Annotated in this window: 40 protein-coding genes and 1 rRNA gene (1 of these 41 running past the window's edge); 12 read left to right on the top strand and 29 right to left on the bottom strand. The window is 73.9% G+C overall.

Translation table 11 applies throughout. The features are described from left to right. From ACIRST_RS26595 to ACIRST_RS26580, 4 genes are all read right to left on the bottom strand, one after another. A protein-coding gene (locus ACIRST_RS26595) for an IucA/IucC family protein (RefSeq protein ID WP_402804855.1) crosses the window boundary here: on the bottom strand, positions 1–1,115 show its 5' portion. The gene continues 709 nt to the left of window position 1, outside the view; only the first 1,115 of its 1,824 coding nucleotides appear in the window; its start codon is at positions 1,113–1,115; its stop codon lies off the left edge, out of view. Further along, positions 1,093–2,514, bottom strand: a complete 1,422-nt coding sequence (locus ACIRST_RS26590; RefSeq protein WP_350523376.1) for a SidA/IucD/PvdA family monooxygenase — start codon at positions 2,512–2,514, stop codon at positions 1,093–1,095. Before ACIRST_RS26590 ends, ACIRST_RS26595 begins: the two co-directional genes overlap by 23 nt. A gap of 165 nt (positions 2,515–2,679) precedes the next feature. Beyond that, positions 2,680–3,351 (bottom strand): GNAT family N-acetyltransferase, encoded by a 672-nt coding sequence (locus ACIRST_RS26585; RefSeq protein WP_402804921.1) that lies wholly within the window; start codon positions 3,349–3,351, stop codon positions 2,680–2,682. Then, positions 3,243–5,069 (bottom strand): IucA/IucC family protein, encoded by a 1,827-nt coding sequence (locus ACIRST_RS26580; protein ID WP_402804852.1) that lies wholly within the window; start codon positions 5,067–5,069, stop codon positions 3,243–3,245. Before ACIRST_RS26580 ends, ACIRST_RS26585 begins: the two co-directional genes overlap by 109 nt. 483 nt (positions 5,070–5,552) lie before the next feature. Between ACIRST_RS26580 and ACIRST_RS26575 the strand changes: the two genes are divergently transcribed. Both ACIRST_RS26575 and ACIRST_RS26570 read left to right on the top strand, forming a co-directional pair. After that, positions 5,553–6,755, top strand: a complete 1,203-nt coding sequence (locus tag ACIRST_RS26575; RefSeq protein ID WP_402804850.1) for a trypsin-like serine peptidase — start codon at positions 5,553–5,555, stop codon at positions 6,753–6,755. A gap of 54 nt (positions 6,756–6,809) precedes the next feature. After that, the gene (locus ACIRST_RS26570) at positions 6,810–7,928 is read left to right on the top strand and encodes a trypsin-like serine peptidase (RefSeq protein WP_402804848.1); all 1,119 of its coding nucleotides are present in this window, start codon (positions 6,810–6,812) and stop codon (positions 7,926–7,928) included. 157 nt (positions 7,929–8,085) lie between these two features. Here ACIRST_RS26570 and hflX read toward each other — a convergent pair whose 3' ends face one another. From hflX to miaA, 5 genes are all read right to left on the bottom strand, one after another. Continuing rightward, the gene (gene hflX / locus ACIRST_RS26565) at positions 8,086–9,588 is read right to left on the bottom strand and encodes a GTPase HflX (protein WP_350523380.1); all 1,503 of its coding nucleotides are present in this window, start codon (positions 9,586–9,588) and stop codon (positions 8,086–8,088) included. A gap of 340 nt (positions 9,589–9,928) precedes the next feature. Continuing rightward, on the bottom strand, positions 9,929–12,109 hold the full coding sequence (locus ACIRST_RS26560) for a RelA/SpoT family protein (RefSeq protein ID WP_402804846.1): 2,181 nt from the start codon (positions 12,107–12,109) through the stop codon (positions 9,929–9,931). A gap of 192 nt (positions 12,110–12,301) precedes the next feature. Continuing rightward, positions 12,302–13,213 (bottom strand): diaminopimelate epimerase, encoded by a 912-nt coding sequence (dapF, locus tag ACIRST_RS26555; protein WP_402804844.1) that lies wholly within the window; start codon positions 13,211–13,213, stop codon positions 12,302–12,304. Positions 13,214–13,245: 32 nt separating this feature from the next. Then, positions 13,246–13,758 carry a hypothetical protein gene (locus tag ACIRST_RS26550; RefSeq protein ID WP_350523383.1) on the bottom strand — a complete coding sequence of 171 codons (513 nt, stop codon included), beginning with the start codon at positions 13,756–13,758 and terminating at the stop codon, positions 13,246–13,248. A gap of 227 nt (positions 13,759–13,985) precedes the next feature. Continuing rightward, complete coding sequence (gene miaA, locus ACIRST_RS26545; RefSeq protein WP_402804842.1) at positions 13,986–14,930, bottom strand: tRNA (adenosine(37)-N6)-dimethylallyltransferase MiaA; 945 nt, start codon at positions 14,928–14,930, stop codon at positions 13,986–13,988. Between the two features lie 208 nt (positions 14,931–15,138). On the opposite strand from miaA, the gene ACIRST_RS26540 reads away from it, so the two are divergent. Further along, the gene (locus tag ACIRST_RS26540; protein ID WP_402804840.1) at positions 15,139–15,384 is read left to right on the top strand and encodes an antitoxin; all 246 of its coding nucleotides are present in this window, start codon (positions 15,139–15,141) and stop codon (positions 15,382–15,384) included. A gap of 6 nt (positions 15,385–15,390) precedes the next feature. On the opposite strand, the gene ACIRST_RS26535 is transcribed toward ACIRST_RS26540, so the two are convergent. Continuing rightward, positions 15,391–16,089, bottom strand: a complete 699-nt coding sequence (locus ACIRST_RS26535) for a hypothetical protein (RefSeq protein ID WP_402804838.1) — start codon at positions 16,087–16,089, stop codon at positions 15,391–15,393. A gap of 78 nt (positions 16,090–16,167) precedes the next feature. Beyond that, positions 16,168–17,670: a tRNA (N6-isopentenyl adenosine(37)-C2)-methylthiotransferase MiaB gene (miaB, locus tag ACIRST_RS26530; RefSeq protein ID WP_350523387.1), complete on the bottom strand. Its 1,503-nt coding sequence runs from the start codon at positions 17,668–17,670 to the stop codon at positions 16,168–16,170. A 140-nt stretch (positions 17,671–17,810) separates the two neighbouring features. On the opposite strand from miaB, the gene ACIRST_RS26525 reads away from it, so the two are divergent. After that, a complete protein-coding gene (locus ACIRST_RS26525; RefSeq protein ID WP_350523388.1) occupies positions 17,811–18,830 on the top strand; it encodes a TAXI family TRAP transporter solute-binding subunit in 1,020 nt (339 codons plus the stop codon). Positions 18,831–18,950: 120 nt separating this feature from the next. Here ACIRST_RS26525 and ACIRST_RS26520 read toward each other — a convergent pair whose 3' ends face one another. Together ACIRST_RS26520 and ACIRST_RS26515 are read right to left on the bottom strand one after the other, a co-directional pair. Continuing rightward, a complete protein-coding gene (locus ACIRST_RS26520; protein ID WP_350523389.1) occupies positions 18,951–20,375 on the bottom strand; it encodes a HAMP domain-containing sensor histidine kinase in 1,425 nt (474 codons plus the stop codon). 6 nt (positions 20,376–20,381) lie between these two features. Next, positions 20,382–21,140, bottom strand: coding sequence for a response regulator transcription factor (locus ACIRST_RS26515; protein WP_350523390.1), 759 nt, complete (start codon positions 21,138–21,140; stop codon positions 20,382–20,384). A 389-nt stretch (positions 21,141–21,529) separates the two neighbouring features. Between ACIRST_RS26515 and ACIRST_RS26510 the strand changes: the two genes are divergently transcribed. From ACIRST_RS26510 to ACIRST_RS26490, 5 genes are all read left to right on the top strand, one after another. Then, positions 21,530–22,303 carry an amino acid ABC transporter ATP-binding protein gene (locus ACIRST_RS26510; RefSeq protein ID WP_350523391.1) on the top strand — a complete coding sequence of 258 codons (774 nt, stop codon included), beginning with the start codon at positions 21,530–21,532 and terminating at the stop codon, positions 22,301–22,303. Between the two features lie 118 nt (positions 22,304–22,421). After that, on the top strand, positions 22,422–23,321 hold the full coding sequence (locus ACIRST_RS26505; protein ID WP_350523392.1) for a glutamate ABC transporter substrate-binding protein: 900 nt from the start codon (positions 22,422–22,424) through the stop codon (positions 23,319–23,321). Between the two features lie 50 nt (positions 23,322–23,371). Next, a complete protein-coding gene (locus tag ACIRST_RS26500; RefSeq protein WP_350523393.1) occupies positions 23,372–24,022 on the top strand; it encodes an amino acid ABC transporter permease in 651 nt (216 codons plus the stop codon). Positions 24,023–24,172: 150 nt separating this feature from the next. Beyond that, complete coding sequence (locus ACIRST_RS26495; RefSeq protein WP_350523394.1) at positions 24,173–25,021, top strand: amino acid ABC transporter permease; 849 nt, start codon at positions 24,173–24,175, stop codon at positions 25,019–25,021. A gap of 122 nt (positions 25,022–25,143) precedes the next feature. Beyond that, entirely contained in the window at positions 25,144–26,937 is a 1,794-nt protein-coding gene (locus ACIRST_RS26490) for an FAD-dependent monooxygenase (RefSeq protein WP_402804834.1), read from the top strand. A 16-nt stretch (positions 26,938–26,953) separates the two neighbouring features. On the opposite strand, the gene rny is transcribed toward ACIRST_RS26490, so the two are convergent. The 6 genes from rny to ACIRST_RS26460 all read right to left on the bottom strand — a co-directional run bounded on the left by rny (position 26,954) and on the right by ACIRST_RS26460 (position 34,267). Next, entirely contained in the window at positions 26,954–28,423 is a 1,470-nt protein-coding gene (gene rny / locus ACIRST_RS26485; protein ID WP_402804832.1) for a ribonuclease Y, read from the bottom strand. A gap of 132 nt (positions 28,424–28,555) precedes the next feature. After that, on the bottom strand, positions 28,556–29,374 hold the full coding sequence (recX, locus tag ACIRST_RS26480; RefSeq protein WP_402804919.1) for a recombination regulator RecX: 819 nt from the start codon (positions 29,372–29,374) through the stop codon (positions 28,556–28,558). 295 nt (positions 29,375–29,669) lie between these two features. Then, positions 29,670–30,788, bottom strand: coding sequence for a recombinase RecA (gene recA / locus ACIRST_RS26475; protein ID WP_350523397.1), 1,119 nt, complete (start codon positions 30,786–30,788; stop codon positions 29,670–29,672). Between the two features lie 196 nt (positions 30,789–30,984). Further along, complete coding sequence (locus ACIRST_RS26470; RefSeq protein ID WP_402804830.1) at positions 30,985–32,274, bottom strand: AI-2E family transporter; 1,290 nt, start codon at positions 32,272–32,274, stop codon at positions 30,985–30,987. A 47-nt stretch (positions 32,275–32,321) separates the two neighbouring features. Then, on the bottom strand, positions 32,322–32,516 hold the full coding sequence (locus ACIRST_RS26465) for a DUF3046 domain-containing protein (protein WP_350523398.1): 195 nt from the start codon (positions 32,514–32,516) through the stop codon (positions 32,322–32,324). Positions 32,517–32,686: 170 nt separating this feature from the next. Next, entirely contained in the window at positions 32,687–34,267 is a 1,581-nt protein-coding gene (locus ACIRST_RS26460) for a S8 family serine peptidase (protein ID WP_402804828.1), read from the bottom strand. Between the two features lie 206 nt (positions 34,268–34,473). Here ACIRST_RS26460 and ACIRST_RS26455 point away from each other — a divergent pair, with 206 nt between their 5' ends. Then, entirely contained in the window at positions 34,474–39,213 is a 4,740-nt protein-coding gene (locus ACIRST_RS26455) for an ATP-dependent helicase (RefSeq protein WP_402804826.1), read from the top strand. A gap of 428 nt (positions 39,214–39,641) precedes the next feature. Here the strand turns inward: ACIRST_RS26455 and ACIRST_RS26450 are convergent, their stop codons facing one another. The 8 genes from ACIRST_RS26450 to ACIRST_RS26415 form a co-directional block, all read right to left on the bottom strand. Beyond that, a complete protein-coding gene (locus ACIRST_RS26450) occupies positions 39,642–40,010 on the bottom strand; it encodes a helix-turn-helix domain-containing protein (protein WP_049660741.1) in 369 nt (122 codons plus the stop codon). A 316-nt stretch (positions 40,011–40,326) separates the two neighbouring features. Then, a complete protein-coding gene (locus tag ACIRST_RS26445) occupies positions 40,327–40,788 on the bottom strand; it encodes a CinA family protein (RefSeq protein ID WP_350523415.1) in 462 nt (153 codons plus the stop codon). A 38-nt stretch (positions 40,789–40,826) separates the two neighbouring features. Continuing rightward, complete coding sequence (pgsA, locus tag ACIRST_RS26440) at positions 40,827–41,465, bottom strand: CDP-diacylglycerol--glycerol-3-phosphate 3-phosphatidyltransferase (RefSeq protein WP_350523401.1); 639 nt, start codon at positions 41,463–41,465, stop codon at positions 40,827–40,829. Beyond that, positions 41,462–42,952 carry a 30S ribosomal protein S12 methylthiotransferase RimO gene (gene rimO / locus ACIRST_RS26435; RefSeq protein WP_350523402.1) on the bottom strand — a complete coding sequence of 497 codons (1,491 nt, stop codon included), beginning with the start codon at positions 42,950–42,952 and terminating at the stop codon, positions 41,462–41,464. Before rimO ends, pgsA begins: the two co-directional genes overlap by 4 nt. Positions 42,953–43,049: 97 nt before the next feature. Then, positions 43,050–43,913 carry a RodZ domain-containing protein gene (locus ACIRST_RS26430; protein ID WP_350523403.1) on the bottom strand — a complete coding sequence of 288 codons (864 nt, stop codon included), beginning with the start codon at positions 43,911–43,913 and terminating at the stop codon, positions 43,050–43,052. Between the two features lie 341 nt (positions 43,914–44,254). Then, a complete protein-coding gene (locus ACIRST_RS26425; RefSeq protein WP_402804822.1) occupies positions 44,255–46,936 on the bottom strand; it encodes a DNA translocase FtsK in 2,682 nt (893 codons plus the stop codon). A gap of 147 nt (positions 46,937–47,083) precedes the next feature. After that, entirely contained in the window at positions 47,084–47,722 is a 639-nt protein-coding gene (locus ACIRST_RS26420; protein WP_350523416.1) for a response regulator, read from the bottom strand. Positions 47,723–48,066: 344 nt separating this feature from the next. Then, entirely contained in the window at positions 48,067–52,746 is a 4,680-nt protein-coding gene (locus tag ACIRST_RS26415; protein ID WP_402804820.1) for a HAMP domain-containing protein, read from the bottom strand. 416 nt (positions 52,747–53,162) lie between these two features. On the opposite strand from ACIRST_RS26415, the gene ACIRST_RS26410 reads away from it, so the two are divergent. Continuing rightward, the gene (locus tag ACIRST_RS26410; RefSeq protein ID WP_402804818.1) at positions 53,163–55,724 is read left to right on the top strand and encodes a SpoIIE family protein phosphatase; all 2,562 of its coding nucleotides are present in this window, start codon (positions 53,163–53,165) and stop codon (positions 55,722–55,724) included. A gap of 304 nt (positions 55,725–56,028) precedes the next feature. Continuing rightward, a complete protein-coding gene (locus tag ACIRST_RS26405) occupies positions 56,029–56,592 on the top strand; it encodes an acetate uptake transporter (RefSeq protein ID WP_350523406.1) in 564 nt (187 codons plus the stop codon). Positions 56,593–56,676: 84 nt separating this feature from the next. On the opposite strand, the gene ACIRST_RS26400 is transcribed toward ACIRST_RS26405, so the two are convergent. Together ACIRST_RS26400 and rrf are read right to left on the bottom strand one after the other, a co-directional pair. Beyond that, positions 56,677–57,522 carry a phosphatase PAP2 family protein gene (locus ACIRST_RS26400; RefSeq protein ID WP_350523407.1) on the bottom strand — a complete coding sequence of 282 codons (846 nt, stop codon included), beginning with the start codon at positions 57,520–57,522 and terminating at the stop codon, positions 56,677–56,679. Between the two features lie 61 nt (positions 57,523–57,583). Then, positions 57,584–57,671: ribosomal RNA gene (gene rrf, locus ACIRST_RS26395) — 5S ribosomal RNA — on the bottom strand; the annotation flags it as partial.

Raw genomic sequence — 57,671 nt, 5'->3', positions numbered from 1 at the left:
AAGGGGCCGAGCGGTTCGCGCCAGATCGCGCCGAGCAGTTCCTTGTACTGGTACGGGGCCTCGGGCATCGCGCCGTAGACGGGGTGGTCGACGGTGACGGAGGCGATCTCGCCGAGGAGGATCACCCGGCACTCGTCGCGCAGGAACGGGTCGGCGTCGCGCAGGCCGTGCAGCCAGGCGGTGACGGCGGGCGCGGCCAGGGTGCGTTCGGTGGGCAGGCCGCGCCAGACCAGGGTGTTGAGGATGGACAGGGGCAGCTTGACGGTGCAGCGCTCGGGGTGGGCGGTGTTGAAGAAGGAGCGGATGGACTGCTGGGGCAGCCGTGGGTCGCCGTCCGAGGGCAGCGGGACGATCTCGCCGGAGGCGATCCAGGGCGCGAACAGGGGCAGGACCGTCTCCTCCCACTGCCAGGGGTGGACGGGCAGCAGCAGGTAGTCGTCGGCGTCCGGGCCGAGGGCGGCGCGCAGTGCCCCGACGTCGTCCAGCTCGCGGGCGTACAACTGCTCCGGGTGTTCCAGGCCGGGCACGCCCCGGTACTCGGCGAGCCGGCGGTGGACGGCGATCCAGGGCAGTGGGCGCGGGCTGCGGGCCTCCGGGGTCCAGCGGGCGGCGTCGCCGGCCGAGAAGCCGATCCGGCCCTTGTTGGGGACGATCCAGGGGTGGCCGCCCTGCCGGCCCTCCAGCGCGGTGTGGTCGAGCTCGGCGAGTTCGGCGGCGGTGAGCGCGGTGGCGAGCTGGCGGGCGTCGGAGGTCAGGGTGGCGGAGAGTTCGCGGATCAGGTGGGCGGTGGTCTCGCCGCGCATGCCGAGGGTCTGCCGGGCGTACGGCAGGAAGCGCAGCGGGTCCAGTCCGTCGGGGCGGGAGCAGCTGATCGACTCGGGCTCGACCTGCCAGCCGTCGTAGGCGCCGCGCCGGGCGGTGAAGCGGTACTCGACCTCGGGCAGCTTCAGCAGGTACTCGCCGTCGAGGGCCCCGGGCGCGGGTTTGAGCAGTTCCTCGTAGGCGAACTCGCCGAGCATCTTGGCGAGCAGGGCGCGGCCGGCCCGCTGCCAGTGCCCGGCGGTGAGGTGCGGGGGCAGGTAGAGCGGCGGTTCAGCGGCCGACGGTTGCGGCACGGGTCAGCTCCTGGGGGCGGGGGAGGACGGGGGTCTGTTCGAGGGGTGCGCTGACGGGCGGTGCCGGGACGGACGGCGCGAAGCCGGTCCAGGCGGTGCGGTCGGGCAGCCGGTGGACGGTCCGCCCGGTGACGGCGTTGAGGATCACGGCGGCGCGGTGGGCGCCGAGTCCCAGGTCGGGGGTGCCGACGCCGTGGGTGTGCAGTTCGGCGTTCTGGACGTAGAGGCCGCCGGTGAGCCCGGGCCGGGTGGCGACCCGGTGGTCCAGGTCGACGCGGTAGCGCCCGGCCTCGTCCCAGTCGATGAGGTCGGCGAGCGGTTCGAGCGCGGCCGGGCGGGCGGCCCGGTAGCCGGTGGCGAGCACGACGGCGTCGGTGCGCAGGAGGTGCTCGGCGCCGGAGTCGGTGTGCCGGCAGTGCAGTTCGAGGCCGCCGCAGGGGCCGGGGCGGGTGCCGGTGACGGCGGTGCCGGGGGTGATCTCGACCGGGGCGTCGTCGATCGGGCGGCCGATGGTGCGCTCGTAGAGGTGGTCGTGGATCTCGGCGAGGGTCTCGGCGCTGGCGGCCTTGTGGAGCTGCCACTGGGCGGTGACCAGGGCGTCCCGGACGGGTCCGGGCAGGCCGTGGAAGTAGCGGGTGTAGTCGGGGGTGAAGTGCTCCAGGCCGAGCTTGGAGTACTCCATGGGTGCGAGGGCCCGGGTGCGGGTGAGCCAGCGCAGCCGGACGCCGTCGTCCCCGTGGCGGCGGAGCAGGTCGAGGAAGACCTCGGCGCCGGACTGCCCGCTGCCGATCACGGTGATGTCCCGGGCGCCGGCCAGGTCGGCGCGGCGGTCCAGGTAGTCGGCGGAGTGGAAGGCCCGCGGGTGGTCGGCGAGGCCGGCGAAGGCGTCCGGCAGGACCGGGCGGGTGCCGACGCCGAGGGCCAGGTTGCGGGCCCGTACGGTGGACCGCCGGCCGGTCGCGGTGTCGGTCAGCTCGACCCGGTAGCAGGGCTCCTCCCCCGGTGCGGCGGCCCAGTGCAGGGCGGTGACCTCGGTGCCGAAGCGGCAGTTGGCCAGCCGCTCGGCGGCCCAGCGGCAGTAGTGGTCGTACTCGCGGCGCGGCAGCTGGAAGCGCTCGGCGAAGTAGAACGGGAACAGCCGGTCCTGTTCGCGCAGGTAGTTGAGGAAGGACCACGGGCTGGTCGGGTCCACCAGCGAGACCAGGTCGGCGAGGAACGGCACCTGCATCCGGGCCCCGTCCACCAGCATCCCGTGGTGCCAGCGGAACTCCGGGCGCTGGTCGCAGAAGAGCGTGCGCAGGCCGGGGACAGGCTGGGCGAGCGCGGCGAGCGAGAGGTTGAACGGGCCGATGCCGACGCCGAGCAGGTCGTACGGCGGCGGCGGTGCTGGGGTGTCCACGGGGTGTCCTAGGCGGGGTCGGGGCCGGGCGGACCGGCCGGGGCCGGGGGCGGATCGGTCGGGCCGGGAGGATCGGTCGGGCCGGGAGGGGTCGGGGCGGGGCGTGGTCGGCCCGGGCGGGTCGGGTGCTGCCCGGGCCGGGGCGGCGCAGCCCGGCGGGCGGGGCTACACGGCGCGGGGAGCCCGGGCCCGCACCATCAGGGCGGCGCGCTTGTCGGGCAGGTCGAGTTCGGCGGCCGCCCGGAACCCGGCCCGTTCGAAGGCCCGGACCGAGCGCCGGTTGCGGACGTCCGGTTCCGCGACGACCCGCTCGCAGGCCGGGCGGCGGCGCAGGATCCGTTCGGCGAGCGCGGCCAGCAGGACGGCCCCGAGCCCCCGGCCGCGGCTGGCGGCGGGGCCGAGCAGCAGGTGGACGCCGGTGTCGTGCGGCCGGGCCGGGTAGTGCGCGGCCAGCGGGTCGAGGTCGGCGCGGTAGACCTCCCAGTAGCTCATCGGCTCGCCGTCGAGCAGGCCGAGGCAGGGGACGCTGCGGCCGTCGCCGTCCAGCTGCGCCCGGACGTGCCGGCCGGTGGCCTCCGCCGGCCCGGCGAGCTCCCAGAAGGCCGCGACCTCGGGGTCGTTCATCCACCCGGCGAGCAGCTCCAGGTCGGCGGGCAGCCGGACCGGGCTGAGCCGGAACTCGCCGGCCGGGGTGGGGATCGCGCCCCACCCGGGCAGGTCGTCCAGCATCAGCCACCCGCCACCGGGTTGGGGATGTCCACGTAGACGGACTGGCTGGCAACCGGGCCGACCAGTTCGTCCATGCCGTTGATCCGGGTGAGCAGGTTGGCCTTGCAGGGCAGCGTGGGCGCGTCCAGCAGCAGGGCGGGCAGCGCCGAGCCGGTGGCGGCGACCCGCGGTCCGGCCAGGAACCGGCGCAGCGCGGCCAGCAGCACCGTCTCGTCGGCCAGCCGCTGGGAGCCGAGGGCGCCGATCAGGCCGAGGACGTGGTTGATCCCGAGGTAGTAGGCGAAGTGGTGGTCGATGACCGGGTCCGGCAGGAAGGTGTCGCTGTCGGCGCCGAGGCCGGGCAGCCGGGCGGTGAGCCGTTCGGCGGCGCTCTCCCGGTAGTAGTAGCCCTGGTTGTCGCGGTAGCGGCCACCGCTCGGCCAGCCGTCGGCGTCCAGCAGGACGAGGCTGTTCTGCTGGTGCGCCTCCAGGGCGATGCCGCCCCGGCCGTCCAGCCACAGGATGGGGAGCACCACGGCGTCCAGGTAGCGCAGGAACCATTCGGCCGTCACCGTCGGCAGCGGGCGGCCGCAGCGCGCGGCGAGCGTCCGCAGGGTGTCGCCGAGCCGGGAGGGCACGGTGTCGCCGGTGCCGAGCGGCTGTTCGGCGACCAGTCCGGCGACGCACAGCGCGCGCTCGGCGGGGGCGAAGGGCTGGGCGCGCAGCACGGTGTCCAGGCCGCCCGGGTCGCCGAGCGCCGGGTGGTCGACGCCGATCCAGGCCGGGTCGCGGACGATGTCGAAGCCGGGGTGGGCGGCCCGCCACTCGGCGGCCAGGCCGCTCTCCAGCAGCCGGTGCATCTCCAGGCCGCGGTGCAGTTCCTTGCGCAGGTTCTCCCGGCGGGAGTTGGTGATCCGCAGGCCGAGCGAGAGCTTGAGCATCCAGGGGGTGCCGGGCCGGTAGACGGTGCGCACCGAGGAGGTGGGGTGCCAGGGTTCGCCGGCCGGGCCGAGGTCGTGCAGCAGTCCGTCGGCGAGCAGCGCGGCGACGGCCGGACGGTGGGCGAGCTCGCGGGCCTGCCAGGGGTGCAGGGGCAGGGCTGCGGTGCCGGGCGGCAGGGCGAGGCGGCCGTCGAGCAGCCCGGCGGTGAGCCGGTCGGCGCTCTCGGCGACGGCGGATCCTGCGGCGAGCAGCTCGCGGTCCACGGCGTACCAGTGGAGTTGGAAGGAGCCGTGCAGTTCGGGCGAGTAGGCGGCGCTCTGCGCGGGGCCGAGGCCGTCGCGGCTCTTCGGGGTGGGGTGCAGCGGGTGGCCCAGCAGCAGGGACTGCTCGGCGGCGAGGAAGTGCGAGCGCTCCGGTCCGCCGGGCACGGCGGCGGTGCGGCGGTGCGCGAGGATCTCGGCGGTGCGGACGACCGAGTCGGCGACCCGGGCGGCGAGGTCGGCGACCTGTCCGGGGTCGGGTCGCTCGGCGGCCGCAGCGGCGAGCAGTGCGGCGGCGGTGACGGCGTCCACCGGGGCGTCGGCCCCCTCCGCCACGACGCCGCCCGCGCCGGCCGCGAGGGTGGCCGGACCGAAGCGGTGCCAGCCGCCGGGCGACCAGTAGCGGACCGGGGCGGTGAGCCGGGCGGCGCCGCCGAGGACGGCGATCCGCAGCCGGCCGTCCGGGCCGGGCCGGGCCCCGGTCTCCCGCATCCAGCAGCGCAACAGGGCTTCCACGGCGGCCTGTTCGGCGGCGACGGCGGGGTCGGGGTGCAGCAGCGGGTCGGGCCCGGGCTGGTGCTCCTCGCGCACGGGCTCCGCCGGCTGCGGCGGTTCGGGCGGGGCTCCGGTGAGGGCGGTGCTCAAGGCTGCTCCTTGGGGCGCGTGGGGGTGCGGACGCGCGCTGTGGTGGAGGGGTCGGCGAGCGCTCTCACCGTCGCGTCAGGTAAGGGTTACCTATCCCTGAGGGGTGATCACAAGGACGGCTCACTCATCCGGGTGAAGATCGGGGATTGTCCACCATCGGGGCGAAACGCCCTGCTGTGCCAACGAGCCGACCGGTCCCGCGTCACGGACCGGCGACCTCCTGACGGGCCCGCAACCGGGGGGCGGACACGGTCGTCCTCGTCCGCGATGGAAGACTCCAGGACGGCGGGCCCGCCCACGGCGGACCGGCCGCGCACGGACGACCCGTCACCGGACGGGCCGACACCGACCGTGCCGACACCGCACGGACGGGCCGTCACCGGGCAGGCCGACACCGGCCGGGCCCGGCACGACCCGGCGAAGACCGGCCCGGAAGAGACCGACCCAGCACAGAACCGACCGAGCACAGGGGGAAGCGCACAGATGCCTACGATCCACCGATCAGCCCTGGCCGCCGCCGTGGTCGCCGGAACCCTGCTCGCCGCGAGCGCCTGCGGGCCGGACGGCCCGGCGGGCGACGGCCCGGGCAGCGCCGCGCCGCCGCCGTCCTCGGCCGCGGCGACCGGCGGCAGCGGCGGGGGTGGCGTGATCGGCGGGATCACCCTCCCCTCCGGTCTGCCGACCAGCCTGCTGGAGGGCCTGCCGAGGAGCTGGGACGACCTGAAGAAGTGGAAGTTCGAGGACTGGGACAAGTGGGCGTCCAAGCACGTCTTCGACAACCCGGTGGTGAAGGACTTCTGGGACCCGGACACGATGGGCGACTCCAAGCCCGCCGAGCCGGCCCCGCCGGCCACCAAGCCCGCCCCGGCCACCCCCGCGCCCGCCACCGACGACGGCGTGACCGACCCCGAACCGCCGGTGGTCAACGCCGTCGCGCTGCCCCGCCCGTACACCAAGCAGCCCTCCGGCAAGGTGTTCTTCTCCGCCAAGGGCGGCCGCGGCAACTGCTCGGCGACGGTGATCGCCGACCCGCAGCACCCGGGCAGGAGCAACCTGGTCTGGACGGCCGGCCACTGCGTGCACGAGGGCAAGGGCGGCAGCTTCTACAAGGACCTGGTGTTCGTGCCCGCCTACAACAACTCGGGCGCCTCCAGCGGCGGCAAGCGCGCACCGCTGTCCGAACTGGCCCCGCTCGGCACCTGGTGGGCCGACCAGGTCACCACCTCGCCGCAGTGGATGGTCGAGGGCGGCGGCACCGGCGACGCCGCCAACCAGTACGACTTCGCCGTCATGCGCGTGCACAACCAGAACGACACCGGCAAGTCCCTGGAGGAGACGGTCGGTTCGGCCGTCCCGGTGTGGTTCGACGCCCCGCGCGACAAGCTGAACGTCTCGGCCGTCGGCTACCCGCTGCTCAAGCCGTTCGACGGCCAGGAGCTGTACAAGTGCGACGGCGGCAAGCCGACCCGGCTCTCCTTCGACGCCAAGCGCCCGACGATGCTCACGATCGGCTGCACCATGACCCAGGGCTCCAGCGGCGGCGGCTGGTTCGCCACCATGCCCGACGGGAAGACCGCCCTGGTCAGCAACACCTCGATCGGCACCCAGGACCACACCTCGCTCAGCGGCCCGTACCTGGAGACGGTCGCCAAGCAGGCCCTGGACTGGATCTCCAGGAAGCAGTAGCCGCCACCGGGGGGCGGAACGGAAACACCAGCACAGCACGGGGGACGATCCAGCATGCCGACGAACACCAGCCGGGGGCGCCGCGCCAGGACGGCCGGCGCCGCGCTGCTCGCCGCGGCCGCCCTGGCCGCGGCCGGCTGCGGCCCGGACGGTCCCGCCCGGCCGGTCGCCCCGCCCCCCGCCCTCCCCACCTCCGCGCCCACCAGCCTGGGCGACCTGACGGGCTGGAAGCTGGAGGACTGGACGAAGTACGTCGCCGACAGCAGGTTCGCCAACGAGACGGCGGCGGGCTTCTGGTCGGCCGCCCGGATGGACGCCGCCAAGCCCCGGCCCACCCCGGATTACTCGCTCACCGCCCCAGCCGCCGGCGGCGTCGAACGGGACGCCCCGCCCGCCGCCGTCCCGGCCCAGCCCCAGCCGCACCCGTACGGCCAGGCCACCGCCGTGGTCGGCCGGCTCTTCATGACCACGCCGCAGGGCGACGCGGCCTGCTCCGCCACCGTGGTCGCCGACCCGGTCAACCCCGGGCGCAGCAACCTCGTCTACACCGCCGCGCACTGCCTGCACGACGGCAGGGGCGGCGGCTGGCAGAAGAACCTGGTGTTCGTGCCCGGCTTCAACCGGGACGGCCAGGCGGCCCGCGACAAGCCGCACTCCGACGCGCAGAGCGCCCCGTACGGCCGGTGGACGGCGGTGCGCGCGCTGGTGTCGCCGACCTGGCTCCAGGAGAGCGGCGTCGGCGCCCACAACCAGTTCGACTACGGGATCCTGCGGGTGCGCGCCGAGAACGGCTCCGGCGCGTCCCTGGAGGAGACGGTCGGCGGCTCGGTCCCGGTCTGGTTCAACGCCCCGCGCGACCGGATCACCGCGGCCGCGGCCTACGGCTACCCGGCCGAGCGGCCCTTCGACGGCATGGAGCTGGACCACTGCGACTCCTCGGTCCCGCCCGGCCGCCTCTCCTTCGACCCGACCCGCCCGCCGATGTACGTGATCGGCTGCGCCATGACCGCCGGGTCGAGCGGCGGCGGCTGGTTCGTCACCAGGGACGGCAAGCCCAACCTGATCAGCGTCGGCGCGATCGGCGACCGCAGTCCGGCCGGGTACCAGGCCGGCCCTTCGCTGCAGGACCAGGCGAAGCAGGCCTTCGACTTCTTCGCCAAGAACGTCCGCTAGCCCCGTCCGCCGGCCCCGTCCGCCGGCCCCGTCCGCCGGCCCCGTCAGCGAGCCCCGTCCGCTAGCCCCCGGCCGACGGGCCCCCGGCCTAAGACCCGCGCGAGCACGCGGAGGGCCCCGGACCGCTGTGGTCCGGGGCCCTCCGTGCGCTCGCGCGTCAGCCCTGCAGGGCCACCGCGAAGTGCTCCAGCTCGGCGGCCAGCTCGGCCGCCACCTTGGCGTGCAGCAGCGTGCCCTCGCCGGTGTGCTCGGTGGAGAGCAGCTCGCCCTCCGCGTGCACCCGGGAGACCAGCGCGCCCTGGGTGTAGGGCACCAGGGCCCGCACCTCGACGGCCGGTCGCGGCAGCTCGTCGTCGATGAGCTTGAGCAGCTCCTCGATGCCCGCGCCGCTGCGGGCCGACACCACGATGGCGTGCGGCTCGCGGCGCAGCAGGCGCTGCAGCACGTGCGGGTCGGCGGCGTCCGCCTTGTTGATCACCACGATCTCCGGCACGTTCTGTGCGTCGACCGAGACGATGACCTCGCGGACGGCGGCCAGCTGCGTCTCCGGCTCGGGGTGCGAGCCGTCCACCACGTGCAGGATGAGGTCCGCGTCGGCGACCTCCTCCATGGTCGAGCGGAAGGCCTCGACCAGGTGGTGCGGCAGGTGCCGGACGAAGCCGACGGTGTCGGCCAGGGTGTAGACCCGCCCGCTCGGGGTCTGGGCCCGGCGGACCGTCGGGTCCAGGGTGGCGAACAGCGCGTTCTCCACCAGCACGCCCGCGCCGGTGAGCCGGTTGAGCAGGGAGGACTTGCCGGCGTTGGTGTACCCGGCGATGGCCACCGACGGCACCTGGTGGCGCTTGCGCTCCTGGCGCTTGGTGTCGCGGCCCTTCTTCATGTCGGCGATCTCCCTGCGGAGCTTCGCCATCTTCTCGCGGATCCGGCGCCGGTCGGTCTCGATCTTGGTCTCACCGGGACCACGGGTGGCCATGCCGCCGCCGGACGAGCCGGAGCCACCACCACCCATCTGCCGGGACAGCGACTGACCCCAGCCTCGCAGCCGCGGCAGCATGTACTGCATCTGAGCGAGCGAGACCTGCGCCTTGCCCTCCCGGGACTTGGCGTGCTGGGCGAAGATGTCCAGGATCAGGGCCGTCCGGTCGACGACCTTGACCTTGACCACGTCCTCCAGGTGGATCAGCTGGCCGGGGGTGAGCTCACCGTCGCAGACCACGGTGTCGGCGCCGCTGGAGGCGACGATGTCGCGCAGCTCCTTCGCCTTGCCGGAGCCGATGTAGGTGGCCGCGTCGGGCTTGTCGCGGCGCTGGATGACGCCGTCCAGCACCTCGGAGCCGGCGGTCTCGGCGAGCGCGGCGAGCTCCGCCATGGAGTTCTCCGCCTCCTCCAGGGTGCCGTCGGTCCAGACGCCGACGAGCACCACGCGCTCCAGGCGGAGCTGGCGGTACTCGACCTCGGTGACGTCTTCGAGTTCGGTGGAGAGGCCGGCGACCCGGCGCAGGGCGGCGCGCTCGCTGCGGTCGTACTGGTCGCCGTCGTAGTGGTGGCCGAGGTCCTCGTCGATGGCCGCGAGGTCCTCGTCCATGAGGGCTTCCGCCCGCAGACCGTCGAAGCGGCGCGGAGCGTCGGCGTGGTCGCGGGTGTCGAACGTGGAGGTCATTCTGTCCTTTGGCTCGCTGGTACGGGTGGCTCGGGGGACCGGACGGTCCCCTCAGGAGTCTGCCCAGCTGCCGCCCCGGCTACCGTCCGGGCGGGGTGAGCTACCCCTCGGGTCCTCGGGTGACACCCGGGGCTCCTGTGCCCTGGGAACGCCGCGGACCGGCCGTGAATTCCCCATGATGGTCGCACGCCCGGCGCGGGCGGGTCATCCCCATTTCACCGGAGCGCGGCGGGTCGGCCCGGCCCGACCCGCCGTACCCCGGGCCGTGGGGGGCCGGCACCCAGCCCCCGGCCCGGCGCTCGACCCCCGGCCCGGTGTCCGGCCGCCCCCGCTCCGGCGCCTACCCTCCCGCCGGGCCGTGCGGACGGCTGACGTCGAACACCCCGGAGACCCGCAGCATCGCCCGCATCAACCCCGGCAGCGCGCCCGGCGCGGGCAGTTCGACGGTGTAGGTGTGCCGGACCCGCGACTCCTGCGGCGGCTCGACCTCGGCCGACACGATGCCGACCCCCTGGGCGGAGATCGCCGCCGTGAGGTCGGCCAGCAGCCGGGGCCGGTTCAGCGCCTCGGCCCGCAGGGTGGCCCGGTGCCCGGCCGCCGGGGCGTCCTGCGGCTGCCAGCGGACCTCCAGCGCGACCCGTCCGTCGGCCCGCATCCGCTCCCCCGCCGGGCAACCGGTGCGGTGCACGGCCACCGCGCCGCCACGGATCGGGTAGCCGGCCACCTCGTCCGGCGGGACGGGCGTGCAACAGCGTGCCAGCCGTACGGTCGCCCCGGGCCGTCCGGCCACCGCGACCGGGGCGGCCCGCTTCTCGGCGGTGCGCCGGCCGGGCGGGGCGGGCTGGGCCGCGGCCGGGCCGGTGCGGACGGCCGGCGGCCGGGCCGGCGGGTCGGCCAGCCAGCGCTCGATGGCCAGCCGGGCGGCGGGGGTGCGGGCGTGCGCCAGCCATTCGGGGGCGGGGCCGGAGGGCTGGCCGCCGCCCGCCGGCAGGGTCTCGGTGAGCACCGCGATCAGGTCGCCGTCCTCCAGCACGGTGGAGAGCGCGCTGAGCCGCCCGTTGACCCGGACCCCGATACATCGGTGGCCGGTCTCCTCGCCGAGCAGGTAGGCCGCGTCCACGCAGGTGGCGCCGGCCCTCAGCTGAAGCGTTTCGCCGCCTTCCGTCACCACGGTGATCTCGCGGTCGCCGGCCAGGTCGGCGGTGAGCGCGGACCAGAAGGCGTCCGGGTCGGGCGTCTCCTGCTGCCACTCCAGCAGTCGGCTGAGCCAGCCCGGCCGGGCCGGGTCGGTGCGGTCCAGTTCGTCGGCGTCCTGGGCGGTGGCGGCCGGGGAGGGGTCGCCCAGCGCGACCACCCCGGTCTCGGCGACGTCGTGCATCCGGCGGGTGCGGACCAGCACCTCGACCACCGCGCCGCCGCTCAGCGCCACGGCGGTGTGCAGCGACTGGTAGAGGTTGAACTTGGGCGCGGCGACGAAGTCCTTGAACTCCCCGGGCAGCGGCGTCCAGCAGGTGTGGAGTTCGCCGAGCACGGCGTAGCAGTCCGCGTTCTCCTCGACCACCACCAGCAGCCGCCCGAAGTCGGCCGGCCGTGGGCCCTGCGGCCGGCCGTCCGGTCCGGGCGCGCCGGTCCGTCCGAGCAGCGCCCGGTGCAGCGAGACGCAGTGCCGGGGCCGGACGGTCACCTCGGCGGCCACGCCGGCCTCGGCCAGCTGCCGCGCCAGCTGCCGGGCGAAGGGCTCCAGCACGGTGTCCGGCCCCGCCTCGTGACCGGCCATCAGGGCGCGGGTGCGGGCGTGCTCCTCGGGGTGCAGGGTGGCGAAGACGATGTCCTCCAGCTCCGCCTTGAGCACCTGGATGCCGAGCCGTTCGGCCAGCGGGATCAGCACGTCCCGGGTGACCTTGGCGATCCGCACCTGGCTGGCCGGCTTCATGTGCCGGATGGTGCGCATGTTGTGCAGCCGGTCGGCCAGCTTGATCACCATCACCCGGACGTCGTCCCCGGTGGCGACCAGCATCTTGCGGAACGTCTCCGCCTCGGCGGCGGCGCCGAAGTCGACCTTCTCCAGCTTCGTCACCCCGTCGACCAGGTAGGCGACTTCGGGACCGAAGCTCGCGCCCACCTGGTCCAGGGTCAACTCGGTGTCCTCGACGGTGTCGTGGAGCAGCGAGGCGACCAGGGTGGTGGTCCCGGCGCCGAGTTGGGCCAGGATCATGGTGACGGCCAGCGGGTGGGTGATGTACGGCTCGCCGCTCTTGCGCTTCTGGCCGCGGTGGCTGGCCTCGGCGAGCCGGTACGCCCGGGCGAGCAGGCCGAGGTCGGCCTGCGGGTGGTGCCGGCGGTGCACCCGGACGAGCGGTTCCAGGGCGTCCGGCACCGGCGGCCGCCCGGTGGCCAGTAACGCGGCCCGGCCGGCCCGGCCGAGGGCTGCCCGGCCGAGCTCTCCGAGGGGCCTCCTGGCCCCGGCCTGCCGTACGGTCGTCGGCTGCCCCGTCAGGGACTGCCCGGCTTCGATGGTCATCGGCACCTCCGGCAACGTCGCCGGGCGCGGCCCCTCCAGAGGGGGTGATCCTGCTACCCCTCCCAGGGGTGATCGACCCGGTGGTCCATGCTACCGAGCAGAGCACGTTCCGCGACGCCGTGGTTCCCGTCCGCGACCGGTATCACCCGATCGGGGGGATTCGTCACCGCACGAATTGGGCAAACCGGGCCGTCAGCCGCGGTGCACGGACTCCCACCAGCGCCCGTCCAGCCGTCCCTCGGCCACGATCACCGCCGGCCCGGTCATCTGCACCCCGCCGTCCGGGTGCTCGGTGATGACCAGTCGGCCGCCCAGCACGTCCACGGTGTACGCGACGGACTCGCCGGTGACGGCCGGGTCGACGCCGTCCCGGCGGATGGCGGCCACCGCGACCGCGCAGGCCCCGGTGCCGCAGGAGCGGGTCTCGCCCGAGCCGCGCTCGTGCACCCGCATCGCGACGTGCCGCGGCCCGCGGTCCACCACGAACTCGACGTTGACGCCCTCCGGGTAGACGCCCTCCGGGCTGGTGAGCGGCGCGTCGACCAGCTTCCCGGCGTGGTCGAGGCTCTCCACGAAGGCCACCGCGTGCGGGTTGCCCATGTTGACGTTCAGCGCCGGCCAGCGCCGCTCGCCGACCGCGACCTCGATGCCGTCCGGCCCGGGCAGCCGGGCGCGGCCCATGTCGATGGTGACGTCGCCGGGCGTGCCGTCCTCGGCGGCCTCCGCGACCGTCGCGGTGAGCACCCCGGAACGGGTCGCGACGGCCAGCTCGCCGGGCTTGGCCAGGCCGGCCTCGACCAGGAAGCGGGCGAAGACCCGCAGGCCGTTGCCGCACATCTCGGCGATGCTGCCGTCGGAGTTGCGGTAGTCCATGAACCACTCGGCCCGGTCGGCCATCCCCCTGGCGGCCGGGTCGGCGGCCGAGCGCACCACGCGCAGCAGCCCGTCGCCGCCGATGCCGGCCCGCCGGTCGCACAGCGCGGCGACGGTCTCGGGACCGATCTCCAGCGCGCCGTCCGGGTCCGGGATGATGACGAAGTCGTTCTGGGTGCCGTGCCCCTTGAAGAAGGGGATGCCGTCGTGCCGGGGAGAGGATGTGCTCACCCTCCCGATGGTACTGAGCCGGGCGGAGGCGCTCAGCGCAGGTAGGCGACCCGCCAGACCGCGAGCGCGCACGCGGTCAGCGCGATCAGGGTGTAGACCACGATCGCCTTCCAGCCGGCCCGCTGCCCGGAGCCCCGGCGCGGCAGCCCGGGCCACGTGTAGCCCGCGTGCCGGGCGGCCATCGCGCCCCAGCCGACCGAGGCGGCGGTGAGCAGCAGCCCGAGCATCCCGACCATGGTGGCGCGCGCTCCGGCCGAGCCGAAGGCGAGCGGGAAGGCGAACATCAGCGAGCCGAGGGTGCCCATCAGGGCGATCGGCAGCGTCTGCCACCAGCGCAGTCGGCGCAGCGGGCGGATCTCCCGCTCGTGCACCGCGCCGCCGGGCGGGGTGCGGGTGTCCAGGGCGGGCACCGCGGCCGCGTACGAGGTCGGCGCCTCCAGTCCGGTCAGCACGGGGAGGTCGCCCATCGTCGACTCGTCGAACTCCTCGGCCGGCGCGGTGACGCTCCCGCTCTGACCGGGCTCGGGGCCGGTACCCGTCGACACACGGCCTCCCCTGACTGTTCGACACGAGCGGACTCGCGGCCGGGCACGGTCGGCCCGTTCGGCCGACCCCTATGGCATCGATGATGGCATGTCCAGGGGGGCGTTCCGGGCCTGACCGGGGTCGGCGGGTGATCCGTGGCCATCACGTGATCGGGCCGTGACCGCCGGTTCGTCCTGCACGCCCACCTGCGCGCGCAGGTGCACCGCCGAATTGGCCGGAACCCGTCCTAGACGGCCGGAACTCCCTGACGCTCGATCAGTTCGAGGGAGTGCCCGAGCAGCTCCGAGGGGTCGGTGCCGGCCGGTCGGGAGAGCCAGTTGATCCGGTCGTCCCGGCGGAACCAGGACTCCTGGCGGCGGGCGAAGCGCTTGGTGGCCCGGACGGTCTCGGCCCGCGCCTCGTCCTCGGTGCACTCGCCGGCGAAGTGGTCGAGCACCTGCTGGTAGCCGAGCGCCCGGGAGGCGGTCTTCCCCTCCCGGAGCCCGATCCGCTCCAGCGCCCGCACCTCGTCGAGCAGCCCGGCCTCCCACATCCGGTCGACCCGAAGCGCGATCCGCTCGTCCAGTTCGGGGCGCGGCACGGCGACGCCGATCTGCACCGCGTCGTAGACGGCGGTGTTGGTCGGCAGGTTGGCGGTGAACGGCAGGCCGGTGATCTCGATGACCTCCAGCGCCCGGACGATCCGCCGCCCGTTGCTGGTCAGGATCGCCTCGGCGGCGGCCGGGTCCAGCTCGGCCAGCCGCCGGTGCAGCACGTACGGTCCGGCCTCCGCCAGCTCGGCCTCCAGCCGGGCCCGCACCTGCGGGTCGGTGCCGGGGAACTCCATCTCGTCGATCGCCGCCCGGACGTACAGCCCGGAGCCGCCGACCAGGACGGGCGTGCGCCCGGCGGCGAGCAGCCGGTCGATCTCGGCCCGGGCCAGCCGCTGGAACTCGGCGACGCTGGCGGCCTCGGTGACGTCCCAGACGTCCATCAGGTGGTGCGGCACTCCGCCGCGCTCGTCCACGGTGAGCTTGGCGGTGCCGATGTCCATGCCCCGGTACAGCTGCATCGAGTCGGTGTTGATCACCTCGCCGTCGAGGCTGCGGGCGAGGGCGACGGCCAGGTCGGACTTGCCGGCGGCGGTCGCGCCGACGATCGAGATGACACGCGGGGTGCGGAGGCTGCTCACCGTTCCAGTCTCGCAAAACCCGCGCGGCGCCGGGGACCGGGCTGCCGGTCGCCCGCCGCGGCACGACGACGGGACCGTTCCCGGGGCCCTCCTCCGGACCGCTTCCGGCCGTTTCCCCAGGTGATGCCCGGTTTGCGAACGCCTCGCGGGGTACGGACGTTGTGCAGGGGACGGGGACCGACGGACGACAGGGAAGGGTGAGACCGCCATGGGTCTGATGGACAACCTCAAGGGCAAGGCCGAGGAGTTCAAGGAGAAGGCCGGCGAGCTGGCCGGCAAGCACAGCGACCAGATCGAGCGGGCCGTGGACAAGGCCGGCGGCGCGATCGACAAGGCGACCAAGGGCAAGTACAGCGACAGGATCGAGCACGGTGCCGGCAAGGCCAAGGACGCCGTCGGCGACTTCGCCCACAAGCCGAAGCCGGGCGAGCCGGGGCAGCCCCCGCGGTCCTGACGCGCGTCAGGACCAGGACGCCACGAAGTACCCGACCCCGTACGGCGCCTCCTGGTAGCCCAGCCGCCCGGTCAGGCCGGCGCCCTCCGCGGCGCCGGCCAGCACCTGCCAGGGCGCCCGTCCCCCGGCCTTGAGCTCGGCGGCCAGGCCCGCGTCCAGCGCGGCCAGGGCGGGCAGGTCGGCCGAGCCCAGGGCGGCGGCCAGCGCCGCGTCGTAGCCCTCGGCCCGCTCGTCCAGGTAGCCGGGCGCCTTCACCGAGCGGCAGGCGCTGCCGTCGCCGAGCACCAGCAGGGCGACCCGGTCGGCGAGCCCGGCCAGGCCCTGGCCGAGGCCGAGCATCCGGTCGGCCGGGGCGTCGGCGGGCACCGCGCAGGCGTGCGTCGGCAGGGTCACCCCGGCGCGCTCCAGCAGCCAGGCGCCGACGGTCAGCGAGGGCGCCAGCTCCGGCCCCTCGACCCGCTCCCCCGGCAGCTTGGCGACCAGCGGCACCCCGTAGCGGTGGAAGGAGCCGGCCCCGCCCTCGGTCCACACCTCGGCCTCCGGCCCGGTGCCGACCAACACGACCAGCTGCGGCCCGGCCGCGACCAGCGCCGCCAGCGCCTCGTCGCAGGCGGCGCGCAGCGCGTCCAGCTCGCTCGCCGCCCCGGCGGCGACCTCCGGGACGAGCAGCGGCGGACAGGGGCACACGGCGGCGGCTACCAGCATGTGGATCACTCTAGCCAACGACGACGGCGGCCCGGCGGGACTCGGGAGTCCCACCGGGCCGCCGGTACGGGCAGCGCGTCAGTCGCCGCAGCAGGCCCCGCCCGCCGGCGCCGCCAGGGGCAGCGCGGCCGGGGCGCCGACGGACGGCAGTCCGAGCATCACACCGGCCGGCTTGGCGGCGGGCTTGGCCTGGCGCTTCTCCCAGGCGTCACCGGCCCGGGTGCGGCGCACCGCGAGCGTCGGGCCCTCGGCCAGCAGGTGGTGCGGGGCGGCGTAGGTGATCTCGACGGTCACCATGTCGCCCGGGCGCACCGGCTCCTCGGGCTTGGTGAAGTGGACCAGGCGGTTGTCGGGCGCCCGGCCGGACAGGCGCCGGGTCTGGTCGTCCTTCTTGCCCTCGCCCTCGGCGACCAGGATCTCCAGGGTCCGCCCGACCTGCTTCTTGTTCTCCTCCCAGGAGATCTCCTCCTGGAGGGCGATCAGGCGGTCGTAGCGGGCCTGCACGACCTCCTTCGGCACCTGGTCCTCCATCTCCGCCGCCGGGGTGCCGGGGCGCTTGGAGTACTGGAAGGTGAAGGCGTTGGTGAAGCGGGCCTCGCGGACGACGTGCATGGTGTCCTCGAAGTCCTCCTCGGTCTCGCCGGGGAAGCCCACGATGATGTCGGTGGAGATCGCCGCGTCCGGCATCGCCTCGCGGACCTTCGCGATGATCCCGAGGAAGCGTTCCTGGCGGTAGGAGCGGCGCATCGCCTTGAGCACGCGGTCCGAGCCGGACTGCAGCGGCATGTGCAGCTGATGCATCACGTTCGGCGTCTCGGCCATCGCGGCGATCACGTCGTCGGTGAAGTCGCGCGGGTGCGGCGAGGTGAAGCGGATCCGCTCCAGGCCCTCGACCTGCCCGGCGGCGCGCAGCAGCTTGGAGAAGGCCTCGCGGTCGCCCAGGTCGGAGCCGTAGGCGTTGACGTTCTGGCCGAGCAGGGTGACCTCGATGACGCCCTCGTCCACCAGCGCCTCGATCTCGGCGAGGACGTCGCCGGGGCGGCGGTCCTCCTCCTTGCCGCGCAGCGCGGGGACGATGCAGAAGGTGCAGGTGTTGTTGCAGCCGACCGAGATCGAGACCCAGGCGGCGTACGCGGAGTCGCGGCGGGTCGGGAGGGTGGAGGGGAAGGTCTCCAGCGACTCCAGGATCTCGACCTGGGCCTTGCGCTCGATCGCGGCCCGCTCCAGCAGCGCCGGCAGGTGCCCGATGTTGTGGGTGCCGAACACCACGTCGACCCAGGGGGCGCGCTTGACGATGGTGTCGCGGTCCTTCTGGGCCAGGCAGCCGCCGACGGCGATCTGCATGCCCTGGTGGCGGCTCTTGACCGGCGCCAGCTGGCCGAGGTTGCCGTACAGCTTGTTGTCGGCGTTCTCGCGCACCGCGCAGGTGTTGAACACCACCAGGTCCGGGTCGCCCTCGGGCCCGGCCTTGACGTAGCCCGCCTCCTCCAGCAGCCCGGACAGCCGCTCGGAGTCGTGGACGTTCATCTGACAGCCGTGCGTGACGACCTTGTAGCTCTTCAATCCGCTCTCACCGCTCACCAGACCAGGGTACGGGCAGCCGCGCAGCGGTTTTCCCGAAGCTTCCCCGTCCCGTCCCGGGAGCCTCCCCAGCCCTTTCACCGAACATTCCCCGTCCCGTTCCACTCCCGTTCGGCCGGAGCGCCTGGCAGTATCCCTGCATGGCCCCCACCACCCCGTCCCGCCTCGGCGCCGCCGTCCGCACCGCGGCGCGCAGCCCGCTGTGGCGGACGGTGCTGGTGCTGGTGCTGCTGGTCGCCGGCTTCGGCGGCTGGTGGCTGTCGGCGGGCCGCTCGCCCGGGTACCCGCGCGGGGAGGTCCGCTTCGCCACCGGCGTGCAGCGCGGCGTCTACGACCGGTACGGGCAGTTGCTGCAGGCACACGTCTCCGGGACGATGCCGGGGGTGCGGCTGGCCCTGGACAACACCGAGGGCTCGATAGAGAACCTCAACCGGGTGATCACCGGCCGGGACACCTTCGCGATCGCCACCGCCGACGCGGTCGCCGACTACCAGGGCCCGGACAAGGGCCGGCTGCGGGCGATCGCCCGGCTCTACGACGACTACCTGCAGCTGATCGTCCCGGCCTCCTCCCCGGTGCACCGCACCGCCGACCTCAAGGGCCTGCGGGTCGGCGTCGGCCTGCCGCAGTCCGGGGTGAACCTGGTGACCAAGCGGCTGCTGGCCGCGGCCGGGCTGGACCCGGAGCGGGACATCGTCCCGGTGCCGAAGGGGGTCGGCGAGGCCGCCGACGACCTGCGCACGGGCGAGCTGGACGCGTTCTTCTGGTCCGGCGGCCTGCCCACCAGCGCGCTCACCGACCTCTCCGACCACGTCAAGATCCGGATCGTGCCGCTGAGCGACCTCTCCGAGGCCCTGCACAAGGCCGAGGGCGGCGGCACCGACGCCTACCGGGCGGCCACCATGCCCACGGGCACCTACCCGAACGCCGAGCCCAAGGACGCCGTGGCCACGGTGGCCGTGCCCAACCTGCTGATCACCCGGGACGACGCGGACCCGGACCTGGTCGAGGGCATGACCCGCGCGGTGATCGACAGCCGCGACCAGATCGGCGCCCAGGTGCACGCCGCCCAGCTGGTCGACCTGCGCACCGCCGTCTACACCGACCCGCTCCCGCTGCACACGGGCGCGGCGCGCTACTACCGCTCGGTGAAGCCCTGACGGTACCCCCGGCCCGTGACGACGCCCCGCCGGTGACGACACCCCGCCCTTGACGATGCCCCGCCCTTGACGATGCCCCGCCCTTGACGGGGCGCGCCCGGCACCGGCCACCGGGCCCGGCTACTTCTCCGGCCGCGGCACCGCCAGCGTCACCGCGAGCCCGGTCGGCTTGACCGGCGCGAAGCCCAGCGAGCCGCCGCCGGCCGCCAGCAGCGTGCGGGCGATGGACAGGCCCAGCCCGGAGCCGTCCACGTTCTGGTGCCGGGGGCTGCGCCAGAAGCGGTCGCCGGCCCGGGCCAGCTCGTCCTCGGTGAGGCCGGGCCCGGCGTCGGTGACGGTGACCGCGACCTCGTCCCGGCGCACCGAGACCCGCAGGCGCACCTCGCTGCCGGCCGGGCCGAACTTGAGCGCGTTGTCCACCACGGCGTCCAGGGCCGAGCCGAAGCCGATCGGGTCCGCCATGCCGACCGCCAGCGCCGGACCGTCCCAGCGCAGTGCGATCCCGCGCTGCTCGGCGACCGGCCGCCAGGCGTCCACCCGGGCCAGGGTGAGCTCGGCCAGGTCGGTGCGCTCCGGTTCGGGGCGGGCGTGCTCGGCGGTGGCCAGCCCGAGCAGGTCGTCCAGCACCCGGGCGAGCCGGGTGCCCTCCTCCCGTACGCCGCTGAGCTCCTCCTCGTGGCCCTCGGGCAGCTCCAGGCCGAGCACCTCGACCCGCAGCAGCAGTGCCGAGAGCGGGTTGCGCAGCTGGTGGGAGGCGTCCGCGACGAAGGCCTTCTGCTGGTCCATGGCGAGCACCACGTGGTCCGCCATCTCGTTGAAGGAGCGCGCCAGGCGCTGCAGTTCGGGCGGGCCGCCGCCGGGGGCGACCCGGGCGGCCATCCGGCCGGTGGCGATGTCGTGGGTGGCCCGGTCCAGGGTGCGCACGGGACGCAGCACCCATTCGGTGAGCCGGACGGCCAGCAGCACGGCGACGATCATCGCGGCGGCCTCGCCCGCGACCAGCACCAGCCACTTGTGCAGCACCCGGGTGCGCAGCGCCCCGGTGGGGGACTCGCTCAGCACCACCGCGACCACGTCGCCGTCGCGCACCACCGGGGCGGCGACGGTGATCGTCCGGTCCGGCGTCCACGGCCAGACCTGCGGCGGGTTGTGGCTGCGCCGCCCGTCCAGCGCCTCCTGGAAGGCCTGGGCGCCCCAGCCGGCGGTGGGCACCCGCCAGTCGGCGGGCGCGGCGGCGATCGGCAGGCCGTCGCGCTGGAAGATGCCCAGGCGCACGCCGTAGAGGTCGAAGTAGCGGCGGACCTCGGCGTCGATCGAGTGCTGTCGGCTGAGGTCCCCGGGGGCGGGCTCCGGATCGCCCTTGCGCGCCGAGTCGGCGGCGCCGGAGGTGGGCAGGTCCTGGGCGAAGCGGGCGGCGTCGTCGAGCCGGTCGACGACGACCCTGGTCTGCTCGGCCGCCGCGACCGCCGCCGCGAGCGGCAGCCCCAGGGCGGCCAGGACGCAGAGCATGAGGGCGATCAGGATGCCGAGCAGGCGGGTGCGCACGTGCGGTCAGTGCTCCGCGGGGGCGTTCGGGGCCGGGTCCGCAGCGGCGGGCGCCGGGGACTCGGGGATCAGGCGATAGCCGACGCCGCGGACGGCCTCGACCAGGCCGGGCAGCGCGAGCTTGTTGCGCAGCGAGCCGATGTGCACCTCCAGGGTGCGCCCGTTGCCCTCCCAGCCGCTGCGCCAGACCTCGCTGAAGATCTGCTCGCGCCGGTAGACCACGCCGGGGCTCTGCGCGAGCAGGGCGAGCAGGTCGAACTCCTTGCGGGTGAGCGGCACGTCGCGGCCGTCCACGCTGACCCGGCGGCGCTCCCGGTCGATCCGGATGCCGCGGGACTCCAGCGGGCCGCGCTGCTGCGGCACGGCGTCGGGCGCGGGCACCGACGCCGAGGAGGGGGCGGCGCCGCGGCGGGCCACCGCGTGGATGCGCGCGAGCAGCTCGCCCATGTCGTACGGCTTGGTGACGTAGTCGTCGGCGCCCAGGTTGAGGCCGTGGATCCGGGAGCGGACGTCGGCGCGGGCAGTGACCATGATCACGGGCACGCCGCTGCCGGCCCTGATCCGGCTGCACACCTCGAAGCCGTCGCGATCGGGCAGGCCGAGGTCGAGCAGCACCACCCGGTACGGATCGTTGCCGTCCGGCACCAGGGCGTCCAGGGCCTCGTGCCCGCTTCGCGCGTGCCGGACCTGGAAGCCGTGCCGGCCCAGTACCGCGACGAGCGCGGCGGCCACGCGTTCGTCGTCCTCGACGAGCAGCAGTCGCATCCTGTTCTCCTCCTTCCCCCACGTGATCACCGGTGATCGCCGGGCCGATCGGTCCGGCCCGGTCCTGCGCAGTATGGGCCAGCGGACGGTCCTGCGCCAGGTTCGACCGCGCACCGGGCTCGTGGGGGACGGGGAGCACCGGCGCGGATTCCCGCTGTGACATGCCCCGTCGACGCGTTCGCGAACAGTACGTACCGAGCGTGTGGCCGTTTCGTGATCCTCAAGTTCCGCTCAGATCGGCTGACGGCGCGCGGTCAGGGCTCCTATGGTCGGCCCACCGGGGGCTGCGGCTCCGCCGGTCGCGGCTCCCGGATTTGCACCACCATTGCCTCCCAAGGGAGTTGAGACTTCTCAGGTAGGCACGATCCGATACAGAGGGAGCAGGCGCGATGACCGAGAGCCCGGTCCAGGACTCCACCCCCGCAGCCGCCCCACTGGTCGTGCTGAACAACGTCAACAAGCACTACGGCGCGCTGCACGTCCTGCAGGACATCGACCTGCAGATCGCCCAGGGCGAGGTGGTCGTGCTGATCGGCCCGTCCGGTTCGGGCAAGTCCACGCTCTGCCGGACGATCAACCGGCTGGAGACCATCGACTCCGGCACGATCACCATCGACGGCCGGCCGCTGCCCGCCGAGGGCAAGGAGCTGGCCCGGCTGCGCGCCGAGGTCGGCATGGTGTTCCAGAGCTTCAACCTCTTCGCGCACAAGACCGTGCTGGAGAACGTCGTCATCGGCCAGGTCAAGGTGCGCAAGGTGCCCCGCCCGCAGGCCGAGAAGACCGCCCGGGAACTGCTGGACCGCGTCGGTGTCGGCGCGCAGGCGGACAAGTTCCCCGCCCAGCTGTCCGGCGGCCAGCAGCAGCGCGTGGCGATCGCCCGCGCACTGGCCATGAAGCCCAAGGTGATGCTCTTCGACGAGCCCACCTCGGCGCTCGACCCGGAGATGGTCAACGAGGTGCTGGAGGTCATGCGCCGACTGGCCGCCGAGGGCATGACGATGGTCGTGGTCACCCACGAGATGGGCTTCGCCCGCTCCGCCGCCAACCGCGTGCTGTTCATGGCCGACGGCAAGATCGTCGAGCAGAACACCCCCGATGCCTTCTTCACGGCGCCGCGCTCCGACCGCGCCAAGGACTTCCTCTCGAAGATCCTTCACCACTGACGCTTCGAGACCACGCGGGGCCGCCTCCGGCAACAGTGCCGATCGGCCCTGCCCGCGCACGACTTCCAGACTCCAGAGCCCGGTTGAAACCGCGGCCCAGCCCCAGGAGAACGCCCTCATGAGGACTTCCCGCACCCTCGCCGTCGCGCTCTGTGCCGTCGCGCTCACCGCCACCGCCGCCTGCGGCAAGGACGGCACCCCCGGTGCCGCCGCCAGCGCGAGCAACGCCCCCAAGCTCCCGGCCTACACGGTCAAGACGGACGCCAAGGTCGACTCGCCGGTCATCGCCGAGGCCAAGAAGCGCGGCCAGCTGATCATCGGCGCCAAGGCCGACCAGCCGAACCTCGGCTGGGAGGACGTCGCCAGCGGCGACCGCAGCGGCTTCGACATCGAGATCGCCAAGATGATCGCCGCCGACCTGGGCTTCACCCCCCAGCAGATCAAGTGGCAGACCCTGGTCTCCTCGCAGCGCGAGCCCGCCATCCAGAAGGGCCAGATCGACTTCTACGTCGGCACGTACAGCATCAACGACGAGCGCAAGAAGACCGTCTCCTTCGCCGGCCCGTACTACATCGCCGGCCAGGACCTGCTGGTGAAGCAGGACAACACCTCGATCACCGGCCCGGAGAGCGTGGGCGGCAAGAACGTCTGCACCGCCACCGGCTCGACCTCGATCAAGAACATCCAGCAGTACAACCCGAAGATCACGCAGTTCGACACCTACTCGGCCTGCGTCGAGAAGCTCCTCTCCGGCGAGGTCGACGCCGTCACCACCGACGACGCCATCCTCAAGGGCTACGCCTCCAAGTACGCCGGCAAGCTCAAGGTCGTCGGCAAGCCGTTCACCAAGGAGAACTACGGCGTCGGCCTCGGCAAGGACGACACGGTGCTGCGCAACGCCATCAGCGACGCCCTCAAGGCCCACGAGGACAACGGCGACTGGAAGAAGGCGTACGACGCGACCCTCGGTGCCTCCGGCTCCGCCGCGCCGGACGTCCCGGCCCTCGACCGCTACTGATCCGCCCTCCGCACGACATTCCCGACCCTGATTGAGAGGAGGGCCGCCGGATGGGGTTCCTGTTCGAGGACGACAACTTCGCGTTGTTCCGCGACGGCTTCCTGCAGACGATCGAGCTGAGTGCCCTCAGCGCACTGCTCGCCCTGCTGCTGGGCACCCTGCTGGCGGCCTTCCGGGTCTCCCCGGTGCCGGTCCTGCGCGCCTTCGGCACCACCTGGGTGACGCTCTTCCGCAACACCCCGCTGACCCTGCTGTTCTTCGCCGTCACCTTCGGCCTGCCGCCGCTGGGTGTGCACTTCAGCCACATGACCTTCGCGGTGCTGGCGCTCGGCGGGTACACGGCCTCGTTCGTCTGCGAGGTGATCCGCTCCGGCATCAACACCGTGCCGCTCGGCCAGGCGGAGGCCGCCCGCAGCCTGGGCATGACCTTCGGCCAGACCCTCACCCTGGTCGTCCTGCCGCAGGCCGCCCGGACCGTCCTGGCGCCGATGAGCAGCGTGTTCATCGCCCTGCCGAGGAACTCGGCGATCGCCGGCGCGTTCAGCGTCGCCGAGCTGTACAGCTCCCAGCAGACCTTCTCCGAGCGCGGCTACTCGATCTTCGCGATCTTCTTCTGGGTGGCCTGCGCCTACCTGCTGATCAGCGCGACGGTCGCCACGTTCTTCCGCTTCCTGGAATCCCGACTGGCGGTGGCCCGATGAGCGAGCGCAGCGAGCGAATCATCAAGAGGTGCGCACGGGCGAATGCCCCTGCCGAGCGCAGCGAGGTGGGCGCATGAGCGAGCGCAGCGAGCGAATCATCAAGAGGTGCGCACGGGCGAATGCCCCTGCCGAGCGCAGCGAGGTGGGCGCATGAGTCTGTTCCAGCGCCCCGCGACGGCCAGTGTCCTCTACGACACCCCCGGCCCCAGGGCCCGCTCCCGCTACCGCCTGTTCGGCGTCCTCTCGCTGATCGGCGTCGCCGGCCTCCTCTGGTACGTCTTCAGCGCGCTCGCCGACAACGGCCAGTTCGACGCGGACATGTGGGACGCGTTCCAGTACAACACCGTCCAGCAGATGATTCTGGACGGCCTGCTGGCCACCCTGAAGGCCTTCGGCCTGGCGGCGGCGTTCTCGCTCACCCTCGGCGCGCTGCTGGCCGCCGGGCAGCTCTCCGACCACCGGCCGGTCCGCTGGCTCTGCGTCGGCTTCGTCCAGTTCTTCCGGGCGATGCCGCTGCTGATCCTGATCGTCGCCCTCTACTACGCGTTCTTCGCCAAGGACCCGATGTGGGCGCTCGTGCTCGGGCTCACGCTCTACAACGGCTCGGTCCAGGCGGAGATCATCCGGAGCGGCGTCAACGCCGTCCCGCGCGGTCAGGGTGAGGCGGCGTACGCCCTCGGCATGCGCAAGACCCAGGTGATGAGCGGCATCCTGGTGCCGCAGGCCGTGCGCTCGATGCTGCCCACGATGATCGGCCAGCTGGTCGTCACCCTCAAGGACACCTCGCTCGGGTACATCATCACCTACAACGAGCTGCTGTTCATCGGCAAGAAGATCGCCAGCCAGCCGCTGAACGCCGCCGGGTTCCCCTACATCCCGGTGGTGCTCGTGATCGGTCCGATCTACATCGTCATGTGCCTCCTGCTGACCGCGCTCGCGCGCTGGATCGAGGCCCGTGGTCGTCGCGGCGCGAACCGGCGCACTTCAGCTGCTGCTTGACGGACACGCAGGTGAACTGTTGCATTGCTCTTCGTGACACCTCCCGGGAGCATCCACGCGGCATATGCGGCAGCGGTAACTGACGCCGGCCGATCGGCCGGTTCGTGCCCGGAGGTCCCCTCATGGACCCGGTGATCGTGGTCGGGGCCGGACCGGTCGGTCTGGCCCTGGCCCTCGCCCTCGCCCGGCACGAGGTGCCGACCATCGTCCTGGACGAGGGCTCCGGGCTCTGCCCCGAAGGCCCGCGCAGCCTCGTCGTCGGCGCCGACACCGCCGCCTTCCTGACCCGGATCGGCTACCCGCGGGCGGTCTCCGACTCCGCCCTCTGGGACTCCTTCACCATCTGGCGGCGCCGCCAGGAAGTGCTGCGGATCGACCTCACCGACTCGCCCACCTTCCACCTCCCCCAGCACCGCCTCCAGCGCGGCCTGCGCGACGCCCTGACCGGCACCCCGCTGATCAAGCTGGTCCCGCTCAACCGGGTCGTCGAGCTCGAACAGGACCGGGACGGCGTCAGCATCCGCACCGTGGGCACCCAGAACGGCGCCGCCACCTGGTGGCGCGGCAGCCACCTGGTCGGCTGCGACGGCGCGAGATCCACCGTCCGCAAGCTCCTCAAGATCCGCTTCCCGGGCCGGCCCGCGGTCGACCGCAACGCCATCGCCACCGTCCGGGTCGACCTGCCCTTCGACGGCGCCCGGCTGCACCGCGAGCCCCCGTGGCGCGGCGACCGCGAGGCCTCCGCCCGTCCGCTGCCGGACGGCATCTGGCGGCTCGACTGGCGGCTGCCCCCGGGGCGCCCCGCCCCCACCGAGACGGTCGACCCGCACGCCACCTGGCCGGGCATCGTCACCGGCGACACCCTGCTCACCCGGGTCACCGCCACCCTCACCGGCTGGTGCGGCGAACTCCCCCGCTTCGAGCTGCTCGCCGCCGCCGACCACACCGCCCAGCAGCGCCTCGCCGCCCGCTTCCGGGTCGGCCGCTGCTTCCTGGCCGGCGACGCCGCCCACCTGCACGGCGCGCTCGGCATGCAGAACCTCACGGACGGGCTGCGCGACGCCGACAACCTCGCCTGGCGGCTCGCCCTCGCCTGGCACCTCCACTCCGGCGGCCCGCAGCCCGGCGGCTCGCTGCTGGACGGCTACGAGGCCGAACGGCGCGGCGCGGTCGGCGCCCGGCTGCGCGCCGTCGACCAGTCCATGCCGCTGCTGCGCCCGCTGCGCGGCTGGCAGCAGACCCGGCGCTCGCTGCTGGTCGGCGGCTTCCGCAAGCACGCCCCGCTGCTCGCCGACGGCCAGCTCGGCACCGGCCGCTTCGGCGGCGCGCCCGCCTACCCGGCGGCGCCCTCCGGCGTCCCCGGGAGGGTCCCGGTGCAGCGCGGCTCGCGCGGCACCACCTCGCTCAGCGAGCTGCTGCCCGCCACCGCCCCCGGCGTGCTCGTCCCGGACCTGCCGGTGCTCGCCACCGACGGCACCCCCGACCACCTGCACGCCCGGCTCGGCGCCACCTTCCTGCTGCTGCTGGTCGCCCCCGGCACCGCCGTCTGGTCGTCCGAGCACTGGCTCGGCGCCGGGCTGATGCCCCGGCTCGCCGAGGTCGCCGCCGCCCTGCCGGTCCCCGCCGAGGTGCTGGTCACCGAGGACTACCCGGGCGCCGGCCCGCACACCGTCCTGCTGATCCGCCCCGACGGCCACCTCGTCGGCGTCACCCAGGGTGCCGTCGCCGAGGACCTGCTCGCCCTCGCCGACCGCGCCCGCGGCGGCCCGGCGACCCTCGCGCCGGCCCCGGAGTCCGAGGCCGAACCCGAGCCCTTGTCCGACCTCGAACCCCGGTCCGACCTCGAACCCCGGTCCGACCGCGAACCCCGGCTCGCCGACCGGCACGCCCCGCAGCAGGTCGACAGCCCGAGCTAGTGCCGCCGCCGACCCGTCAGCTCGCCACCGCCGTCGCGCGGCTCTCGCGGACCACGGTCACCCGGATCTGCCCCGGGTAGGTCAGCTCGGCCGAGACCTGCCGGGCGACCTCGCGGGCGATCAGCTCCGCGCCGAGGTCGTCCACCGCGTCCGGACGGACCATCACCCGGACCTCGCGGCCGGCCTGCATCGCGTAGACGTCGGCCACGCCCGGGTGCGAGCGCGCGATCTCCTCCAGTCGCGCCAGCCGACGGGCGTACAGCTCCAGCGACTCCTTGCGCGCCCCGGGCCGACCGCCCGAGCAGGCGTCCGCGGCCTGGGTCAGCACGGCCGTGACGGTCTCGGGCTCCACCTCGTTGTGGTGCGCGGCGATCGCGTGCACCACTTCCGGGGACTCGCCGTGGCGCCGCGCGAGTTCGGCGCCGACCGCCGCGTGGCTGCCCTCGACCTCGTGGGTGAGCGCCTTGCCGATGTCGTGCAGCAGCGCGGCGCGCCGCACCGGCTCCGGGTCCACGCCGAGCTCGGCGGCCATCATCCCGGCCAGGTGCGCGGACTCCAGCAGGTGCCCGAGCACGTTCTGCCCGTACGAGACCCGGTAGCGCAACGAGCCCAGGGTGCGGACGAGTTCGGGGTGCATCGCACCGACCCGGGCGTCCAGCAGGGCGTCCTCGCCGGCCCGGACGCAGCTCAGCTCGATCTCCGCGCGACTGCGCTCGTGGAGCTGCTCGATCCGGGTCGGGTGGATCCGTCCGTCCTCGACCAGCTGCTGCAGGGTGAGCCGGGCGGTCTCCCGGCGGACCGGGTCGAAGCAGGACAGCTGCACCGACTCCGGGGTGTCGTCGACGATCAGGTTCACTCCGGTGACGGCCTCGAAGGCGCGGATGTTGCGGCCCTCGCGGCCGATGATCCGGCCCTTCATCTCCTCGTTCGGCAGCCGCAGGACACTGACGGCGGTCTCCGCGGTCTGCTCCGTCGCCAGCCGCTGGATGGCGACGGCGAGGACGGACCGCGCCCGGCGCTCGCCCTCCTCCTTGGCCTCGCGCTCGATCTCCCGGACGGTGACCGCGGCCGCCAACCGGGCCGAGGCCTCGGCCTCGTGCAGGAGTTCGGCGCGGGCCTGCTCGGCGGAGAGCCCGGCGGCCCGCTCCAGGGCGGCCGCCCGGCGGGTCACCAGCGCCTCGGCCTCGGCCCGGGAGCGCTCCGACTCGGCCGCGCGTTCGGCCAGTTCGTCCTCGCGTCGGCGGAGCCTGCGCAGCTCCTCGGCCAACTGCTCCTCGCGGCGGGTGAGTTCGGCCTGCTGCCGGGCGGCCTGCTGTTCGGCCCGGTGCCGGGCCCGCTCGGCCTGGGACAGCGCGCTGCGCCGGTCCGCCCGCAGCCGTCTGATGAGCAGCCCGGCGAACACCACGAGCACGGCCAGGAGGAGAGCCGCCGAACCGGCGATCGCCGGCAGCGCGCCGCTCGGTCCGGCGCCCACCGACATCGTCATGCCGCCCACTCCTCGTCCCCTGCGCGGGCCGCCGTCCGGAGGCGCCCCGGGCACTGAAGGCGAGGCTAGGTGGGGGTCACGAAACGGTCAAGACTTGGCCTGGTCACCACCAAGAAGCCCACGAAACCGCCACTACTCCCACTCCGTTTCCGACAGGCCGCCCGGCTCCTCGTCCAACGCGGCGCGCACCACCCGGAACGCCAGCCCCTCGGAGTAGCCGCGCCGGGCCAGCATGCCGACCAGCCGCCGGGTGCGGACCTGCCGGTCCAGGCCGCGGGTGGACCGCAGCTTGCGCTCGACCAGGGCCCGGGCCGCGTCCGTCTCGTCGTCGTGGTCGACCTGGGCGACGGCCTGCTCGACCAGATCGGCGGCCACCCCCTTGGTGCGCAGCTCCTGGGCCAGCGCCCGCCGGGACAGGCCCCGGACGGCGTGCCGGGACTCCACCCAGGCGGCGGCGAAGGCGCCGTCGTCGATCAGCCCGACCTCTTCGAGCCGGGTGAGTACCTCGTCGGCGACATCCTCCGGGATCTCCCGCTTGCGCAGGGCGTCGGCGAGCTGCTTGCGGGTCTTGGCGGCGCCGGTCAGCAGCCGCAGGCAGATGTCCCGGGCGCGGGTCTCCGGATCGACCGCTTCCTCGGCTTGCTTCCGGGAGGCACGACCGGCGCGCTCCTGACCGAACAGCCCGCCGGCCGGCAGCCCGCCACCCGCAGGACCCTCGTCCGGCAGTCCCTCACCCGGCAGTCCCTCACCCGGCAGCCCCTCGGCGGAACGCCCGCGCCGGGTACGGCCCCGGCGGGCGCCGGAGCGGGTCGACGCGGCCACACCCCCGTGACCGGCCGCCTCGTCGTCGCCCCGGCCGTGGTCCGTGCCCGTCGACGCGGGGCCGGGCAGGCCCGCTCCGGGCTCCTCGGCAGCCAGGGCCGAGCGCCGGCGACGGCGGCCGGAGGGCAATTCGGAGGCTGAGACCAGCCCGAGCGCCTCGACCGAGGCCTCCGCCGGCCCCTGCCCGGGCGCCGCGCCGCGCACCGCCCGGGCCGGGGCCCGGTCGAACTCCGGCTCCCGGCCGGATGTCCTCTGCGCGGTGGACGGCCGCTCCCGCCGCCCCCGGCGGGGGCGCGACGGCGCGGGAGGCTCCGGCGCGGGCTCCGGCTCCTCCGCGACCGCGGCGAACCAGTCCGGCGGCCCGTGGTCGTCGTCCTCCGGGCCCGCCGGGCCGCCGCCCACCGTGTCGTACTGCGTCAACGGCTCAGGCCTTGGCCGCCGCCGTCTTCTTCGCCGCGGCCGTCTTGGCGACGGTCGCGGTGATCGGCTTCGCGGTTGCGTCCGCGGCCGCGGCCGCGTCAGCCTCGCCCGCAGCCGGCTCCTCGGTCTTCGGGCCGATGCCGAGCTTGCCCTTGATCTTCCGCTCGATCTCGTCGGCGAGCTGCGGGTTGTCCCGCAGGAAGTTGCGGGCGTTCTCCTTGCCCTGGCCGAGCTGGTCGCCCTCGTACGTGTACCAGGCGCCCGACTTGCGGATGAAGCCGTGCTCGACGCCCATGTCGATCAGGCCGCCCTCGCGGCTGATGCCGACGCCGTAGAGGATGTCGAACTCGGCCTGCTTGAACGGCGCGGCGACCTTGTTCTTGACCACCTTGACGCGGGTGCGGTTGCCGACCGCCTCGGTGCCGTCCTTCAGGGTCTCGATCCGGCGGATGTCCAGCCGGACCGAGGCGTAGAACTTCAGCGCCCGGCCACCGGTCGTGGTCTCCGGCGAACCGAACATCACGCCGATCTTCTCGCGCAGCTGGTTGATGAAGATCGCGGTGGTGTTCGACTGGTTCAGCGCACCGGCGATCTTGCGCAGCGCCTGGCTCATCAGGCGGGCCTGCAGACCGACGTGCGAGTCACCCATCTCGCCCTCGATCTCGGCGCGCGGGACGAGCGCCGCGACCGAGTCGATGATCACCAGGTCGATCGCGCCGGAGCGGATCAGCATGTCGGTGATCTCCAGGGCCTGCTCACCGGTGTCCGGCTGGCTGACCAGCAGGGCGTCGGTGTCCACGCCGAGCTTCTTCGCGTACTCCGGGTCGAGCGCGTGCTCCGCGTCGACGAAGGCGACCGTGCCGCCGGCCTTCTGGGCGTTGGCCGCCAGGTGCAGGGTCAGGGTCGTCTTGCCGGAGGACTCGGGGCCGTAGATCTCGACCACTCGGCCGCGCGGGATGCCGCCGACCCCGAGGGCGACGTCCAGGGCGGTCGACCCGGTGGAGATCACCTCGACGGGCTCATTGGCCTTCTCGCCCAGGCGCATCACCGAGCCCTTGCCGAACTGCCGCTCGATCTGGGCGAGCGCGGTTTCCAGGGCCTTCTCGCGGTCCGTACCTGCCATGGCTTTTTCCCTCGGGTTCTGTGCTGTGCGCTTCATCGTCATCGACGCTAGCGCGTCCCACTGACAAACGAGTCCGACCGGGCTCGGCCTGTGGAAAACTCTTCGCCGGAGAGTACAAAGAACATCTGTTCGATTCAAGCGTCGCACGTCGGGACGGTGGCGCCCCGGGTCCCGCCCCCGGGGCGCCGCCCTCGCCTCACTCCCCGTCCCCTCCGACCATCCGCCGCAGCCGCCGCGCCGCCTCCCGACGCAGCTCCCGCCGGGCCCGCCGCTGCTCGCCCCGGTCGATCCGGGGGTCGGTGGCCACCTCGTACCGCCGCACGTACGTCCCGACGAAGCCCTGCAGGGTCGCCGCCGCCGGGATCGCGATCAGCGCGCCCACCGCACCGAGCAGCGCCGCGCCCGCGATCACCGCGCCGAAGGCCACCGCCGGGTGCACGTCCACGGTCCGCGCGGTGATCCTCGGGTGCAGCAGGTAGTTCTCGACCTGCTGGTAGACCACCACGAAGACCAGCACCCAGAGCGCGTCCACCGGCTCCACGGTCAGCGCCACCAGCACCGGCAGCGCACCGGCCAGGTACGTCCCGATGGTCGGCACGAACTGCGACATGACGCCCACCCAGATCGCCAGCGCCACCGCGTACGGCAGGTCCAGCAGCGCGAACATCACCCAGTGCCCGGCGGCCGACACCACCGCGAGCAGCGCCCGGGAGTAGAGGTAGCCGCCGGTCTTGGCCAGCGCGATCTCCCAGGCCCGCAGCACCTCGCCCTGCCTGGCGGGCGGCAGCAGCGAGCAGACCGTCCGGCGCACCCGCGGTCCCTCGGCGGTGAAGTAGAAGGTGAACAGCCCGACCGTGAAGGCCTGGAAGAGCCCGCCGATCACGGAGGAGGAGACGCCCCAGACGTTGTCGGCGGCCTGCTGGGCGTAGTTCTCGATGGTGCCGGAGTCCTTGAGCAGCCGCTTCTGCAGCTCGTCCAGCGAGAGGTCCTGGTGGAAGGTCCGGTTGACCCAGCCGATCAGGTTGTCGACCAGGTGCGGCAGGTCTCCGGCGATCTTGCCCACCTGGTCGACCAGCAGCGTGCCGAGCGCGGCGAGGAACCCGGCCACCGCGACCCCGACGGCGACGAACACCAGGAAGGTGCCGACCCCCCGGCGCACCCCGCGCGCCGCCATCCGGTCGACGGCCGGCTCCAGCGCGAGCGAGAGGAAGAAGGCCACCAGCAGCATCACGAAGAGGTCGATCAGCTGCCGGAAGGCCCAGTCCGCGAGCTGGAACAGTCCGACCAGGACGAGGAACAGCACCATCGCCCTGGGCAGCCAGCGCGGCATCCCGCCGCCCCACAGGGCGCCGCCGCCCTCCCGCTCGCCACCGCTCCGGGCGTCGTCGGCGGGCCCTCCGGCGGCCCGCGCACCGTCACCGGCCCGCGCACCCCCGGCGGCCCGCACCGCCCTGTCCGAATTCTTCTGTTCTGCGCTGCTTGTCACCGGGACAGTCTGTCCCATGCCCGGAGGCCCGGAGCGGACCCCGGAGGTCAGCGCAGCAGCGTCGAGACCCCCTGGGTCTCGCAGACCACCCGCCAGACGTCCTTGGCCTCCCAGCCCGCCTCCAGCGCCTGGCGCACGGTCCGCCCGCCCAGCTCGCTCATCACGTGGTCGCTCGCGAACGACTCCGCGTACGCCTCCCCGAAGTGCGCGTGCATCCGTCGCCAGAACTCCGTCAGCCTCATGCCCCAAGTATCCCGGACCGGCCACCCGCGCCCCGGACCGGCCACCGCCCGGCCGCGTGCGCACACCCGGCCCCGCCCGGCCGCCGGCGCACACCCGACCCCGCCCGATCCGGCCCGTCTCCGCCCGGCCCCGGACCCCGCCCGGCCCGTGACCCCGTGCGCCCCCGGGCTCACCGCGGCAGTGCCAGCAGCCCCGCCCCGAAGTACTGCCGGTCCCCGCAGGCGTACGGTCCGGGCGGGCAGCCCGCCGCCGCCGTGTTCGCGAGCAACGCCGCCAGCGCGTCCGAGTCGAAGTCCGGGTGCAGTGCGGCCGCCACCGCCACCGCGCCGGTCACGTGCGCGGCCGCCATCGAGGTGCCGGCCAGCGCCGCGTACTGGCCGCCCGGCCAGTCGGAGACGATCGCGTTCTGCGGCCCGCCGTCCGGGTCGCCGCCGGGGGCGGCCAGCGAGACCCGGCCGCGCCCGAAGTTGGTGTAGGCGGACGGGTGGCCGTCCCGGTCGACGGCGGTGACGGTGACGACGCCGGGCAGCTCGCCGGGCAGCCGGACGCACTCGGTGCCCAGGTAGCGGGTCTGCGCCGGGCCGGAGACCCGGTCGTTGGGGCTGCGCTCGTCGGTCCGGGGGGCGCCGAGGTCCTGCGCGTCGTTGCCCGCCGAGGCGACCACCACCGCGCCCTTGCTCCGGGCGTACCCGGCGGCCCGTCCGACGGCGGCGGCCAACGCGGCCTGGTCCCGGTCCTCGGGGCAGTTGTACTTCCACGGGTCCGCGAAGTAGCTGTTGTTGACCGCCTTGGCGCCGTGGTCGGCGGCCCAGAGCAGCCCGCAGACCATGTTCTCGGCGTAGTACTGCCCGAGCGGTCCGAGCAGCCGGACGGCGGCGATCCGCACGCCCGGCGCGACCCCGGTGACGCCGCGGCCGTCCCGGGCGGCGCCGACGATCCCGGCGACGTGGGTGCCGTGGCCGCTCTCCCCCACTCCGGGGTCGGGCCGCCAGGCGCCGGTGCGGGCGTCGGGCCGACCGTCGGCGCAGGAGGCGGAGGCCTTCGGGTCGACGGCTGCGCGCAGGTCGGGGTGGGTGTCGTCCACGCCGGAGTCCAGCACGGCGACCAGCACCCGGTGCAGCGCCTCGGGGTCCGGCACGACGCCCGCGGGGGCGCTGTTCGGCCCCGGGGAGGCGTCGCCGGTGCGGAGCGCGGTCGCGCCGAGCATGGCGAGGTTCCAGGCGCCGCCCTCGGCGGGGTCGGGCACGGTGGCGGTGCCCGACCCGGCCGCCCGGTCGTCCCCGGCGCGGACCGCGCCGAGGGCGCCGAGGGCGTCCGCACCGACGGCCCCGTGCGCGCCCCGGTCCGCGCCCACCGTGAAGTCCCCGGCCCCGTCCACCGCCCGGGGCGGCGCCACCACCGGCGCGGTGCGGGTCGCGCCGACGGCGGCGATCCCGGGCCGGCTGCGCACCTTGTCCGCGAACCTCCCGGTCGCGTACGTCAGGACGGCCCCGATCTGCGGGTACTCCTGCACCACCTGCCCACCCGCCGCCCGGCTCTCCGCCCCGGCCCGGGCCGCCCCGGACGCGTCCTCCCGCCCGGCCAGCACCAGGTAGCTGAGGTAGGACCGCCCGGGCCCGGACACGGACGGGACGGCCCCACCCAGCACGAGGGCCGTGAGCAGCATCGCGAGCAACGCCCGGGCGGGCCCGCCGACCCGGCGGCGCCGGGCGGCGCGGGCGGGCCTGCCCGGCAGGTGCGCCTGCGCCATCGCACGGTCTCCGCTCGTCGTTCCGGTGGGTCACGAATGGATCAAGCTTCCGAATCATCACCATATGAGCGGATTGTCGTTTCTGCCCCCTGGCTTGCACCCCCCGCCTCCCGGGACGGCCCAGCCGCACCCCGCCTCCCCGGACGCTCCCGCCCGCCGGCCCCGCCCCGCGCCCGGTTGTCGGTCCCACCCGGCACCATGGGGGCATGGCGCCCCAGCACCCGATCCCGCCCGCCGACGACCCGCTCGCCGGCTTCGCCCCGACCACCCGGGCCTGGTTCACCGGCGCCTTCTCCGCCCCCACCACCGCCCAGGCCGAGGCCTGGCGCGCCATCGGACGGGACACCGACGTCCTGGTGGTCGCCCCCACCGGCTCCGGCAAGACGCTCGCCGCCTTCCTCTCCGCCCTGGACCGGCTCAGCAGCACCCCGCCGCCGGCCGAGACCAAGCGCCGCTGCCGCGTCCTCTACGTCTCACCGCTCAAGGCCCTCGCGGTGGACGTCGAACGGAACCTGCGCGCCCCGCTGACCGGCCTGCGCCAGGCCGCCGTCCGGCTCGGCCTGCCCGAGCCCGAGGTCCAGGTCGCCATCCGCTCCGGCGACACCCCGGCCGCCGACCGCCGCCGCTTCGCGACCCACCCGCCGGACATCCTGATCACCACCCCCGAGTCACTGTTCCTGCTGCTCACCTCCGCCTCCCGGGAAGCCCTGCGCGGGGTGGACACGGTGATCCTGGACGAGGTGCACGCCGTCGCCGGCACCAAACGCGGCGCCCACCTCGCGCTCACCCTGGAGCGGCTGGACGAGCTGCTGGACCGCCCGGCACGCCGGATCGGCCTGTCCGCGACGGTCCGCCCGGTCGAGGAGGTCGCCCGCTTCCTGAGCCCGCAGCGCGGCGCCGTCGTCGTCCAGCCCCCCGCCGACAAGGACTTCGACCTCTCGGTGGTCGTCCCCGTCCCCGACCTGGACGACCTGCCCGCCGCACCGGCCACCGGCGGCGCCGCCGACAGCGACCCGCAGCGACAGACCTCGATCTGGCCGCACGTCGAGGAGCGGATCGTCGACCTGGTCGAGGCGCACCGCTCGACCATCGTCTTCGCCAACTCCCGCCGCCTCGCCGAGCGCCTGTGCAACCGGCTGAACGAGATCGCCCACGAGCGCGCCACCGGCACCGTCACCCCCGGGGCGCACGCCCCGGCCCAGCTGATGGGCGGTTCCGGCGCCGCCAAGGGCGCGCCCGCGGTCATCGCCCGGGCCCACCACGGCTCCGTCTCCAAGGAGCAGCGCTCCCTGGTCGAGGAGGAGCTGAAGGCCGGCCGGCTGCCGGCCGTGGTCGCCACCTCCAGCCTGGAGCTGGGCATCGACATGGGCGCCGTGGAACTCGTCGTCCAGGTCGAGTCCCCGCCCTCGGTCGCCTCCGGCCTGCAGCGGGTCGGCCGGGCCGGCCACCAGGTCGGCGCCGTCTCCACCGGCGTCTTCTTCCCCAAGTACCGCGGCGACCTCGTGCAGTCGGCGGTGGTCACCGAGCGGATGCGGGCCGGCCGGATCGAGGCGCTGCGCATCCCGCGCAACCCGCTGGACGTGCTCGCCCAGCAGCTGGTCGCGATGACGGCCCTGGACTCCTGGCCGGTGGACGACCTGCTCGCCGTGGTCCGCCGCGCCGCGCCCTTCGCGACCCTCCCCCAGTCCGCCTTCGACGCCGTCCTCGACATGCTGGCCGGCCGCTACCCCTCGGACGCCTTCGCCGAGCTGCGCCCGCGCGTGGTGTGGGACCGGGTGGCCGGCACCGTGACCGGCCGCCCCGGCGCCCAGCGCCTGGCCGTCACCTCCGGCGGCACCATCCCCGACCGCGGCCTGTTCGGCGTGTTCATCGCCGGCACGGATCCCAAGAAAGGCGGCGGCCGGGTCGGCGAGCTCGACGAGGAGATGGTCTACGAGTCCCGCGTCGGCGACGTGTTCACCCTCGGCACCACCTCCTGGCGGATCGAGGAGATCACCCACGACAAGGTGCTCGTCACCCCCGCCCCCGGCATCCCCGGCCGGCTCCCGTTCTGGAAGGGCGACACCCTCGGCCGCCCGCTCGAACTCGGCCGCGCCCTCGGCGCGTTCACCCGCGAACTGGGGGCGCTGCAGCCCGAGGCCGCCACCGAACGCCTCAAGCAGGCCGGGCTGGACGACTGGGCCGCCGCCAACCTGCTCGACTACCTCGCCGAACAGCGCGCCGCCTGCGGCCACCTCCCGGACGACCGCACCATCGTGGTCGAGCGCTTCCGGGACGAACTCGGCGACTGGCGGATCGTCATCCACTCCCCCTTCGGCGCCCAGGTGCACGCGCCCTGGGCCCTCGCCCTCGGCGCCCGGCTGCGCGAGAAGCACGGCCTGGACCCGCAGGTCATGCACGCCGACGACGGCATCGTGCTCCGCCTGCCCGACGCCGACCTGCTCTCCCCCGACTTCGACTTCGCCGCCCCCGCCGCCCCGGCCGCCCGGCCCGGTGCGGACGAGGCCCCGGTCGGCGCCGACGCCGCCCTGTTCGAGCCCGGCGAGATCGAGCAGCTGGTCACCGACCAGGTCGGCGGCTCCGCCCTGTTCGCCTCCCGCTTCCGCGAGTGCGCCGGCCGCGCCCTGCTGCTGCCCCGCCGCAACCCCGGCCGCCGCACCCCGCTGTGGCAGCAGCGCCAGCGCGCCGCCCAACTCCTCGAAGTCGCCTCCGAGTACGGTTCGTTCCCGATCGTCCTGGAGGCCGTCCGGGAGTGCCTGCAGGACGTCTTCGACGTCCCCGGCCTGGTCGAGCTGATGGGCGACCTCGAATCCCGCGCCGTCCGCCTGGTCGAGGTCACCACCCCGGAACCCTCGCCCTTCGCCCGCTCGCTGCTCTTCGGCTACGTCGCCCAGTTCCTCTACGAGGGCGACTCCCCGCTCGCCGAGCGCCGCGCCGCCGCCCTCTCGCTGGACTCCCGGCTGCTGTCCGAACTCCTCGGCCAGGCCGAGCTGAGCGAACTGCTCGACCCGCGGGTGCTCGCCGAGCTGGAGGCCGAACTCCAGCGCCTCACCCCGGAGCGCCGGATCAAGGACGCCGAGGGCGTCGCCGACGCCCTGCGCCTGCTCGGCCCGCTCACCGAGGCCGAGTTGACCGCCCGCGGCGCCGAACCGCTCTGGGCGCTGGAGCTGGAGGCCGCCCGCCGGGTGATCCAGGTCCGGATCGCCGGTGACCAGCGCTGGGCCGCGATCGAGGACGCCGGGCGGCTGCGCGACGCACTCGGCACCCCGTTGCCGGTCGGCGTCCCCGAGGCCTTCACCGAGCCGGTCAAGGACCCGCTGGGCGATCTGATCGCCCGCCACGCCCGGACCCACGGCCCGTTCACCGCCGCCGAGGCCGCCGCCCGCTTCGGCCTGGGCAGCGCCGTCGTGACCGGCGCGCTGCACCGCCTCACCGCCGCCGGCCGCCTGGTCCAGGGCCAGTTCCTCCCGCCCACCGCCCGCCGGCACCCTTCGCCGGAAGCGCTCGGCGCCGCCCCCGTCGACCGCACCGCACCGGAGTGGTGCGACGCCGAGGTGCTGCGCAGGCTGCGCCGCCGCTCGCTGGCGGCCCTGCGCCAGGAGGTCGAGCCGGTCCCGCCGCGCGCCCTGGCCGCCTTCCTCCCGCAGTGGCAGCACCTGGCCGGCCACCGGCTGCGCGGCCCGGACGGTCTGCTCCGGGTGGTCGAACAACTGCAGGGCACCGCGCTGCCCGCATCCGCCCTGGAGAAGCTGGTCCTCCCGGCCCGGCTCGCCGACTACTCCCCCGGCCTGCTGGACGAGTTGACGGCGGCCGGCGAGATCGGCTGGTGCGGCGCCGGGGCGCTGCCCGGCAAGGACGGCTGGCTCAGCCTCCACCTCACCGAGAACGCCCACCTGCTGCGGCCCGAGCCCGTCCCGCCCGCGCTCACCCCGCTGCACAGCGCCCTGATGTCGGCGCTGGCGGGCGGCTACGGCCTGTTCTTCCGCCAACTCGTCCAGCAGCTGCCGGAGGAGGCCCCGGAGCCCGCGGTCGTCGAGGCCCTCTGGGACCTGGTCTGGGCTGGTTACGTCACCAACGACACCCTCGCCCCGCTGCGCGCCCTGCTCGGCTCCGGCCGGACGGCGGGCGCCACCGCCCACCGCGCGCCCCGGTCCACCCCGCGCGGCCGCTACGGCACCGCCGGCCGCGCCCTGGGCCGCCCCGGCGGCGCCCTGCGCAGCGGCCCGCCGACGGTGGCCGGGCGCTGGTCGCTGCTGCCCGCCCTCGCCGCCGACCCGACGGTCCGGGCCACCGCGCAGGCGCAGAACCTGCTGGACCGGCACGGTCTGCTCACCAGGGGGGCGGTCGCGGCCGAGCGGGTGCCCGGCGGCTTCGCCGGGGTCTACCGGGTGCTGGCGGCGATGGAGGAGCGCGGACGGGCCCGTCGGGGCTACTTCGTCGAGGGCCTGGGCGGCGCCCAGTTCGCCATGGAGGGCGCGGCCGACCGGCTGCGCTCGGTCAACGGCCGGTTGGAGCGCACCGCGGCCACCGAGTGGCCGGCCGCCCCGGCCACCGAGCCGCCGCAGACGCTGGTGCTGGCCGCCGCCGACCCGGCGAACGCCTACGGCGCCGCGCTGCCCTGGCCCGAGCCGCCCACCGCCCCCGGCGGCAAGGAGTCCACGGCCCACCGTCCGGGCCGCAAGGCGGGCGCCCTGGTGGTCCTGGTGGACGGCGAGCTGGCGCTGTACGTGGAGCGCGGCGGCAAGTCCCTGCTGGCCTGGCCGGAGGACGGGGGCACCCGGGCGCTCGCGGCGGGAGCACTGGCCGCCGCCGTCCGCGGGGGCGCGCTCGGCAGCGTCACGGTGGAGCGGGCCAACGGCGAGCCCGCCCTCGGTTCGGAGCTCGGCCGCGCCCTGGAGGAGGCGGGCTTCCACGCCACCCCGCGCGGCCTGCGCCTGCGGCCGTAGTCCGTCGGCGCACCCGCCCCCGGACACGGCGGAGGCCGCGGGGTCCCGGACCCCGCGGCCTCCGGCCACGTCGAATCACCCGATCGGCGGCGGTTGTGCCTCCACCGGTCGTACTGCCTCAGTGCTCCGGCGACGGGCCGGTCCGGTCGCGTTCCGGTCGGCGTGGACCGGGATGAGGCCGAGGCCCCAGCCTCCGGCCGCGAGCAGCCCCAGCGCCGCACCGTCGACCGCCTGTCCCCGGACGACCAGGAGCCACCAGGCGAGCCCGGCCGCCACTGCCGCCAGGACCCACCGCACCGGACGCCGTTTCCGGAGCAACAACCGCGCCCGCGCCCGTATTCGGGCTGCCGGGCGCATCTTCGCGTCTCTCCGCACGATCGCCCTCCCTTCGCTCGCCCCGGGCGGCGATGCCCGGGTCGAGGCCGGGATCAGGCGGCGACCACGTCCATCGCGGCGGCCTTGGGCGACATGTTCGCCCGGTCGGTGCCGGGGGCGGGAAGCGGAACCGGTTCGAGTACCGGCCTCAGCAGATCACCTTCGGAGAGGGTGGCCATCGCCGCAAGTTCGGCGAGCGACAGTTCGTCGCTGACCTCGCGCATGACCTCGGACATCCGGACGTCGAGTGCGTCGCAGATGGCGGAGAGCAGCTCCGAGGAGGCCTCCTTCTGTCCGCGCTCGACCTCGGAGAGGTACCCGAGCGAAACCCTGGCGGCCGCCGACACCTCGCGGAGTGTGCGGCCCTGGCGCTGGCGCTGCCGACGCAGTACATCGCCCAGTAGGCGACGGAGCAGGATCATCGGTGCCTCCCTCCTCGGACTGCGGATCGAGATGTCACGCCCCCACCGTACCGCCTTGCCCGCTTCGCGTGCGGGGACCCTGGTCGTGTTCACTCTGGGCTGCAAGGCTGTCCCCCTCCTCGTTCCGGTGTCGTACCCGGGTTCGCGGGCCCCTCGTGGTACCCGTCGCGGCCCACCCGGCCACCGTCACGCAACTCGTTCGCCACCTGGTTTCTGCCCAACCAGGCTGTTGGATGTAACACGATCCTCCAGCTGTGCCATACCCGGGCGCCAGATCGGCAGATCTCGGTTCGGTGGAGATCCGTCGGAGGGGCCCCTACCGTGCGAGCCGGCCGACGAGCAGCTCCAGTGCGGCGGTCACCGCTCCGTGACGGATTGTGGCACGGCCGCCCGACAGCAGGAGCGAACTGACCAGAGTTCCCCCCGGGCCGGCGACCGCCAGGTGTACGGTGCCCACCGGCTGTCCGTCCTGCGGGTCCGGACCGGCCACCCCGGTCGTCGCGAGCCCGTACGTGGCCCCCAGCAGCCCCCGCACGCCCTCGGCCATCTGCCGGGCCACCACCGGGTGGACGGGCCCGTGGACGTCCAGCAGGCCCTCGTCCACACCGAGCACGGAGGCCTTGAGCTCGGTCGCGTACGCCGTGACGGAACCCCGGAAGGTCGCGGAGGCCCCGGGGACGTCCACCAGCGCGGCGGCCAGCAGACCGCCGGTCAGCGACTCCGCGACGGCCAGCGTGCCGCCCTCGGCCCGCAGCGCGGCGTGCGCCCGCTCCGCCAGCCGGTAGTCGTGCTCCGCCACCCGGTCCCCCCTGTCGCTCAACGGCCCGCGCGTTCCGCGGCCTGTCCCTCGCGGCGCAGCCGCAGCGCCTGTCCGACGTAGTCCAGCGCGGTGCCGACGGTCAGCAGCACCGCCAGTCCCATCAGCACGGCCCGCCCGGTGGCCAGCCACCCGGTCAGGGCCAGGACGTACATGCCGACCGCGGTGCCCTGGGTCAGCGTCTTGAGCTTGCCGCCGCGGCTGGCCGGGATGACCCCGTAGCGGATCACCCAGAACCGCATCAGCGTGATGCCCAGCTCCCGGGCCAGGATCACCACGGTGACCCACCAGGGCAGGTCGCCGAGCAGCGAGAGGCCGATCAGCGCGGAGCCCATGATCGCCTTGTCCGCGATCGGATCGGCGATCTTCCCGAAGTCGGTGACCAGGCCCTTGCGGCGGGCCAGTTCCCCGTCGAACAGGTCGGTGATCATCGCGATGGCGAACGCGGCCCAGGCGACCGAGCGCCACTTGGGGTTGTGCCCGCCGTCGGCGAACAGCAGCAGCACGAAGACCGGGACCAGCAGCACCCGGACCATCGTGAGCACGTTGGCGATGTTCCAGATCCCCGGGGTCGCCGGCGCCGCGGCCACCGGTCTGCCCGGGTGGGCCGCGGCCGGGGCGCCGGGCCCCTTGGTCATTCCCCGGCTCCCGGGACCGAACGGAGCCGCACCTGCTCCAGCGCCTCGGCGATCAGGTCGACGCCCTCGCTGGCGACCACCTTGGCCCGCCAGAACTGCCCCACCTCGGGGGCTTCGACGCCCTCCAGGGTGGTCAGACCGTCGGTCTCCGGGGCCTGGTGGCCGGCCCGGCCCTCGACCACGCCGTCCTCGATCGACTCGATCAGCACCTCGACCTCGGTGCCGATCCGCTGCTCGGCCCGCTGGGCGGTCATCTCCTCGGCCAGTCGGCTCAGCCGGTCCAGCCGCTCGGCGATCACGTCGGCGTCGAGCTTGCCGTCGTAGGTCGCGGCCTCGGTGCCGTCCTCGTCGGAGTAGCCGAAGACGCCGATCGCGTCCAGCCCGGCGTGGGTGACGAAGCGCTCCAGCTCCGCGAAGTCCTCCGCGGTCTCGCCGGGGAAGCCGACGATGAAGTTGGACCGGGCGCCGGCCTGCGGGGCCTTGTCGCGGATGGTGCCCAGCAGCTCCAGGAACTGGTCGGTGGAGCCGAAGCGGCGCATCCGGCGCAGCACGGCGGGCGCCGAGTGCTGGAAGGACAGGTCGAAGTAGGGCACCACGTCGGTGGTGCCGGTCATCGCGTCGATCAGGCCCGGGCGCATCTCGGCCGGCTGCAGGTAGGAGACCCGCACCCGCTCGACGCCCTCGATCGCGGAGATCTCGCCGAGCAGCGTCTCCAGCAGCCGGATGTCGCCGAGGTCCTTGCCGTACGAGGTGTTGTTCTCGCTGACCAGGACGATCTCGCGGACGCCCTGCCCGGCCAGCCACTGGGCCTCGTGCAGCACGTCGGAGGGGCGGCGGGAGATGAACGAGCCGCGGAAGGCCGGGATGGCGCAGAAGGAGCAGCGGCGGTCGCAGCCGGAGGCGAGCTTGACCGAGGCGACCGGGTTGTCGTCCAGGCGCTTGCGCAGGGTGCGCGGGCCGGAGGCCGGGGCGAGGCCGTCGGGCAGGTCGGCGATCGGCTCGGCGGCGGCCTCGGCGCCGTGGCCGGGCAGCGCGACGGCCTCGGCGGCGGACTGCCGCTCGGCGGGGCTGATCGGCAGCAGCTTGCGGCGGTCGCGCGGGATGTGCGGGGCGTGGTGGCCGCCGGAGAGGATGGTCTGCAGGCGGTCGGAGATGTCGGCGTAGTCGTCGAAGCCGAGGACACCGTCCGCCTCGGGCAGCGCGTCGGCGAGCTCCTTGCCGTACCGCTCGGCCATGCAGCCGACCGCGACGACGGCCTGGGTCCGGCCGTGCCCCTTGAGGTCGTTGGCCTCCAGCAGGGCGTCCACGGAGTCCTTCTTGGCGGCCTCGACGAAGCCGCAGGTGTTGACGACGGCGACGTCCGCTTCGGCGGCGTCGTCGACCAGCGACCAGCCGTCGGCCTCCAGTCGCCCGGCGAGTTCCTCGGAGTCCACCTCGTTGCGGGCGCATCCGAGCGTGACAAGGGCGACAGTACGGCGTTCAGGCATAGGCCCAAGATTAACGCGCGGCCTCCGGTGCCGTTCGCCCCGGAGGCCGCGCGCCTCGATTCGGCCGGTCGTGACCGGCCCTCGCCGACCCCTGTGGTCAGCCCGCCTGCGGGTCTCCGGGGGTGTACGTGACGTGCACCACCTGCCCGTCCTTGCCGAGGAGACCGAGGTCCTTGCCGTTGACGTACGCGTGCACGGCCCCGCCGTTCCCCAGCACCAGCTTGATCTGCTTGGGGTCGGTGAAGGTCTGGTCCTGGCCGTCGTTGATGTTGTTCTGGAACAGCGACTTGCCGCTGCCGTCCATCGCCGAGACCCAGCTGGTGCCCTCGGCGACCAGCTTCACGGTGACCTTGTCGGCCGGGACGGCGGCGATCGCGGCGGCGCTCGGCGCGGGCGCCGGCGGCTGGACGGTGGGCGTCGCGACGGGGGCGACCGATCCGGTGCCGGAGCCGCTGGGCAGCGGCGCGCTGGCGGAGCCGGTGGTGCCGTGCCCGTCCTTGCCGCTGACCAGGTTGAAGCCGATCAGGGCGACCACCGCGACGATCGCGGCGACCATGGCGGCCGCCCAGTTCGGCCGGCCGCGGCTGGGCACCTTGATCGGGCCGCTGTCGATCAGCTGGCCCGCCGGGCGCTTGGCGGCGGGCGGGCCGCCGTGCGCGGCGTCGTAGCGGGCCACCAGCCCGTCGCCGTCCACGCCGACGGCGCGGGCGATCAAGCGGATGTGCCCGCGAGCGTAGAAGTCGCCCCCGCAGCGGCCGAAGTCGTCCTCCTCGACGGCATGGACGATCGGCACCCGGATGCGGGTGGCGGTACTCACCTGGTCCACCGTGAGGCCCGCGTCGATCCGGGCGGCGGACAGCACCCGGCCGATGCTCGGGGCATCGGCCGCCTGCGCCGCGTCGTCGGTCGGTTCGACGGACGACGGGGCGTTCTCGTGGTCGGAGGACTTGCCGATGGTCACGGGGCACGCCTTTCGAGCGGATGGCCACCTGCTGGGGAACAGTCTAGGGGCGTGGGCGGATCGTTTCTCAAGCGGAACGGGACCGAATGCGTGCACCCGCCCCGGCCGGGGTCCGGCAGCCCGTTGACCGGTCGTCAACGGAGCCGCACGCGGGCTCCCCGGGGTTCGCTTTCCGGCCTGTGACGCGGTGTGCGGGCGTTCGGTTCCCCGCAGCGCGCCTACCCTCCTCCGAACGAGTGACACCCCGTCCGGGGCACGGGGACTCAGGCGCCCCGGACAGCCCCGTGCCGCCCCGGCCGCGCACCCGTCCGGCGCGCGGGGGCGCCGGACGGCACGGCCGGTCAGCCCCGCAGGGTCACCAGCACCCCGTCCAGCTCGTCCGGCTTCACCAGGACGTCGCGGGCCTTGGAGCCCTCGCTGGGGCCGACGATCCCGCGCGACTCCATCAGGTCCATCAGCCGGCCCGCCTTGGCGAAGCCGACCCGGAGCTTGCGCTGGAGCATCGAGGTCGAGCCGAACTGGGTGGAGACCACCAGCTCGGCCGCCTGGATCAGCAGGTCCAGGTCGTCGCCGATCTCCTCGTCGATCTCCTTCTTCGGCCCGCCGCCGACCGTCACGTCGTCCCGGTAGACGGCGGACAGCTGGTCCTTGCAGTGCTGCACCACCTTGGCGATCTCCGCCTCGGTGACGAACGCGCCCTGCATGCGGATCGGCTTGCTCGCGCCCATCGGCAGGAAGAGCGCGTCGCCCTTGCCGATCAGCTTCTCCGCGCCGGGCTGGTCCAGGATGACCCGGGAGTCGGCCATCGCGGAGGTCGCGAAGGCCAGCCGGGACGGCACGTTGGCCTTGATCAGGCCGGTGACCACGTCCACCGAGGGCCGCTGGGTGGCGAGCACCAGGTGGATGCCGGCCGCGCGGGCCAGCTGGGTGATCCGGACGACGGAGTCCTCGACGTCGCGCGGAGCGACCATCATCAGGTCCGCCAGCTCGTCGACGATCACCAGCAGGTACGGGTACGGCCGGAGCTCCCGCTCGCTGCCCAACGGTGGGGTGACCTTGCCCGCCCGCACCGCCGCGTTGAAGTCGTCCACGTGCCGGAAGCCGTACGCCGCGAGGTCGTCGTAGCGCATGTCCATCTCGCGGACCACCCACTGGAGGGCCTCGGCGGCCTTCTTGGGGTTGGTGATGATCGGCGTGATCAGGTGCGGGATGCCCTCGTACGCCGTCAGCTCGACCCGCTTGGGGTCGACCAGCACCATCCGCACCTCGTCCGGGGTGGCCCGCGCGAGGATCGAGGTGATCAGGCAGTTGATGCAGGACGACTTGCCCGCACCGGTCGCGCCGGCCACCAGGATGTGCGGCATCTTGGCGAGGTTGGCCATCACGGTGTGGCCCTCGACGTCCTTGCCCATGCCGACGACCATCGGGTGCGAGTCCTCGGCGGCCGTGCGCGAGCGCAGCAGGTCGCCGAGGTTGACCATCTCGCGGTCCCGGTTGGGGATCTCGATGCCGACCGCGGACTTGCCCGGGATCGGGCTGATGATCCGCACGTCCGGGCTGGCCACCGCGTACGCGATGTTCTTGGCGAGGGCGGTGATCCGCTCCACCTTGACGGCCGGGCCGAGCTCGACCTCGTAGCGGGTGACCGTCGGGCCGCGGGTGAAGCCGGTGACCCGGGCGTCCACCTTGAACTCGCTGAAGGTGCCGGTGAGCTGGGCGACCACCTCGTCGTTGAGCGCGCTGCGGGCCTTCGCGGGGCCGCCGCGCTCCAGCAGGTCGAGGGAGGGCAGCGCGTAGCCGACGCCCTCGCCGAGCTGGAGCTGCTCCATCCGCACCGGGGCCGCGCCGTGCTCCTCGGGGGCGCCCGGGCCGCCGCTGCGGGCGGCCGGGACGGCGGGCTCCTCGGGCGGTGCGGTGCGGTCCTGCACCTGGTGCATCATGTCCGCCACCGCGGAGGAGGCGGGCACGCCGTAGACCAGTGCGCCGTCCAGGTCGGCGGCCGCGCCGGCGGCGAGGTTGCGGGTGGTGTACGGGTCCAGCGGCTCCTTGTCGAGGGAGACCCGCACGGCCTCCGCCGGGTCGTCCGGGTCGGCCTGCCTGCGCCGGCGGCGGCGCCGGCGGGCGGCGACCTCGTCCGTCGGGTCGTCAGCGCCGCTGTCCACGGTGAACGGCAGCGCGTCGGGGTCGGCGTCCTCCGGCGGCTCGGTGGACAGCTCACGCCCCGGCGCACGCCCCCTGCGCACCTGGTCCTCCGGCCCGGGCTCGACCACGCCGAGCCGTATGCCCATCCACCGCACCCGCTCACCGATCCGGTTGACGGGTGTGGCGGTGACCACCAGCAGGCCGAAGAAGGCCAGCAGCAGGAGCAGCGGCACGGCGAGCGCGGGCCCCGCGGCGGCCATCATCGGGGTGGACGCGGCCCAGCCGATGATGCCGCCGGCCCCCCTTATCCGGGAGGCGCCGCTGCCCATCATGGGCGCGCCGCAGCCGATGTGGACCAGACCGAGGACGCCGACCAGCAGCGTGCTCAGCCCGATCACGATCCGGCCGTTGGCCTCCGGCAGCTCCGGGTGGCGCCAGAGCCGGATCGCGATCGCGGCCAGCAGGAACGGCACCAGCACGTCGAGCCGGCCGAACAGCCCGGACACCACGGCGGTGGCCGCCTCGCCCAGCCAGCCCTGCGGGCTGAACCAGGTGCCGGCGCCGGTCACCAGCGCGAGCGCGAACAGCAGCAGGCCGACGCCGTCCTTGCGGTGGGCCGGGTCGAGGTTCTTGGCACCGTCGCCGAAGCCGCGGAAGATCGCGGCGATCGGGCTGGCGATCGCGTTGAGGGCGCCCATCAGCACCGACCTGGACGGCGGTGCCGGCGGCGGGGCCGACTTGGCCGCGGCCTTCTTCGCGGGAGCCGCCTTCTTCGCCGCCGCCTTCTTCGCGGGCGGCTTGCCCGGGGCTTTCGCCGCGGCCTTCTTGGACGGTCCCGGACTCGTCTTACGTGCTGCGTTTCCGGGCGTGCGAGTGGCCATGGGTCAGCAGCCTACCGGGGTGGACCACCGGTGCACATGTGCCCGAGCCGGGCCGCCCCGACGTGTCGCAGACACACCGTCACGCTGACCGGGATTCACCCGAACGCCGCACGGGACCACCCTGACGGGTGAACGCGGGGCAGCGGATCAGGAGCTTCCGGGGCGCATCGCGTCGAGCGCCCGGCGCAGCGCCACCAGTTTGCGCTCCAGGTGCGCGGCGGTCGCCGCGACGCCCGCGTCCTCGCCCCCGTCCAACTGCTTGCCGAGCGCCTCCGCCTGCTCCTCGACCGCCGCCAGCCGCGCGGACAGCTCGCCCAGCAGCGCCCCGCCGAGGACCGGCTCGCCGCCGCCCGCCTCCAGCTGCAGCCGCAGCAGCGCGGCCTGCTCCTTCAGCTGGCAGTTCTTCACGTAGAGGTCGACGAAGACGGAGACCTTGGCGCGCAGCACCCACGGGTCGAAGGGCTTGGAGATGTAGTCCACCGCGCCGGCCGCGTAGCCGCGGAAGGTGTGGTGCGGGCCGTGGTTGATCGCGGTCAGGAAGATGATCGGGATGTCCCGGGTGCGCTCGCGGCGCTTGATGTGGGCGGCGGTCTCGAAGCCGTCCATCCCGGGCATCTGGACGTCCAGCAGGATCACCGCGAAGTCGTCGGTGAGCAGCGCCTTGAGCGCCTCCTCACCGGACGCGGCGCGCACCAGCGTCTGGTCCAGGGCCGAGAGGATCGCCTCCAGCGCCAGCAGGTTCTCCGGTCGGTCGTCGACCAGGAGGATCTTCGCCTTCTGCATCAGGGCTCGCCCTCCTGTCGCCTGCCTGCCGCCCGGTGCAGGCACCCGCGTACTGCCCACCGCTACCCCGGTCATGCTAGCCGCACCCCCTCGCCCGGCACATCGCCCCGTCGTGACCGATCCGGAGCGGCGCACAGCCAGTGCCCCGGCGCACGCTCAGCAGGGCGTCGTCATCCGGTCACTGTTCGCAACGATCGGTGACCCTACCGGGTTCCCGGGCCGGTCCGCCAGCAAACCGGCCGCCCGGGAGGCGTGAACCCCGGGGCCCGCGACGGCGTTCACGCCGCCCCCGGCCCCCGCGCACCCACCGGGGTGCCCCCGCACGGCCGGGAGCACCCACCACCCGCTCAGCCGCGGTCGCCGCTCAGCCACTCGCTCATCACCGTCAGCAGGTGGTCGGTCTCCACCGGCTTGGTGATGTGGTCGGTGGCGCCCGCCTCCAGCGACTTCTCCCGGTCGCCCTTCATCGCCTTGGCGGTCAGCGCGATGATCGGCAGGCCGGCGAACTGGGGCATCCGCCGGATCGCCTCGGTGGTCGCGTAGCCGTCCATCTCCGGCATCATGATGTCCATCAGGACCAGCGCCACGTTCTCGTGCTGCTCCAGCATCTCGATGCCCTCGCGCCCGTTCTCGGCGTACAGGACGGTCAGGCCGTGCTGCTCCAGCACGCTGGTCAGGGCGAACACGTTGCGCACGTCGTCGTCCACGATCAGCACCTGCTGGCCGTCGAAGCGCCGGTCGCCGTTGACCGGCCGGAGCGGCACGGGCTCCACCGCCCGCGGCCCGGCGGCGCTCTCCAGGGCGGCACTGCGCCGGCGCTCCACGGCGCCGCGGCGGCGCTCCTCGGCCAGCTCGCGGACCTCCTGGGCCCAGTGGTCGGCGGGGTTCTCGCCGACCGGCACCGGCAGGCCCACCGGGGTGACGCCGACCGAGGCGCGCGGCGCCTGGGCACCCGCCGCGGACTGGCGCTCACCCGGGCGCGGCTCCCCGGTGGTCTCCGGGGCCTCGGTGCGCAGCGGCAGGTAGAGCGTGAACGTGGAGCCCGCGCCCAGCTCGCTCTCGGCGTGGATCTCGCCGCCGAGCAGCCGGGCGATCTCCCGGCTGATCGACAGGCCCAGGCCGGTGCCGCCGTACTTGCGGCTGGTGGTGCCGTCGGCCTGCTTGAAGGCCTCGAAGATCTCCCGCAGCTTGTTGCCGGGGATGCCGATGCCGGTGTCGGAGACGGCGAAGGCGATCAGGGCGTCGTCCGGGTCCTGGATCGAGCCGGACTCCAGCAGCCGCTCGCGCACGTGCGGCGGGACGCCCGGACCGGCCAGGCTGATCTCGAAGTCCACCGCGCCGGCGTCGGTGAACTTGACCGCGTTGGAGATCAGGTTGCGCAGCACCTGCTGGAGCCGCTGCTCGTCGGTGTGCAGGGTGACGGGCAGGGCGGGCGAGACCCGGACGGCGAAGTCCAGGTTCTTGTCCAGCGCGACCGGCTGGAAGGTCGCCTCCACGTAGTCGACCAGCTGGACCAGGGCGATCCGGGCCGGGCGGACGTCCATCTTGCCGGCCTCGACCTTGGACAGGTCGAGGATGTCGTTGATCAGCTGGAGCAGGTCGGAGCCGGCGCCGTGGATGGTGTCGGCGAACTCGACCTGCTTGGGCGAGAGGTTGCCCTCGTTGTTGTCGGAGAGCAGCTTGGCCAGGATCAGCAGCGAGTTGAGCGGGGTGCGCAGCTCGTGCGACATGTTGGCGAGGAACTCGCTCTTGTACCGGGAGGCCAGGGCGAGCTGTTCGGCGCGCTCCTCCAGGACCTGGCGGGCCTCCTCGATCTCGCTGTTCTTGATCTCGATGTCGCGGTTCTGCTGGGCGAGTTGCTCGGCCTTCTCCTGCAACTCCTCGTTAGTGCGCTCCAGTTCCTCCTGGCGCGCCTCCAACTCCGCCGACCGCATGGACAGTTCGGCGGTGAGTCGCTGGGACTCCAGCAGCAGGCCCTCGGTCTTGGTGTTGACGCTGATGGTGTTGACCGTGACGCCGATCAGGTCGGCGATCTGGTTCAGGAAGTCCAGCGCGACGGTGGTGAAGGAGCTGAAGGTGGCCAGCTCGATCACCCCGAGCAGCCGGCCCTCGAACAGCACCGGCAGCACCACGATGTGGGCCGGGGAGGCCTCGCCGAGGCCGGAGGCGATCTTGAGGTACCCGGGGGGCGCCTCCTTGAGGATGATCGCCCGCTTCTCCACCGCGGCCTGACCGATCAGCGACTCGCCGGGGCGGAAGGTGGTCGGCATCGCCCGCCGCTGGTAGCCGTAGCTGCCGATCAGGCGCAGCACGGTGTCGTTCTCGTCGTCGTCCTCGGTGATCAGCTCGGCGGTGCGGCCGGCCGGCTGGGCGAGGAAGAAGGCGCCGTGCTGGGCGGAGACCACCGGGGTCAGCTCGGTCATGATCAGCGAGGCGACCGCCTCCAGGTCCCGGCGGCCCTGGAGCAGGCCGGAGATCCGGGCCAGGTTGGTCTTCAGCCAGTCCTGCTCCTGGTTGGTGCGGGTGGTCTCGCGCAGGTTGGCGATCATCTGGTTGATGTTGTCCTTGAGCTCGTCGAGCTCGCCCGCCGCGTCCACGTCGATCCGCAGGCTCAGGTCGCCCCTGGTCACGGCGGTGGCGACCTGGGCGATCGCGCGCACCTGCCGGGTCAGGTTGTTGGCCAGTTCGTTCACCGACTCGGTCAGGTCCTGCCAGGTGCCGTCGACCCCCGGCACCCGGGCCTGGCCGCCGAGGCGCCCGTCGGTGCCCACCTCGCGGGCGACCCGGGTGACCTCGTCGGCGAACGCGGAGAGCTGGTCGACCATGGTGTTGATGCTGGTCTTGAGCTGGAGGATCTCGCCGCGCGCGTCGACGTCGATCTTCTGCGAGAGGTCGCCGCGGGCGACCGCGGTGATCACCAGCGCGATGTTCCGCACCTGGCCGGTGAGGTTGTTGGCCATCAGGTTGACGTTGTCGGTCAGGTCCTTCCAGATGCCGGCCACCCCCGGCACGCTGGCCTGGCCGCCCAGGGTGCCGTCGGTGCCCACTTCGCGGGCCACCCGGGTCACCTCCACCGCGAAGGAGGAGAGCTGGTCGACCATGGTGTTGAGGGTCGCGGCGAGCGCCGCCACCTCGCCCTGCGCGTCGATGGAGATCTTCTTGGAGAGGTCCCCGCGGGCCACCGCACCGGCGACCTCGGCGATGTTGCGCACCTGACCGGTCAGGTTGGACGCCATGAAGTTGACGTTGTCGGTCAGGTCCTTCCAGATGCCCGACACCCCGCGCACCCGGGCCTGGCCGCCCAGGATCCCCTCGGTGCCCACCTCGCGGGCCACCCGGGTGACCTCGTCGGCGAACGCCGACAGCTGGTCGACCATGGTGTTGACGGTGGTCACCAGCTCCAGGATCTCGCCCCGGGCGTCGACGGTGATCTTCTTCGACACGTCGCCGCGCGCCACCGCCGTGGTCACCTCGGCGATGTTGCGGACCTGGCTGGTCAGGTTGTTGGCCATCAGGTTGACGGAGTTGGTCAGGTCCTTCCAGATGCCGGCCACGCCGGGCACGCTGGCCTGGCCGCCGAGGATGCCCTCGGTGCCGACGTCCCGGGCGACCCGGGTCACCTCGTCCGCGAAGGCGCCCAGCTGGTCCACCATCGTGTTGATGGTGTTCTTCAGCTCCAGGATCTCCCCGCGCGCGTCCACCTGGATCTTCTGCGACAGGTCGCCCTTGGCGACCGCGGTGGTCACCTGGGCGATGTTGCGGACCTGGTCCGTGAGGTTGTTCGCCATGAAGTTGACGTTGTCCGTGAGGTCCCGCCACACCCCGGCCGCCCAGGGCACCTGCGCCTGCCCGCCCAGCCGGCCCTCGGTGCCCACCTGACGGGCCACCCGGGTCACCTGCTCGGCGAAGCCGGAGAGCTGGTCCACCATCGTGTTGATGGTGTTCTTCAGCTCCAGCATCTCGCCGCGCGCGTCCACCTCGATCTTCTGCGAGAGGTCGCCCCGCGCCACCGCCGTCGTCACCTGGGCGATGTTGCGGACCTGGCCGGTCAGGTTGTCGGCCATGAAGTTCACCGAGTCGGTGAGGTCCCGCCAGACCCCGGCCACGCCCGGCACCTGGGCCTGACCGCCCAGCCGCCCCTCCGTCCCGACGTCCCGGGCCACCGCGGTGACCTGCGCGGCGAAGCCGTTCAGCTGGTCCACCATGGTGTTGACGGTGTTCTTCAGCTCCAGCATCTCGCCGGCCACCTCGACGGTGACCTTGCGGGACAGGTCGCCCTTGGCGACCGCGGTCGTCACCTGGGCGATGTTGCGCACCTGCGCGGTCAGCCGGCCGGCCATGGTGTTGACCGAGTCCGCCAGGTCCTTCCAACTGCCCGACACGCTACGGACCTTGGCCTGGCCGCCGAGCTTGCCCTCGGTGCCCACCTCGCGGGCCACCCGGGTCACCTCGTCGGTGAACTCCGAAAGCTGGTCCACCAGCCCGTTGACGGTCCGCCCGATCTTCAGGTACTCGCCGCGCAGCGGGTGGCTCACCCCGTTGCTGTGCAGCGAGCGCAGCTCCATCTTCTGGTCCAGGTCGCCCTCGGCGATCGAGGTCAGCACCCGGCCGACCTCGGCCATCGGGCGGGCCAGGTCGTCGATCAGCGCGTTGCAGTTGTCGACCGCCGCCATCCAGGCGCCCTCGCCCGCACCGGTCTCCAGCCGCTCGTTCAGCCGGCCCTCGCGGCCCACCGCCCGCCGGACCCGGGCCAGTTCACCGGTCAGGTGCTGGTTGCGCTCGGCGACCTCGTTGAACACCGCGGCGATCTCCGCCAGCGGCCCGTCGCCCGGAATCGTCAACCGGCGGCGGAAGTTGCCGTCCCGCATCGCGGTCAGCGCGGACAGCAGCTTGCGCAACTCGGCGGGCTCCGCACCGCGGTTGTGGCTCGCTCGCCGGCCGGCCGCGTTCCGCGGCGCGGTCCCGGAGCGGCCGCCGCGCTGGGCGGGCGGCGTCGTACCGGTTGCGTCCTTGGTGGCCGAACTCAACGGGCCCCTCCCACATCGTGAACTGTCCGGTGACCGCCCGTGCCGGTGCGGCACGCGCCCGGGCACCGGCCCGGCTGGGCTGCGTACCGGCGGCCTCTGCAGCGCACCGGCACCCACACGACCGTACTGCTCGTACCGGTCATCGCGGACCCCCCAGTCTGGCAGCACCGGCGCCCGGTGCACGGCCGGTTGCGCACGGTTGGTGCCGCACCGTCCGAAACAGGTGGGCAGAATCACCCTCTGGTGCCTGTTTCGGCTCCCCGCCCCCACGGGGAACCAAGCGGAAAGTAGGGTGGAGCGCTGCACCGGGCCACGACCCGACCCAGCGCCGCCGCTCACCCCGACGGCGCGCACGGGGAAAGTCGGCGCCGCACCCCGGACAGCCAGGGCAAGAGCAGCAGAGGAGAAGTGGCAACGTGGTCACCGCGCGCGCAGCCGCCACCTTCGACCCCGACGGCCGGTCCGCGGCCGCCGCCCGGGGGTTCGTCCGGGACGCGCTGCTCGGCTGGGGCCTGCCGGAGGTCGTCGACGACGCCGTCGTGCTGGTCAGCGAGCTGGTCACGAACGCCGTCGTGCACGCCGGCACCGCCGCCGAGGTCTGCTGCCTGCGCGAGGAGGAGACCGTCCGGATCGAGGTCACCGACCACCACCCGGAACGCGGCCTGCCCTCCCTCGGCGACGGACCCGTCACCGCCTCCGACCGCTACGCCGACCCCGACGGCGAGGGCGGCCGCGGCCTGCTGATGTGCTCCGCCCTCGCCGAACGGTGGGGCGTCGAGTACGCGGCCGGCCGGAAGACCGTCTGGTTCCGCCTCCAGCTGCCGGCACACGTGCTCGGCACCCGCTACGCCGTGCCCGCCACCCCCGGCAGCGACCTGCCGAGCAGCGCCGGCCCGGTGCACGTCGCCGTCGTCCAGATCGACGAGGACGGCCGCGTCCTGGCCTGGAACCCGGACGCCGAGGCCCTCTTCCGCTACCCCGCCGGCGCCGTCCTCGGCCGCCCCTGGGCCGACCTCGCCGTCTGGCCGCAAGCCCCGGACCGCGGCCTGGGCCTGACCGACACGCTGCGGCTGGCCCGTTGGGAGGGCGGCTACGGGATCCGCCGCCAGGACGGCCACGAGGTCGAGGTGTACGGCGTCCAGGTGCGTGTGCGGGACACCGAGGGCGTCCCCTCGACCCTCTGTCTGCTCGTCCTCGAACCCGACCGCGCCGTCCTGCGCTACCCCGCCCGCGCCCTGCCCGGCGAGCGCCCCGACCAGACCGGCCCCCGGCTCGACCTGCTGGCCGGCCCGGTCGCCACCGACGACCTCGACACCCTGCTGCAGCGCACCGTCGAACGCGCCCGCGATCTGCTCGACGGCGACGCCGCGTACCTGCTGCTGACCACCGAGGACGAGACGGAGTTCGAGGTCCGCGCCGCCACCGGCCTCACCACCGGACACCGGCGGCACGCCCGCTTCCCCGTCGAGACCGGCAACCGCTACGACTCCGCCCGACTGCCCTCCGTCCACGAGGACCTCACCGCCCGTCCCACCGGCCTGCCCCTGCTCTCCGACAGCGGCATGCGCTCCCTGCTCACCGTCCCGCTCAAGGTCGAGGGCCGCCTGATCGGCTCGCTCGGCATCGCCGCCACCGCGCCCGGCCGCTACGACAACGAGGACGCGATGCGCCTCCAGTTCGCCGCCGACCGGGTCGCCCTGGCCGTCGAGAGCACCCGGCTGACCGAGCTCGAACGGCTGCGCCGCGGCTCGCTCTCCTTCCTGGTCGAAGCCTCCGACCTGCTGGCCGGCACGCTCGAACACGAGCAGACCCTGGCGCTGATGGCCCAGATGGCCGTCCCCACCCTCGCCTCCTGGTGCGCCGTCTACACCACCGCCGACCACACCTCCCCGGCCCGGCTCGCCTTCGTCCTGCACGAGGACGAGGACCGCATCGACCCCCTGCGCGACCTCCTCGACAAGGCCCCCGTCCCCGAGGCCGGCCCCACCCACGGCGTCCGGTTCTGGACGGCGCCCGCCGAGACCGCCGCGGTCGGCGGCCTGGCCAACAGCCCGGAACTCGCCGGTCTGCTCGGCGAGACCGTCGTCATCGCACTGACCGCCCGCAACCGCGTCATCGGCCTGCTGGCGCTCGGCGTCCCGACCGGCGTCCGGTTCCGCCAGGAGATCCTCGAACTCGCCGAGGACCTCTCCCGCCGCGCCGCGCTCGCCCTCGACAACTCCCGCCTCTACTCCGAGCGCACCGCCACCAGCCAGGCCCTGCAGCGCAGCCTGCTGCCGCCGGACCTGCCCGAGATCCCGGGCGTCGAGGTGGACGTGTACTACCAGGCCGCCGGCGAGGGCAACGAGGTCGGCGGGGACTTCTACGACCTGTTCACCATCCGCGAGGGCACCTACGGCTTCGCCATCGGCGACGTCTGCGGCACCGGCCCCGAGGCCGCCTCGGTCACCGGCCTGGCGCGGCACTCGCTGCGGCTGCTCGCCCGCGAGGGCCTGGACGCCCCGCAGGTGCTCCGCCGCCTCAACGCCGCCATCCTGGACGAGGGTTCGCGCAGCCGCTTCCTGACCCTGCTCTACGGCGAGCTGACGCCCCGTCCGGACGGCAGCACCGAGCTGTCCCTGGTCTGCGCCGGCCACCCGCTGCCGCTGCGGCTGCGCACCGACGGCCGGGTCGACCGCGCCGCCACCCCGCAGCCGCTGCTCGGTGTCATGGACGACCTCGACCTGACCGCCGAGACCCTGGTACTCGCCCCCGGCGAGGTCCTGCTGTGCGTCACCGACGGTGTCACCGAACGCCGCGAGGGGCGGCGGATGCTGGGCGACGACGGTCTCGCCGAGGTGCTCACCGGCTGCACCGGCCTGACCGCCGGCGCCGTGGCCGCCCGCGTCCAGCGCGCGGTCGAGCGGTTCGCCCCCGAGCCGCCGTCCGACGACATGGCGATCCTGACCCTGCGGGTGCCCAACCAGCGCCAGCCGTGAGCCTCCCCGGCCGGCACTGCAACTCGCGCAGGGCCTGACGCGGTAGCTGGCACGGTAACTGACGCAGTCACAAATTGTTATCTTCACAAGGGTACAAGCGCCTGCCGCCGGGTAGACCGATCTCACCGGGGAATCCACCCGGAGGGGACGTGACCAGCGGGCTCTCCGCTGGCCCATCATTCTGACCGCAGCCCGCGCACGCCCAGAGCCGTGCGCCCTCGGCGCGGTCGCGCGCATCCACTCGTCGAAACCACACCACAGCGTCACTGCGCCCTGCGCGCGCCCAGAGTGAAAGGAGCCTCCGGTGAGCAACGACGCTACCGGGGCAACGAACGCCCGTTCCACCGGAGCCGACGCGGGTAACCTCGGCTACCTCGCCCTCGGCCTGACACTTCTCGCCTACGGTCTGCTCTCCACCGGCATCCTGCACGGCGCCGGCACCGGGGACGCGGCCCACCTCGCCCATCTGCTCGGCGGCGTCACCCTCTTCATCGCGGGCCTCTGGCAGCTCCGCGGGGGCGAGGGCTTCACCGGCACCGCGTTCACCAGCCTCGGCGCCTTCTGGGCGACCTGGTCGGCGGCCGGCGGGGCGGGCAAGAACGCCGCCGGTCTGTTCCTGCTGCTGTGGGCCCTGCTCGCACTCACCCTCACCGCGGCCGGCTGGGGCGGTGGGCAGCTCAGCCGTGCCGTCTACGGCCTGCTGACGCTCTCCCTGCTGCTCTCCGCCATCGCCACCTTCGGCGGCTACAGCGGCCTGGGCAAGCTCGCCGGCTGGGTCGCGGCCCTCTCCGGGCTCGCCGCCTGGTACTGGGCCACCTCCGCCCTGAGCAACGGCTCCTGGGGGAAGATCGCCCTGCCGGTCAAGTGACCTGCCGGGCGATCCTTCGGGCAACCGACCGGGCCCCTGACCGGGCTTCCGGCCGGTTGCCCGGCCAGGGGAGCCCGAGACGGCTCAACGGACCTGCTCCAACCGCCCCTCGGCGGAGCGACGGGGTCGGGCCTCCGTTCCGGCGGAGACCCGACCCCGTCGGCGTGCCGCCAACGCCAGCACGGCGTACGCGAAGAGGAGGATCACGACGGCGACGATCCCGTCCGCCCAGAAGTGGTTGGCCGTCACGACGACCACCGCGACCGTCAGCACCGGGTGCAGCACCATGACCCACCGCAGCGAACTGCGCGACACCCGGATCACCGCGACCGCGGCCAGCACGCACCAGGCCACGTGCACCGAAGGCATCGCCGACAACTGGTCGGCCACCACGACACCGCCGACCGCACCCCCGTACACCGACTGCCCGTACACCGCGGCCACGTCGACGAAGCCGCTCTCGGGCAGCATCCGGGGCGGTGCCACCGGGATGAACTGCACCAGCAGGCAGACCGCGGTCGTGATCACCACCGTGTTCCGCACCCACGCGTACCGCTCGCGGTGCCGCACGAACACCCAGAGCAGCACGCCGAGCATCACCGCGAAGTGCATCACCGCGTAGTAGTAGTTCGCCAGCCGCACCAGCACCGGGTACGGCGTGATCGCCGCCTGCCAGGAGGCCTCGTCGGGCAACCCGACCACCTGCTCGGCGTGGTGGATCCAGCTCGCCCGGTCCAACGCGTGGTCCGCGCTCATCACCGACAGGTGCCCGACCAGCTGCCACAGCGCGAACAGCGCCAGCAGCGTGCCGGCCTCCCGCAGCAGCGCCGACAGCGACGGCTTCCGGACCCTCGACGCGACGTACGCGCCAGCGTAGAGGCCGGCGGCGGCGCCCCCGGCGGACTGCCAGGTCAGGGTCAGGTTCTGCATTGGCAGAGGGTAACGCAAAAAGCCCCCTTCCCGGATGGGAAGGGGACTTTTTGGAATGATTGTTCGGCGGCGTCCTACTCTCCCACAGGGTCCCCCCTGCAGTACCATCGGCGCTGTGAGGCTTAGCTTCCGGGTTCGGAATGTAACCG

It is taken from the genome of Kitasatospora sp. NPDC101447, from assembly GCF_044767225.1.
Taxonomy (GTDB): Bacteria; Actinomycetota; Actinomycetes; order Streptomycetales; family Streptomycetaceae; genus Kitasatospora.
Note: the sequence above shows the minus strand (reverse complement) of the source record. Positions and strands in the feature narration are given on the sequence as shown.

Bases quoted from the DNA above. Each gene is read 5' to 3' on its own strand.
- ACIRST_RS26575 (WP_402804850.1), top strand. From the start codon at position 5,553: ATGCCTACGATCCACCGATCAGCCCTGGCCGCCGCCGTGGTCGCCGGA.
- ACIRST_RS26570 (WP_402804848.1), top strand. From the start codon at position 6,810: ATGCCGACGAACACCAGCCGGGGGCGCCGCGCCAGGACGGCCGGCGCC.
- hflX (WP_350523380.1), bottom strand. From the start codon at position 9,588: ATGACCTCCACGTTCGACACCCGCGACCACGCCGACGCTCCGCGCCGC.
- ACIRST_RS26560 (WP_402804846.1), bottom strand. From the start codon at position 12,109: ATGACCATCGAAGCCGGGCAGTCCCTGACGGGGCAGCCGACGACCGTA.
- ACIRST_RS26540 (WP_402804840.1), top strand. From the start codon at position 15,139: ATGGGTCTGATGGACAACCTCAAGGGCAAGGCCGAGGAGTTCAAGGAG.
- ACIRST_RS26535 (WP_402804838.1), bottom strand. From the start codon at position 16,089: ATGCTGGTAGCCGCCGCCGTGTGCCCCTGTCCGCCGCTGCTCGTCCCG.
- ACIRST_RS26525 (WP_350523388.1), top strand. From the start codon at position 17,811: ATGGCCCCCACCACCCCGTCCCGCCTCGGCGCCGCCGTCCGCACCGCG.
- ACIRST_RS26515 (WP_350523390.1), bottom strand. From the start codon at position 21,140: ATGCGACTGCTGCTCGTCGAGGACGACGAACGCGTGGCCGCCGCGCTC.
- ACIRST_RS26510 (WP_350523391.1), top strand. From the start codon at position 21,530: ATGACCGAGAGCCCGGTCCAGGACTCCACCCCCGCAGCCGCCCCACTG.
- ACIRST_RS26505 (WP_350523392.1), top strand. From the start codon at position 22,422: ATGAGGACTTCCCGCACCCTCGCCGTCGCGCTCTGTGCCGTCGCGCTC.
- ACIRST_RS26500 (WP_350523393.1), top strand. From the start codon at position 23,372: ATGGGGTTCCTGTTCGAGGACGACAACTTCGCGTTGTTCCGCGACGGC.
- ACIRST_RS26495 (WP_350523394.1), top strand. From the start codon at position 24,173: ATGAGTCTGTTCCAGCGCCCCGCGACGGCCAGTGTCCTCTACGACACC.
- ACIRST_RS26490 (WP_402804834.1), top strand. From the start codon at position 25,144: ATGGACCCGGTGATCGTGGTCGGGGCCGGACCGGTCGGTCTGGCCCTG.
- rny (WP_402804832.1), bottom strand. From the start codon at position 28,423: ATGACGATGTCGGTGGGCGCCGGACCGAGCGGCGCGCTGCCGGCGATC.
- recA (WP_350523397.1), bottom strand. From the start codon at position 30,788: ATGGCAGGTACGGACCGCGAGAAGGCCCTGGAAACCGCGCTCGCCCAG.
- ACIRST_RS26465 (WP_350523398.1), bottom strand. From the start codon at position 32,516: ATGAGGCTGACGGAGTTCTGGCGACGGATGCACGCGCACTTCGGGGAG.
- ACIRST_RS26460 (WP_402804828.1), bottom strand. From the start codon at position 34,267: ATGGCGCAGGCGCACCTGCCGGGCAGGCCCGCCCGCGCCGCCCGGCGC.
- ACIRST_RS26455 (WP_402804826.1), top strand. From the start codon at position 34,474: ATGGCGCCCCAGCACCCGATCCCGCCCGCCGACGACCCGCTCGCCGGC.
- ACIRST_RS26450 (WP_049660741.1), bottom strand. From the start codon at position 40,010: ATGATCCTGCTCCGTCGCCTACTGGGCGATGTACTGCGTCGGCAGCGC.
- pgsA (WP_350523401.1), bottom strand. From the start codon at position 41,465: ATGACCAAGGGGCCCGGCGCCCCGGCCGCGGCCCACCCGGGCAGACCG.
- rimO (WP_350523402.1), bottom strand. From the start codon at position 42,952: ATGCCTGAACGCCGTACTGTCGCCCTTGTCACGCTCGGATGCGCCCGC.
- ACIRST_RS26425 (WP_402804822.1), bottom strand. From the start codon at position 46,936: ATGGCCACTCGCACGCCCGGAAACGCAGCACGTAAGACGAGTCCGGGA.
- ACIRST_RS26400 (WP_350523407.1), bottom strand. From the start codon at position 57,522: ATGCAGAACCTGACCCTGACCTGGCAGTCCGCCGGGGGCGCCGCCGCC.